A 57,671-nucleotide genomic window follows, 5' to 3' on the forward strand; every position below is an offset into this window, starting at 1 on the left:
GTCGGGGTACCGCGCCCAGTTCTCCGCCGCCCGCGCACGGGCCTGGGGGCTGGGGTCGGGCACGACCCGGAGCAGATACTTCCGCTCCCGCTGCCGTACCTCCGTGTATTCGTACCCGAACTGCTGGGCGTAGAAGGCGAGTCGGGAGAGCGCCCTGATGGTTCCCATGGCGCTGGTGGCCTCGACGGGTTCACCGCCGCTCATCCGGCCGAGCATCTTCCGGATGTACCGCTGGCCCATGGACGTCCTTTCGATTCAGCCGGGAAGGGCCCGGCCCCCACAACGGGGACCGGGCCCTTCACCAGTTGTTCCGGGTCTTACGCGTCGAACACCTCACGCACCAACTGCTCCTGCTCGGCCTGGTGCCGCTTCGCGGAACCGACGGCCGGGGACGAGCCGTGCGGGCGGGAGATGCGGCGCAGGCGCTCGCCGTGCGGGACGTCGGCGCCGACCGCGAGGTCCAGGTGGTCGATCAGGTTGAGCGCGATGAACGGCCACGCTCCCTGGTTCGCCGGCTCCTCCTGGGTCCACAGGTACTTCTCGGCGTTCGGGTACTTGGCGATCTCGGCCTGGAGCTCGGCACCCGGCAGCGGGTACAGACGCTCGATGCGGATGATCGCCGTGTCCGTGACGCCGCGCTTCTTCCGCTCGGCCTCAAGGTCGTAGTAGACCTTGCCGGCGCAGAAGACGACCTTCTTCACGGCGGCCGGGTCGACCGACGCGTCGCCGATGACCGGCTGGAACTGCCCGGTCGTGAACTCCTCCGCCTTCGACGCGGCGGCCTTCAGACGCAGCATCGACTTCGGCGTGAAGACCACCAGCGGCTTGTGGTGCGGGTTGTGCACCTGCCACCGCAGGAGGTGGAAGTAGTTCGACGGCAGGGTCGGCATCGCGACCGTCATGTTGTTCTGCGCGCACAGCTGGAGGAACCGCTCCGGGCGGGCGGACGAGTGGTCCGGGCCCTGGCCCTCGTAGCCGTGGGGGAGGAGCAGGACGACGCCGGAGGTCTGGCTCCACTTCTGCTCCGCCGACGAGATGAACTCGTCCACGACCGTCTGGGCGCCGTTGACGAAGTCGCCGAACTGGGCCTCCCACATCACCAGCGCGTCGGGACGCGCCAGGGAGTAGCCGTACTCGAAGCCCATCACCGCGTACTCGGACAGGAGGGAGTTGTAGACGTTGTAACGCGCCTGGTCCTCCGACAGGTACTGCAGCGGCGTGTACTCCTCGCCGGTCTCCCGGTCGATGATCACCGCGTGCCGCTGACCGAAGGTGCCGCGCTGCGAGTCCTGGCCGGAGAGCCGGACCGGGACGCCTTCCAGCAGCAGCGAGCCGACCGCGAGGGTCTCGCCCATGCCCCAGTCGATGGTGCCGTCCTCGACCATCGATGTCCGGCGCTGCAGCTGCGGCAGCAGACGCGGGTGGACGGTGATGTGGTCGGGGATGTTGACCTGGGACTCGGCGATCCGCTTGACGACCTCCGTGGTCACCGCGGTGCTCACGGCGACCGGGAACTCGGCCTGCGGGTCGGCGGGCGCCGCGGCGGGCGGCTGCGCGGTGGCCTCGCGGACCTCCGTGAAGACCTTCTCCAGCTGGCCCTGGTAGTCCTGCAGCGCCTGCTCGGCCTCTTCCAGGGTGATGTCGCCGCGACCGATGAGGGACTCGGTGTACAGCTTGCGCACCGAGCGCTTCTTGTCGATCAGGTCGTACATCAGCGGCTGGGTGAAGGCCGGGTTGTCGGTCTCGTTGTGACCGCGGCGGCGGTAGCAGATGAGGTCGATCACCACGTCCTTGTTGAAGGCCTGGCGGAACTCGAAGGCCAGGCGCGCCGCACGGACGCAGGCCTCCGGGTCGTCGCCGTTCACGTGGAAGATCGGGGCCTCGATCATGCGGGCCACGTCGGTGGCGTACATCGACGAGCGCGAGGACTCCGGCGCCGCGGTGAAGCCGACCTGGTTGTTGATGACGATGTGGACCGTGCCGCCGGTGCGGTAGCCGCGCAGCTGCGACATGTTCAGGGTCTCGGCCACCACGCCCTGGCCCGCGAAGGCCGCGTCGCCGTGCAGGGCCACCGGCAGGACGGTGAAGTCGGTGCCGCCCTTGTTGATGATGTCCTGCTTGGCGCGGGAGACGCCCTCCAGGACCGGGTCGACCGCCTCCAGGTGCGAGGGGTTGGCGGTGAGCGAGACCTTGATCTGCTCGCCGTCCAGGCCGGTGAAGGTGCCCTCGGCGCCCAGGTGGTACTTCACGTCGCCGGAGCCGTGCATCGACTTCGGGTCGAGGTTGCCCTCGAACTCGCGGAAGATCTGCGCGTACGACTTGCCGACGATGTTCGCCAGAACGTTCAGCCGGCCGCGGTGGGCCATGCCGATGACGACCTCGTCGAGGCGGGACTCGGCGGCCGAGTCCAGCACCGCGTCGAGCAGCGGGATGACGGACTCGCCGCCCTCCAGGGAGAAGCGCTTCTGGCCGACGTACTTCGTCTGCAGGAAGGTCTCGAAGGCCTCCGCCGCGTTGAGCCGGCGCAGGATGCGCAGTTGCTCCTCGCGCTCCGGCTTGGTGTGGCCGCGCTCCACGCGGTCCTGGATCCACTTGCGCTGCTTCGGGTCCTGGATGTGCATGAACTCGATGCCGGTGGTGCGGCAGTACGAGTCGCGCAGGACGCCGAGGATGTCGCGCAGCTTCATCATCGACTTGCCGGCGAAACCGCCGACGGCGAACTCGCGCTCCAGGTCCCAGAGCGTGAGGCCGTGCTCGGTGATGTCCAGGTCGGGGTGCTTGCGCTGGCGGTACTCCAGCGGGTCAGTGTCGGCCATGACATGGCCGCGGACCCGGTAGGAGTGGATCAGCTCGAAGACCCGGGCGGCCTTGGTGACGTCGTCGTCGTGGCTGGCGTCGATGTCCTTGAGCCAGCGGACCGGCTCGTAGGGGATGCGCAGGGCCTCGAAGATGTCGTCGTAGAAGCCGTTCTCGCCGAGCAGGAGGTTCGCGACCTGGCGCAGGAACTCGCCGGAGGCCGCGCCCTGGATGACCCGGTGGTCGTAGGTCGACGTGAGCGTCATGACCTTCGAGATACCGAGCTTGTTCAGGGTGTCCTGGCTCGTGCCCTGGAACTCGGCCGGGTAGTCCATGGAGCCGACGCCCATGATGACCGACTGGCCGGGCATCAGACGCGGCACGGAGTGGACGGTGCCGAGGCCGCCGGGGTTGGTCAGGGAGACCGTGACACCGGTGAAGTCGTCCATCGTCAGCTTGCCGTCACGGGCGCGGCGGACGATGTCCTCGTAGGCCTGCCAGAACTCGAAGAAGTTCAGCGTCTCGGCCTTCTTGATGGCGGCCACGACGAGCTGGCGGTCGCCGTTGGGCTTCACCAGGTCGATGGCCAGGCCGAGGTTGACGTGCGCCGGCTTGATCAGCGTCGGCTTGCCGTCCTTCTCGCCGAAGGCGTAGTTCATCGACGGCATGGCCTTGATGGCCTGCACCATCGCGTAGCCGATCAGGTGCGTGAAGGAGATCTTCCCGCCCCGGGCGCGCTTCAGGTGGTTGTTGATGACGATGCGGTTGTCGAACAGCAGCTTCACCGGGACCGCGCGGACCGAGGTGGCGGTCGGCAGCTCCAGCGAGGCGTTCATGTTCTTCGCGACCGCGGCGGCCGGACCGCGCAGCGTCACCAGCTCGGGGCCGTCTGCCGACGGGGCGGCGGGTTCGGCCTTCTTCGGCTGGGCGGGCTTCGCGGCAGCGGCGGGCTTCGCCGGAGCGGGAGCCGGGGCCGGAGCGGCGGGCGCGGCGGCAGCGGGCTTCGGGGCCACGGGGGCCGGCGCCGGGACCGACGGGGCGGCCGGAGCAGCCGCTGCGGGCTTGGCGGCCGATGGGGTCTCTACGGCCCCCGCGGCCGCAGTACCCGCCGGAGCCGAGGCGGGAGCGCCCGGCTTGTAGTCGGCGAAGAAGTCCCACCAGGCGCGGTCTACCGAATTCGGGTCCTGGAGGTACTGCTGATAGATCTCGTCGACGAGCCACTCGTTCGGGCCGAACGCGGCTGCGGGATTCTTGCCCGCTTGGTCTGCGTCGGTCGAGATGCTCGATGCGTTACTGGGGGACTGTGGCGACACGGCGGCAACCGCCCTCTTCCGCTTCACAAGGTGATGGACAGCGGGAATAAAGGCTACGCCTCCATGGCCGGGAAGGTGAGGCTGAGCAAGGTCATCGTCGTGTAAGTCACATCGGAAAGCGTGTTTCGTGCCTGGAAATGGCGGGAAACAAGCGTGGTTCCGCTTCAGCGGACGTCAGATGGGATGCGTCGACCGGGGGCCGGCGCACCAAACGTGCGGGCCTCTCGCTGATCACACGTGTCCGTCAGCCAGGACGCACGTGGATCTTGTCGCTCCGCTTCGCACTTTACGTCAACTTGGTAGAGATGGTTGCCCTGGAAGTGTGACAAGAATCCGGCAACCACGCTCCGATTCGGCCACGCCGATCCGGCCGCCGTGCAGATCCACGGCCCAGCGCGCGATCGCCAGCCCCAGCCCCGTACCGCCGTCACTGCCCGGCCCGTGCGGCCGGATCACGGCACCCCGGTTGAAGCGCTCGAAGACCCGGTGCCAGTCCGACCTCGGGATGCCCGGCCCCTCGTCCAGGACCTCCAGCTCCAGCGACTCCGCGTGGGGCCCGCGCCGCGCCTTGACCGTTACGCGGCCGTGCGGCGGGCTGTGCTTGATCGCGTTGTCGATGAGGTTGGCGACGACCTGGTGGATGCGCTCGGGGTCGGCGTGCGCGGTCAGCTCCGGCGGGGACACGTCGAGGTGCAGATGGACGTCCGTACGGGTGTGGCTGCCGGAGCCCGACGCCATGCCCCCACGCGCCGAGGCGACCATGTTGGCCTCCTTCAGCACCCCGGACAGATACGGCCAGACCTCGAAGCGCCGCATGCGCAGCGGCACGACGCCGTTGTCCAGGCGGGACAGGTCAAGGAGGGTCTCCACCAGCCGCCCCAGCCGCTCGGTCTGCTTCAGGGCCGTGCGCATCGTCTCGGGGTCGGCCTCGGCGATGCCGTCGACCACGTTCTCCAGGACGGCCCGCAGGCCGGCGATCGGGGTGCGCAGCTCGTGCGAGACGTTCGCCACGAGTTCCTTGCGCTGCTGGTCCTGGGCCTCCAGCTCGTCGGCCATCAGATTGATGGTCTCGGCCAGGTCGCCCAGCTCGTCCCGGCGGTTCTCCCGCACCCGGCGGGTGTAGTCGCCCTGCGAGATGGACCGGGCCACCGTGTTCATCTCGTCCAGCGGCGCGGTGAGCGAATGGGCCACGAACTGCGTAATGAGCAGTGTGGCGATCATCGAGAAGACCGTGATGAAGCGCAGCTCCGTCTCGGTGCGCACAGCGAGCATCGACAACCCGGTGGTGATCAGCACCGCGATGACGACCAGTGCGCCCAGCTTGGTCTTGATCGAGAACGGACGTACGCCGCCCCAGGGTTCCCCGGGGCCTCTCCGTGCGGCCGGCCCGTCGCTCATGGCGTCGGTGTCTCCAGGGCGTAGCCCACGCCGTGCACGGTACGGATCCGCTCGGCACCGATCTTCCGGCGCAGGGCCTTGATGTGGCTGTCGACCGTCCGGGTGCCGGAGGCGTCCGCCCAGTCCCACACCTCGGCGAGCAGCTGCTCGCGCGAGAGCACCGCGCGCGGGGTGTTCGCCAGGCACACCAGGAGGTCGAACTCGGTCGGCGTGAGGTGAACATCCTCACTGCGCACCCGCACCCGCCGCTGCGCGTGGTCGATCTCCAGCTCGCCGAGCCGCAGGATGCCCGACCGCGGGGTCGTGGCGGCCAGCGCGGCCCGCTCCACGCGGCGCAGCAGCACATGCACGCGCGCCGCCAGCTCCCGCATCGAGAACGGCTTGGTCATGTAGTCGTCGGCGCCGACGCCGAGCCCGACCAGCATGTCGGTCTCGTCGTCGCGAGCGGTCAGCATCATCACCGGTACCGGCCGCTGGGCCTGTACCCGGCGGCAGACCTCCAGGCCGTCGAAGCCCGGCAGCATGATGTCGAGGATCAGCAGGTCGGGCTGCCATGCCTCCGCCGTGTCGACGGCCGCCGGACCGTCACCCGCGGTCTGCACGAGGAATCCCTCGGCGCGCAGACGGGCCGCGATGGCGTCCACGATGGTCGGATCGTCCTCGACCACGAGGACCCGGCGCTGCGCGCCGGGGGTCGCCGCCGTGCCGTTGTGGGAGGTGTGTGTCTGCTCCATCGCCCGCCCCAAAGTTGCTTTCCGGAATCCGTGGGGGTGATCCCGCTAACTGGCTATGCCTGCTCATGCTTGCGATTGACGCTTGAATGATCCGCGTCAGAGAAGCAGAGTACGGGGAGTTACCGTCCCAGGGCTATCCAGGTCGGACGGCGAGGTGCACGACGTCCGGAACGCCCCGGGCAACGGGGATCTCTTCGGTACGCACCTGTTGGAATCCGGCATTACGCAAGGTTTCTTCGAATTCCGGAGAGGGTCGGGCGGACCATACGGCGAGTACCCCGCCGGGCCTCAACGCCCCTGCACAGCCCGCGAGTCCATGGGATGAGTAGAGGCTGTCGTTGTCCTGGGTGACGGTCCAGTCGGGGCCGTTGTCGATGTCGACACACAGTGCGTCATACGTGTCGGAAGTCTCATGTACGTACGCCACGAGATCCGTTTCCAGAATCTCGGTGCGCGGGTCGGCGAGGGCGCGGGCGGAGAAGTCGGACAACGGCCCGTCCAGGTGCCAGCCGATAATCGCGCTCTCGCGCTCCACGACGGTGATCCTTCCCGGTCGCGGATCGGCCGCGGCATGTGCGAGCGAGAACCCCACTCCGAGCCCTCCGATCAGCACTTCCGGCTCCGGCCGCCCGTCCAGCGCGCCGAGCGCCGCGTCGATCAGCAGCCGCTCCGAACGGCCGTCCGAGGTGTCCATCAGGAAGCAGCCGTTCGCGATGATCTGCAGCAGCTCACCGTGGCGCCGCAGCACGACCTCGCCGTGGGGCCCAACGTGTCGGTCCAGGACTTCGGGGATGTCGTACGAAGTGGGCATCCGGTCATCCTGACAGCCGAGCCCCGGGCGGCCGAGGGAATTATCCCGGCCCGCCGTCGCCCTTACGGGTGAAGAGAGCCGGACGCGTGAGGTTGTTGAGAGGTTGCTGAGAATCGGCTCCCGCGTGGCGTCGGTCACAGACATGTGGGGGAAGTGGACCAAGGGTGGGGGAAACGGAAGGAGCGCCTCACCATGGAACACGCGGTGGCCGAGGGCGTGCCGCGCTCACGCTCGGCTTCGGAGGCAGTCCCTTCCGGCGCGGACGACGCGGACGTTTCCTCCCTCGCTCCGCACCACGTCGATGTGGCCGACCTGCTGGACGGGATGCCACGGCAGCGCGGACCGGCGAGAGCGACCGCGCGGCTTGCGCCGAGCCCGGCGCCGGGCATCGGCGGGCCCTGCGCGGCCCCGTCCGTCGCGGCCGAGGCGCTGAGGGCCGGGGGCGAGACCATCGAGTTGGTCGAGGCCGTCACCTCGTCCCGCCCCCGGGCCCTCCGCCCCTGGCGCCTCCTCCCCACTCCCGCCGGCACACCGTTCACCTGTGCCTATGCCGCTGTCCTGGTCGTCACGTCCCTGATCGTCAGTTACGCCGACCCCGACCTCGTCCACGCCCTCCTCAGGGGCTCCAGCACCGATGTGGTGCACCTCGTGCGGACGCCCATGCTGGTGCTGGTCGCCAGTGCGCTGTGGGTCGCGGGCGGGGTCCTGGCGCCGTACACGCTCTGCTTCCTGCTCGTGCTCACCGCGCTGGAGCGGCGGATCGGCGGCGTTCGCACGGCCGTCGTCTTCCTGCTCGGGCACGTCCTGGCCACCCTCGCGACCGAGGTGCCCGTGGGGCTCGCGGTGCTGACCGGCCACCTGCCCGCCGGCTCGCTGCAGCGCTTCGACTACGGCATAAGTTTCGGCGTCGCGACGAGCATCGGCGCGCTGGCCGGCCTGCTGCGGCCGTGGCTGGGCCTGCCTGTGCTGGCCCTGTTCGGCGGGATGCTGATCCAGGACCTGCTCGACCTCACGGACCCGCTGACCAACTGGGGACACCTGATCGCCCTGGTCATCGGGGTCGCGATGTGGCCACTGGTACGGCGATGGCATGCCTCGGGGTCAGCCGCCCTCGGGTGACCAGATGTACGGGGTGGTGGTCGTCACCGCCTCGAATCCCAGCCGCCGCAGGATGGGCGCGCTGTCGTCGGACGCGTCCACGTGCAGGTAGGTGACGCCGCGGGCGACGGCGAGTGCGGCTCGGGTCGCGACGAGCGCACGGTAGATGCCGCGGCCCCGCCACTCGGCCAGCGTCGACCCGCCCCACAGACTCGCGAACTCGGTGCCGGACCTGAAGACCAGCCAGGCGGCGGAGACGACCTCGCCGTCCGCCTCGGCGACATGGACGGAGATCTCATCGGGTGCCGCGGCGACGCGTCCTGTCAGGTCATCGGCGAGAAAGCTCATGTCGAAGCCCCAGACGGCCGACTCCAGCGCGGCGATCCGGCGCATGTCGGCGTCCGCGGTGACCTGGCGCAGCGTCACGCCGTGTGGCAGGGCGGGTTCTCGTACGGCCAGGTCGGCGACGCGGCCGACGAGCACCGTCTCCCGGGGCTCGGGCACGAAGCCCGCCGTGCTCAGCCGGTCGGCGAGGTCGGCCGGTTCGTCGTGACCCCGGATCTTCCACTCCACCGCCTCACCTCGCGCCGCGAAGAAGTCGCGCTGCCGGGCGATCAGCCGGTCGAGCTCGGCGTCGCGCACGCCGAGCGAACGCGGGCCGCTGACGAGGCCCCGAAAGCCGCCCACTATCCGCAGCAGCGGGCCGTCCTGTTCGTATGTCACCCCGGCGGGCGGGGTCGGGGGCGCGCCGCGCATCTGGTCGTCGTAGGCCGCGAGAAGGATCTCTGTGTCTGTCACGGGACGACGTTGGGGGAAGGCGCGGGACCCGGCAAGCGTTTATTGGTGAAAGGCGAGGTCACGGGCTGTCGGGCAAGTGATCGCTCACAGCGAACGGAGGGTGGGGAACATTCGGGCTCCCCCAGGCATTGAGTCGGCATAACTCAACTTGACTGCCTAAGGGGAGATCATGGCTTTGACGTCCACACCGCTCACCCTGCCCGTGCTGCCCCTCGACGACGAGGTCGTGCTGCCCGGAATGGTGGTCCCGCTGGACTTGAACGACGCCGATGTACGCGCCGCCGTGGAGGCCGCGCAGGCCGCCGCCCGGTCCCAGCCGGGAAAGCCACGGGTACTGCTGGTGCCACGCATCGACGGGACGTACGCGAGCACCGGTGTGCTCGGCACCGTCGAGCAGGTCGGCCGGCTGGCCGACGGTGACCCGGGCGCCCTGATCCGCGGCCGGGGACGGGTGCGGATCGGCGCCGGGACGACCGGGCCGGGTGCGGCGCTGTGGGTCGAGGGGGCGCGGATCGACGAGAGCGTGCCCGAGCCGCTGCCCGGCCAGGTCGGCGACTTGGTGAAGGAGTACAAGGCCCTCGCCACCGCCTGGCTGCGCAAGCGCGGCGCCTGGCAGGTCGTGGACCGCGTGCAGGCCATCGACGACGTCTCCGCCCTCGCCGACAACTCCGGGTACTCGCCCTTCCTCACCACCGAGCAGAAGGTCGAGCTCCTGGAGACCGCCGACCCGGTGGCCCGCCTCAAGCTCGCCACCCAGCAACTGCGCGACCACCTCGCCGAGCAGGACGTCGCCGAGACCATCGCCAAGGACGTCCAGGAGGGCGTCGACAAGCAGCAGCGCGAGTTCCTGCTGCGCCGTCAGCTCGAAGCCGTACGCAAGGAACTGCGCGAGCTGAACGGCGAGCAGGACGGCGAGGAGTCCGACGACTACCGCGCCCGCGTCGAGGCCGCCGACCTGCCGGAGAAGGTCCGCGAGGCGGCCCTGAAGGAGGTCGACAAGCTGGAGCGGTCCAGCGACCAGTCGCCCGAGGGTTCGTGGATCCGCACCTGGCTGGACACGGTCCTGGAACTGCCGTGGAACGAGCGAACCGATGACAAGGCCGCCGCGTACGACATCCAGGGCGCCAAGGGCGTGCTGGACGCCGAGCACGCCGGTCTGGAGGACGTGAAGGAGCGGATCACCGAGTACCTGGCGGTGCGCAAGCGCCGTACGGACCGGGGTCTGGGTGTCGTCGGCGGGCGGCGCGGCGGTGCCGTACTGGCGCTGGTCGGCCCGCCCGGCGTCGGCAAGACCTCGCTCGGCGAGTCCGTCGCGCACGCCATGGGGCGCAAGTTCGTCCGGGTCGCCCTCGGCGGCGTCCGCGACGAGGCCGAGATCCGCGGCCACCGCCGTACCTACGTCGGCGCGCTGCCCGGCCGGATCGTCCGTGCCATCAAGGAGGCCGGGTCGATGAACCCGGTGGTCCTCCTGGACGAGATCGACAAGGTGGGGTCCGACTTCCGGGGCGACCCGGCGGCGGCGCTCCTTGAGGTCCTGGACCCGGCGCAGAACCACACCTTCCGGGACCACTACCTGGAGGTGGAACTGGACCTGTCGGACGTGGTCTTCCTGGCCACCGCCAACGTCCTGGAGGCCATCCCGGAGGCCCTGCTCGACCGTATGGAGCTGGTCCGCCTCGACGGCTACACCGAGGACGAGAAGGTCGTCATCGCCCGTGACCACCTGCTCCCGCGTCAGCTGGAGCGGGCGGGCCTGGTGAAGGACGAGGTCGCCCTGGACGAGGGCGCCCTGCGCAAGCTGGCCGGCGAGTACACCCGCGAGGCGGGCGTCCGCAACCTGGAGCGGTCCATCGCGCGGCTGCTCCGCAAGGTCGCGGCGCAGCACGAACTGGGCGAGCGGAAGCTGCCGTTCACCGTCACGGACGGTGATCTGCGCGGCCTGATCGGCCGACCCCACCATGTGCCCGAGTCCGCCCAGGACCCGGCGGAGCGCCGTACGGCGGTGCCCGGCGTGGCGACGGGGCTCGCGGTGACGGGCGCGGGCGGTGACGTCCTCTTCGTGGAGGCCTCGCTGGCCGATCCGGAGACGGGCGCGGCGGGTCTGACGCTGACCGGCCAGCTGGGTGACGTGATGAAGGAGAGCGCACAGATCGCCCTGTCCTTCCTCCGCTCGCACGGCGCGGAACTGGAGCTGCCGGTCGCCGACCTGAAGGACCGGGGTGTGCACATCCACTTCCCGGCGGGCGCGGTGCCGAAGGACGGCCCGAGCGCAGGCGTCACGATGACGACCGCGCTGGCATCGCTGCTGAGCGGGCGGCTCGTCCGCACGGACGTGGCCATGACGGGCGAGGTGTCACTGACCGGCCGGGTGCTCCCGATCGGCGGCGTCAAGCAGAAGCTGCTGGCGGCCCATCGGGCGGGCGTGACGACCGTCGTCATCCCCAAGCGCAACGAGCCCGACCTGGACGACGTCCCGGCGGAGGTGCTGGACAAGCTCGACGTCCACGCCGTCACCGACGTCCGCCAGGTCCTGGAACTGGCGCTGTCGCCGGCGACGAACGGCGCGGCGCCGGAGGTTCCGGTCGCGGCGTGACGGACGCGACCGGATGGATGAAGGCCCGGGTTCTCGTGAGGGAGGCCCGGGCCTTCGCCGTACGGCGGGGGGCATACCTGGGTCGTACGGCGCTGGGGTCAGCCGTTCGCCAGGACCTTGAGGCGATCGACCGGCCCGTTGAACTTGTTGTGGTCGCCGACCGTCGGTCCGGAGGACGTGTACTGCCACATCGAGTGGAACTCCCAGCCCGCCGGCAGTTCGCCCACCGTCGACGCGTACCGGGCGATCCACAGCGGGTTGGTGGTGGCGAAACCGGAGTAGTTGCCGGTGCACTGCTTCCACCAGCTGGTGGCCGTGTAGACGACGGCGTCCCGGCCGGTGCGGGACTTGTACTGGTTCAGGAAGTCGCGGATCCAGGCGACCATCGCGCTCGGGGACTTGCCGTAGCAGGTGTCGCCGTACGGGTTCCACTCGATGTCGAGGGCGCCGGGCAGGGTCTTGCCGTCGCGGGACCAGCCGCCGCCGTTGTTGACGAAGAAGTTGGCCTGCGTTGCTCCACTCGTGGTGTCCGGCGTGGCGAAGTGGTAGGCACCGCGGATCATGCCGGCGTCGTAGGAGCCGTTGTACTGCTTGGCGAAGTACGGGTTCGTGTAGTACGTCCCCTCGCTGCCTTTCGTGTAGGCCCACTTCACCCCGCTGTTCCACAGGGTCGACCAGTCGACGTTGCCCTGGTAGCTGGAGACGTCCACGCCCTCCGTCTGGGTGGCAAGGGTCTTCAGGGGCAGACCGTGCACGCCGTCATGGGTCACGACGCCCATGCCCATGTAGGCGGAGCCACGGGGTGGGAAGTCGTCGTAGTCGTCGGCGGACGCGGGCGAGGGCTGGACGGCGAGGGCGAGCGAGAAGGTCAGGGAGAGGACGGCGGCGAGCGGGAGCCCGGCGCAGTGCGGGCGCTGAGGGCGGAGCGTTTCGAATCTGTGCACGGGCAATAGCGTGCCTCCGAAGACCCGGTGGTGCTCGGTGAGGGAAACGCGATGACCATGGCGCATACATGCCAAACCCGCGTTCCGATGGAGCGGTCAGACACGCAGAAGCGCAGGTGAAAGGGGGTTCGGAGGCTGCCTTTGGTCTGAGCCTGCGAAATACTGGCGGAGTTGTGGCATCGACGGGGGTCGGCGAAAACTTTCGGGACCGGGAAAGACGAGGCAGGGGCTGACGTGCACGAAGACGGAAACGGTGACGGACGGCGAGTCGACTCCGGAGCATCCGGTGTCGGTATGAACCAGCCCGAATTCCTCGACCTGGAACGCGAGTTGACGGTCCTGCTGCGACGCGCCCGGGCCAAGCAGGGCGAGATGGCCCGCGAGGTCCATCCGGATCTGGAGTCGGCTGCGTACGGCCTGTTGGTACGGCTGGGTGAGTGCGGGCGTCAGCGCGCCACGGAACTGGCCGCCTACATCGGCGTCGGAAAGGCCACGATGTCGCGTCAGCTGCGCGCCCTGGAGGACCTCGGGCTGGTCGCCAGGGAGCCGGACCCCGCGGACGGGCGGGCCTGGCTCGTGCACCTCACGGAGGAGGGGCGCGGCCGGGTCGCGAAGGTGCGGGAGGCCCGACGGGCCCGGTATGTCGAGCAGCTGTCCCACTGGGACCGGGAAGAGGTCGCCGAGCTGGCGCGGTTGCTGAACCAGCTGAACCGGGGGATGGAGAAGTAGGCCCGCGGAGGCACCGTCACAGGCTCACATCTCCGCGTACACGACCGTCGCATCGTCATGCGTCTTGCTCCGCCCCAGATACGTCCGCTCCTCGGCATCGGCCGTCTCCAGCACCCGCACCCGCTCCACCAGCGCCCGAGCCCCCTCCTTCCGTACGAAGGCGAAGCAGTCCTCCCAGTCCCCCTCCCGGAACTTCTCCACCCAGCGGGTCGCCCCGTCCGTCAGGGCGGCCAGCGCCCGTACCTCGGCTCGCGGCAGCACGCCCGTCACCGCCCGCTCCGCAACCGACGGATCCGCGGCGGCCGTGAAGAAGCCGCCCTCCTTGTTGCGGATGTGAGCGTCGATCAGCGCGTCCGTGGCCAGGGAGGCTCGGGGGAGGTTCGACAGACGGTCGTCGAGGTGGGGCGTGATCGTGCCGTCCGTCGACTCCACCAGCAGCGCGGAGTCCGAGAGGATCAGGTACTCCACCGCCTCCGCCGACCACCGGGCCACGACCACGGTTGCCTGTGGTGTGCGTGGGTGAGAAAGGTCACAGGTTTCCCGATGTGCGTCAGCGGTACGCGTGATGGCACGGGCCAGCGCGTCGGCGAGGGGAACATCCGGGAGTGAAACGGTCAGTTCGGTCAGGGCTCCGCCGAGCCGCGCGGTGAACCAGGGGACGGAATGCAGACAGCCCGTCCCGCTCCTCGGTGGCGTCACTCCGTCCAGGACCACCAGCGCGCCGCCCTGTCCCGAGGCGGGAAGTCCGACGCTCGCGAAGTCCTCGTTGGGGCGGGTGGGATCGCCGGGCTCGGAAGCAAGCTCTGTTCGCATTCGGCCAGTCTGCACGAGGCCTTCACAAGGTTCGCGAAGAGGTCGCATTGGTTCCCGAACAGGTGCAGTCGCGCAGGTCAGACGTCTGTTTTAGGGTGGAATGATTCGCTCCGAGGGAGCGTGGCGGCGAATCCTGCCATCGCCCGCCGCAGACGTCCAACCGGCCCGCCGCGCAAGGCGTGTGCACGCGCCAGAGGAACTTGCCCGCCAACTCCACTCCGGGGTTCACTCCTTCGGGTGGCGGGTCAGGTGATGCGCGGCTGTTGCCCACCGGCACTGGGAGGGTCGGGGACCGGTGAGAACACCCCCTGCTCGGGCGCTGCATCCATCAGCGAGCTCCGCTCACGGGCACGAGCTTGGGGGAGGGGTGTGCGTACGGTCGGCGGTAGTTGACGACGCGTCATCCGGACCCATGGGTATCACGAGTCAGGAATGCGAGCACCGGTGCAGAAGATGCGGCCTCGTCGCTCAGGCAAGCAGGCAACCTCCGCAGGGGGCACGCAACCCACACCCGGCAGCACCACCGACGTCGCAGCCGCCGGCAAGGGGCGCCCGACACACGTACGCAACCGGCTGATCGTCGCCGTGGCCGTGGTGGCCGCCGCCATCGCCGCAGCCGGCGTCCCCTCGATCGTCGCCGCCTCGGGGCAACTGCACGACTCCCAGGAACTGGTGACGCTCACCGAGCAGACAGAGGACGCGCTCACCCTCGCCCACTCCCTCGCCGACGAACGCGACGAGGTCACCTCCTACATCGCCGCCGGGCGGCCCAAGTCCAAGGCGCCCAGCGAGCAGCGCAGCGTCCGGGTCGACCGGCAGGTCGAGGAGCTGCGCGCCGACCCCGACGCCCCCGCCTCGCTCCGTGACGACCTCGACGGCGTCGCGGCCGTGCGCCGGGCCGCGCTCACCGGCAAGAGCACCGCGCTGGAGGCCCACGCGGCCTACTCGGTCGCCATCACCGAACTCCACCGGCTCGCCGAGCGGCTGGCCGAGCAGATGCCGCCCCGCGCGGGCGGCGGCGCCTACGCCCTCGCCGAGCTGGACTCCGCCGTACAGCAGGCCGCCGCCGCCCGCGGGCTGCTGCTCGCCGCGCTCAGCGTGCCGACCACCACCGAGACCGTCGTCGACCCGATCACCGGCCTCGCGAGCACCCGGAAGACCTCCTCGGACGCGGACGCCAAGCAGCGCGCCGCCCTCAGCGCCGCCGCCCAGCAGGCCCGGCTGCGCTCCGACGCCGCCCTCGCCGACTTCCACGACACGGCCCCCGAGAGCGCGCGCACCTCGTACGACTCCACGGTCACCGGCCCCGAGGTCAACACCGCCGAGCGGTACCTGGCCGCCCTCACCGACCAGGCCGCGTTCTCCGACCGCGACCTCGACACCGACCTCAAGCGGGCCGACGCCACGCTCTCCGCGCGCGTCGATCTGATGCGGGGCGTCGAGTCCGCCCTCTACGACCGCCGCGGCAAGGACCTCGCCCAGCTCCGCGACGACGATGTCACCGCGCTGGAGATCCGCATCGCGATCCTCGGCGCCCTGATGCTGCTCGCGGTCGGCGTCGCCACCGGCATGGCCCGCAGCCTCACCCGGCCGCTCGCCGTCCTGCGGCTCGGCTCCGCCCGGCTCGCACAGGCCGAGGACCCGGCGGCCGAGGAACCCGTGAAGTTCACCGGCCGCAAGGACGAGTTCGCCCAGGTCGTCAACTCCGTCAACGCCCTGCACGCGCACGCCGTCGCCCTGCACGAGCGCATCACCACCCTGGAGTCCGACCGCAAGCACCTGGTCGGACAGCGCCAGAAGATGGCCGACGCCCGCGAGGAACTGCGTTCCGAACTCGCCGACTCTGCCGCCCAGTTGGAGCGTCTGCGGGACACCATCGGCGCCACCTTCGTCAACCTCGCCCTGCGCACCCTCGGCCTGGTCGAGCGTCAGCTCGGCGTCATCGAGGGCCTGGAGGAGCGCGAGCAGGACCCCGAGCGCCTCGCCACCCTCTTCAAGCTCGACCACTTCGCCACGGTCATGCGCCGCCACAGCGAGAACCTCCTCGTGCTGGCCGGCACCGAGCATGTCCAGCAGCACGCGGGTCCGGTCCCGCTCGTCGACGTCGTGCGCGCCGCGGTCAGCGAGATCGAGCGGTACGAGCGGGTCCGTATCGCGGCCCTTCCGCCGCACGCGCACGTGGCGGGCTTCGCCGCCGACGACCTCTCCCACCTCCTGGCCGAGCTGATGGAGAACGCGACGTCGTTCTCCCCGCCCGACGTGCCCGTGGAGATCTCCGGCTGGCTGCTGGAGAACGGCGAGGTCATGCTCTCCGTCCAGGACGAGGGCATCGGCATGACCCACGAGCGCATGGCCCGCCTCAACGCCCGCCTCGCCGACTTCGACCCCGAGGCGTCCTACGACCAGGAGGGCGACGACGGCCTGGGCCTCGGCCTGTACGTCGTCGCCCGCCTCGCCCACCGCCTCGGCGTCCGCGTCCAGCTCCGCGAGCAGAAGCACGGCGGCATCGCGGCGGTCGCGGTGCTGCCCAAGGGGCTCTTCGCGCCGGCCCCCGCGGCCGCGGTCCCCGCCGACTCCGCCCGCCACACCGGCGCCCACACCTTCTCGCTGCCGGGCGCCGACGCGGAGGCCAACTCCAACGTCCTGCGCGGCCGCGCCAAGAACGGCGACCCGCTGGTGGCGCTGGCGGAGAAGGCCGTACAGGACACGGGCGGCGCCGACGGGGCCGTACCGGAGCCGGCGGTGGAGCCGGAAACGCAGCCGGAGCCGGAGGCGCCGGTCGAGAGCACGATGGAGCTCCTGCTCCCGGAGCAGACGACCGACGAACCCGCGGCCGCCGATGGCGAGGAGGCCCCACAGGGGCCAACCGCGCCCGACGACGACGGCCGCACGGGTGGTACGAGTGGGAACGAACCCGCCGAAGGCGAAGCCGAGGCGGAACACGCACGCACGCCGGACGAGGACCCGCTCACCGACAAGGGCCTCCCCAAGCGCACTCCGAAGATCACCGCACCGGTACAGGCCCCGCGCCAGCGGACCGGCTCCGTCGACGCCGACGCGCTCCGCCGCAGGCTCGGCGGCTTCCGCAGCGGAGCGGAGGCGGGCTACCGCGACGTGGAGGCCGAGATCGCCGAGCGAACCGGCCAGAACCAGGCACCGACCGAAGATGTCACGGGGGGCACAGTCGAGGAGGCAAGCAGTTGACCGCGCCCAGTACCTTCGGACTGAGCAGTGAGGCCCGCAACCTGCATTGGTTGCTGACGAATCTGGTCGAGGAGGTGCCGGGCATCCAGTCAGTAGCAGTGGTCTCCTCCGACGGCCTGCTCCTGCTCTCCTCCGACCCGGGCCGAAACGCCGAGGCCCAGGCCCAGGCCCAGCGGCCACGAACCGGCCCCCGTGGTTCCTCCGCCGACCTCGCCACCATCGTCTCCGGCATCGGCAGCCTCACCATCGGCGCCGCGAAGCTGATGGAGTTCGGCGGGGTCAAGCACACGATGGTCGCGATGGACGAGGGCAGCCTGTTCGTCATGTCCATCAGCGACGGCTCACTGCTCGGCGTGCACGGCTCCGCGGACTGCGACATGAGCGTGGTCGCCTATCACATGGCGCTCTTCGTCGGCCGCGCCGGCCACGTCCTCACCCCCGAACTCCGCAGCGAGCTCCGGAAATCACTGGAGGCCGCGTCGGCAGGGAGTACCCGATGAGCAACGCCCCGAAGAACAGGCCCCAGCTCCCCGTCCGCGGCGGCGACCGCAAGGCCGCCCGCGTCCGCCCCTACTCGCTCACCGGCGGCCGCACCCGCTTCGGCCATGTCCTGCTCGTCGAGACGTTCGTCAGCAGCACCGCCGCGCTGGAGGCCGCCGAGGAGCGCAGGGAACTGACGAATGGTTCCCTCAACACCCGGGTGATGCCGGAGATGCGGGCCATCGTCGAACTGTGCCGCCGTATGCGCACGGTGGCCGAGATCGCCGCGCTGCTGAAGATGCCGCTCGGCGTGGTCCGCGTCCTGCTCAGCGACCTCGCGGACCAGGGAAAGATCCGTGTGTACGGCACCGGAACCGGTCATGGCACGGGCCGGCCGGACCGCGCACTGCTGGAAAGGGTGCTCAGTGGACTCCGTCGTCTCTGACGCCGCTCGCGGTGTCTCCCCGCTCCTCGCCGAAGAGGGGCCCGAACAGCCCTGGCAGACGGACCGCACCCGGGCTCCCGTCGCGACGAAGATAGTCGTGGCGGGCGGCTTCGGCGTCGGCAAGACCACGCTGGTCACCGCCGTCTCGGAGATCACGCCTCTGCAGACCGAGGCGCTGATGACCGAGGCGAGCGAGGAGACCGACGACCTCACCTCGACGCCCGGCAAGCTGACCACCACCGTGGCCATGGACTTCGGCCGCATCACGCTCGACGACGACCTGGTGCTCTACCTGTTCGGCACGCCGGGCCAGCAGCGGTTCTGGTTCATGTGGGACGACCTGGTGCGCGGCGCGATCGGCGCGGTCGTCCTCGCGGACACCAGACGGCTGAAGGACTGCTTTCCCGCACTGGACTACTTCGAGAGCTGCGGACTGCCGTACATCGTCGCCGTCAACCACTTCGACGGCAGTGAGCTGTTCGAGCCGGAGGATGTGCGCGAGGCCCTGACGATCCCCGCGCACATACCTGTCATGATCATGGACGCGCGCCGCCGGATCTCGGTGATCGAGACCCTCCTGTCCCTGGTCGGCCACGCGCTGGACGAAACCCCCGAGTAGGAGAACTGCCCCGCATGCGGAAGATACTCGTCGTCGGAGCCGGTCAGTCCGGACTCCAGCTCGCCCTCGGACTGCAGTCGCACGGGTACGAGGTCACCCTGATGTCCAACCGGACGGCGGACGAGATCCGCTCCGGCCGGGTCATGTCCACGCAGTGTATGTTCCACACGGCCCTGCAGCACGAGCGCGATCTCCAGCTGAACTTCTGGGAGTCCCAGGCCCCGAAGATCGAGGGACTCGGCGTCTCCGTGGCCGCCCCCGGCTCCTGGGGCGAGGGTCCGGCGGCCCGGGCGATCGACTGGGCGGGGCGTCTCGACGGGTTCGCGCAGTCGGTCGACCAGCGGGTGAAGATGGCCGGCTGGATGGAGACGTTCGCGCAGCGCGGCGGACAGCTGGTCATCCACGGCGCGGCCGTCGGTGACCTCGACTACTTCTCCCGTACGTACGACCTGGTGCTGCTCTCGGCGGGCAAGGGCGAGCTCGTCCAGATGTTCGGGCGGGACCCGGAGCGGTCCCCGTACAGCGAGCCGCAGCGGGCGCTGGCCGTGTCGTACGTGCACGGTCTGGGCCCGCGTCCGGAGCACCCGGACACGGAGGCCGTGCGCTGCAACCTCGTCCCCGGCGTCGGCGAGCTGTTCGTCATGCCGTGTCTGACGACGTCCGGGCGCGCCGACATCCTGTTCTGGGAGGGCATCCCCGGCGGGCCGCTCGATGTCTTCGACGGGGTGAAGGACCCGGCGGAGCACCTCTCCCTGACCCTGGCGCTCATGGAGAAGTACACGCCGTGGGAGTACGCACGGGCCACCAAGGTCGAGCTCACGGACGCGGGCGGGGTGCTGAGCGGACGGTACGCGCCGACCGTGCGCAACCCCGTCGGCCGGCTCCCCGGCGGCGGGCTGGTGCTGGGTGTGGCGGACGTCGTCGTGGCGAACGACCCGATCACCGGGCAGGGCTCCAACTCCGCGTCCAAGTGCGCGGCCGCGTATCTCGCCTCGATCCTCGAACGCGGGGACAAGGAGTTCGACGAGGAGTGGATGCGCGGCACGTTCGACCGGTACTGGGACACCGCGCAGCACGTCACCAAGTGGACGAACGCCATGCTGGCGCCGCCGCCGGAGCACATCCTCGGCCTCATCGGCGCGGCCGGTCAGCTGCCGCCCGTCGCCGACCGGTTCGCCAACGGGTTCAACGACCCGGCCGACTTCGAGAACTACTTCTACGATCCTGAGAAGACCGCGGCTTATCTCGCTGAGGTTTCTGGCTCCTGACCTTCGGACGTACGGCGCCCAGCACCGGGTTCGACGCGATCGGGGAGATCTTGACCTTCTCGCCGGTGCGGGGCGCCTGGATCACCTTGCCCTTGCCGAGGTACATGGCCACGTGGGTGGCGTCAGGGAAGTAGACGACCAGGTCGCCGGGGCGCAGTTCGGTCAGCGGGACGTGGTCGAGCCGCGCCCACTGCTCCTGGCTGGTGCGCGGGATACGGGTCCCCGCGTGCGCCCAGGCCTTGGACGTCAGCCCTGAGCAGTCGTACGTTCTGGGGCCCTCGGCACCCCACTCGTACGGCTTTCCCAGCTGCCGTTTGGCGTAGCGCATGGCCCGCTTGGCGACGCGGGAGGGCTTGTGGTCCTCCTTGGCGAGGGCACCGGAGGCGATGAACGCCCGCTGGGCCTTCGCGGTGTCCTGCTTCTCGAACTCGGCCAGGGCCGTGAGCTGTTCGGCCGTGAGCGAGGCCAGGAGTCCCTCCACCTTCCGCAGCCGCTTCTGTACGGTGTCCCGGTCCTTCTTCTGCCGTTCGGCGAGGGCGAGTTGCTCGTCCAGGGCCCTGCGGGCCTTGTGGGCCAGCTCGTCGGCCTTCCGCTCGGTGCCGGTCAGACGGCCCACCGACTCGGCGCGCTCGCGTGCCAGCCGGTTGATGACATGGCCCTGGTCCAGGGCGTGCTGGGGGTCGTGGGCCAGGAGCAGGCGTACGTACGGGGAGATGCCGGTGGTGTTCTGGTACTGCTGCCGGGCCAGCCGGCCGGCCCGGCCCCGGCTGGTGTGCAGGGAGAGGCGGGCGAGGGCCAGGGCGGTGTCCAGCCGGGTCACCTCGGTGCGCTGTCTCTTCAGCTTTTCCTCGGTGGCGTTGTAGGCCTCGGTGGCCTGCTCGGTCTCGCGGTACAGACGCTGAAGGTCTGTCAGAAGGGCGGCCGTGGATCGCTCTTGGGGTTCGGGGGCCTCGGGTGCCGCCAGGGCGGGAGTCGTCGGGGCGAGGATGGCGGCCGACACCGTCGCCGTGCACGCCAGACGCAGAAGCGTTCCTGACACGTCATCACCTCCGGTGCGGAGAGGCTCTCTGCTCCGCATCAGAGCTTTAGACGTGGCCGCCGGGTTCACCGGCCGGTTGTGAGCGGTCCGGAGTAATTTCGTCACCCGTCGGTGTCGTCCGGCTTGCCTCGCGGCGCGGCGTCCGGCTTGGACCACGGCCAGCTCGGCCGACGGCTCTGCCTGCCCGCCCCCTTCTCGCCCTCGGGGGAGTACTCGTACTTCCAGCGCCGGCTCAGGCCGGTGCGGCTGCCCGGTGTGCGGGGCACGCGGAGGTAGACCAGGACCGTGGGCGGACCGCCCTGCGGGTCGGGGACGGGGATGCGGTACGTCTTGGGCGGGTGGCCGGTGATGCCCAGCAGCACGGGCAGCACCCGGCCGTCCATGGGGCCGCCCTCGAAGGGGGTGTCTTCGCTCTTCACGGCACCAGTGTCAGCCATCCGCCGAGAGCTTCTCGGCCAGCGCGGCGGTCTGGGGGTCCCGGACCGCGGTGACCGAGAGGACGGCGATGAACTGCTCGACCAGCCAGTCCCGCAGCTCCTCGACCGGTGGCTGCTTGTCCTCGTCGAGCCAGATGAGGGAGGCCGCCTCGACCGCGGTGATCCACATCCGCACGGTCATGCGCAGCCGCAGGCCGGGGTCGGTGATCTCCAGGTGGCCGAGGATGTGCTCGGCGGCCGCGCGGCGTACGCCGTCGACGATGGCGGTCGTGCGGGAGGTCTCCACGACGCTGCCGCCCTGGAGCAGGGCGCTGAAACCGGCGTCGTGCTGGTCGACGAAGGTCAGGTAGCGGTCGAGGGCGCGGGAGAGGCGGGGGAGGAGGGGGCCCTCGCGGGGCTCGTCGAAGCAGTGCTGGAGTTCCTCGGCGGCCGAGCGCAGGGCGGCCTCGTAGAGCTGCTGCTTGCCGCCGGGGAAGTAGCGGTAGACCAGGGGACGCGAGACGCCGGCCGCCTCTGCCACGTCGTCCAGGTTCACGTCCTCGGGGACGCGGTGGGCGAAGAGGGTGAGGGCGGCGTCGAGGAGCTGGCTGCGGCGTTCCTCGACGCCGAGCCGACGGTAGGCGGGGGTAGGAGCGGCAGGGGGCATGGGAAGAGCCTAGTCGCCGCGGGGGTGCTGGGATCTGGCGGCTGCGGGCTCGTCGTGGCTGATCGCGCAGTTCCCCGCGCCCCTAAAGGGTTGGCGTCCGCCCCCTATGCCAGGAGGCCGGACGACCTCCACAGTCGCCGTCCCACTCCCCGCAGTACGCCTATGTCATCCAGGAAGTCGGTCAATCGTTTCGCCCCCGTCTGCATGACCTCCCGGCGATGCCCGCTCGCCTTCACCTGGGCCATGGCCTCCCGCTTGTCCAGGCCCACGTTCGTGTAGACCTCGGGGTTCACGAACGCCACCGAGAACACCCGGGCGAACTCGCCGGACGTCACCCGCGTGAACTCCTGCGACCACCTCGGCGCCGTCACCATCTGGCGGCGCAGCTCCTCGCGGGCGTAGCGGACGTGGCGGGCCTCCTCGACGACGTGTATCCGTGTCACGCCCCGGACCAGGGGCTGGACGCGCTCGTCCGGGAAGGTCAGGCGCTGCATCCAGTCGAGGACCTCCTCGCCGAGGAGGGTGGCCGTGAAGGAGCCGGGGGTCGTCGAGATTGTCTTGAACAGGCGCCCCAGGTTCTGGTGGACCCGGGCCACCGGGTACCAGGGCGTCCCACCGTGGGATATCAGGCGGGCGAACATCTTGGAGTGGCGGCACTCGTCCTCGATCTCGGTCAGCGCGTACCGCACATGCGCACTCGTCGCCGCCTTGTCGTAGATGTGGCGGACCAGCAGCTGCATGAGGATGATCTCGAACCAGATGCCGAGGGAGGCGAGGGCGGCGGCCTCGTGCTGGGAGAGGAGGATGCGCTGTTCCTCGCTCATCCGCTTCCACAGGGGCGTGTCGTAGAGCGAGACCAGCTCCGGCGGCCAGAACCACATGCCCTCCTCGAAGGGTGCCTCCCAGTCCAGCTCCTTGTCGGGGTCGAAGGAGTGCTTGGCGGAGGAGGCGAGGAGGCGTTCGGCCACTTGCTCCCGGTCCTTGAGCAGGCCGAGTGCGTCGCGCAGTCCGTCGAGCGCGTCGGCTTCCGTCAGGGTCGTCATCGGTCCCTCACCTCGTTACCGGGGGTACGTAGTCCGCGTCTTATGAGACTGCCTGTCAGCAAGCTCGTCAATCCCTCGCGCAAGACTTGTTGACCCCGCGTCTACTACGTGTGAGCCTGCCGGACATGCCGACAAACGACCTGTACGCCAAGGATCCGGGTGACCCTCACTGGCAGGTGCCGGCGACCGGCGCGGCACGTTTCAGCTGGGAGTACGACAACGGCCGCGAACGGCTTCTGGCCCTGTACCAGAAGGGCAAGGACAAGCAGTGGGACGGGCAGAAGCGCATCGACTGGGAGCTGGAGGTCGATCCGAGCGACCCCCTCGGCACGCCTGACGAGTCCATGTCCCTGTACGGCACCAAGTACTGGGCCAAGCTCACCGACGACGACAAGGGCGAGCTGCGCAAGCACTACGCCTCCTGGCAGTTCAGCCAGTTCCTGCACGGTGAGCAGGGCGCGATGGTCTGCGCCGCGCGGATCGTCGAGTCCGTGCCCGACCTGGACGCGAAGTTCTACTCGGCGACCCAGGTGATGGACGAGGCCCGGCACGCGGAGATCTACGGCCGCTTCCTGCATGAGAAGGTCGGGATGCTGTACCCGATCAACGACAACCTCCAGGCCCTGCTGGGGGACACCCTGCGGGACAGCCGCTGGGACATGCCGTACCTCGGTATGCAGGTGCTGATCGAGGGGCTGGCGCTGGCGGCCTTCGGCATGATCAGGGACACCACCGACAAGCCGCTGCCCGAGCAGATCCTGGCGTACGTCATGCAGGACGAGGCCCGGCACGTGGCCTTCGGGCGGATGGCGCTGCGGGACTACTACCGGCAGCTCAGCGACGCCGAACTCCGGGAGCGGGAGGAGTTCGTCATCGAGGGCTGCTATCTGATGCGCGACCGGCTGCGAGGCGTGGAGGTGCTGGAGAACTTCGGCATCCCGACCGCCGAGGCCGAGGAGTTCAGCGAGCAGTCCGAGTTCCTCGCCCTGTTCCGCCGGCTCCTGTTCTCCCGCATAGTCCCCTGCGTCAAGGACATAGGGCTGTGGGGGAAGCGCCTTCAGCAGGCCTATGTCGACATGGGCGTGTTCGAGATGGGCGACTCGAATCTGGACCTGCTGATGGCACAGGACGAGGAGATCGCGGAGCGGCTCGACGCCGAGCGGTTCGCGGTGGAGGAGCGGCAGCGGGTGGCGGAGGTGGGGGACGCGATCGAGGCGGGGGCCGAGGGCTGATCCTCCGGCCGCGGAAGGCCGATCCCCGCTACGGAGGGCTGATCCCCGGTCCCTGCCCCGCCGGCCGGGCCTAGACCGAGCAGCCCAGCCCCTCCGGCACGTCACCCACCACCGGCTCCGCGCCCTGCGGCGGGAACGACGTGCGCAGGGTGAAGGCGTACGGGGTCGGGCCGTTCGTGCGCAGGTGGAGGAGGCGGGACTCCGCTTCCGCGACCGTCGGGCGGTGGCCCGCCGGGACCCACCACAGGGCCGTCATCGCCTCCTGCACCCGCTCGAACCACTCCCTGCGGCGGGCGAGCATCTCGCGGTGGCGGCCCTGGTACATGTACGCGGTCAGGGCGTTCGTGTCGCGCCACATCGTCAGGTTGATGATGAGCCAGGAGTCACCGAAGACCGGTACGTCCGTCGCGTCCCCGGAGTCGTCCTGCAGCCGCCAGACGAAGCCGTCGGCGGCCTCGGCGTCGGCGTTCACGGGGTCGAGGTTGTCGACGAAGTCCTTCAACTGCGGGGAGTCCAGCGGGGCCTTGAGGCGGGCGATGTTGACCTGGGCGAGTTCGTAGGAGGCTTCCGGGGCGGCTGATGGCGTCATGGAACCGAACGATAGGTCGGGCCGGGTAACCGGCCCAGGGGGTATCTCAGTACGTGGGCACATGTCCCCCTTTCACAGCCGGGGCGACGGGTGCGTGAGTACCTGTGTACCGTCGCCTTACGGGCGGGAAACCGTGCCCTGACCGGCCCGCCCGTAGTCTCACGGGGCATGACGGGGAACGTACTGACCGCCTTCCGCCCGACCGTCCGCCGCCTCGGCGCACTGCCCGGCTGGACCACCATCCGTGGCCGTATGGCCATCGTGCTCGCCGTTCCGACCTGTTTACTGCTCGCCCTCATCGGGCTCGGCGTCGCCGACCGGGCCGCCGACTGGTCCGCCGCCCGCGAGACCGAGGCGCATGTCGGGGTACTGCTGCGGGCACAGGAGCTGGTCCGGGAGGTGCAGCGGGAACGCGGGCTGACCAACGGACTGCTGGGCGGCGAGAAGGGGTACCGCGACGACGTCGTCGCCCAGCGCGGCCGTACCGACGAGGCGCGGGACGGGCTGCGTGCCGCGCTGGACGAGGAGGGCGGGGCGCTGCCCGGTGCCGCGCTCCGCGCCCTGCGGGCCGCCGACGCCCCCCTCACCGCCCTCACCGCGACGCGCGGGGACGTGGACGCCGGTACCGCCGACCGGGCCGCCACCCTGCGGGCGTACACCAAGGCCGTCACGGCCCTCATCGACGCCGAGTCGGCGGGCGCCCCGGACGGCGACCGGCGTATCGCGCAGGGCGTGCAGGCGCTCCAGGCGCTGGCCCGGGCCACTGAGGCCGTCGCGCTCGAACGCGGCTCCCTCAACGGGGTGTTCGCGGCCGGGCGGTTCCGCTCCGGCGAGTACCTCGACTTCACCGAGGTCCGCGCCACCCGGGTGGCCGCGCTCGCGCAGTTCCGCCAACTCGCCGGTGCGGACCAGGAGTCCGCGCTCGACGACGCCTTCGGTACGGCCGCCGCGCGCCGGGTCGCCGGGTACGAGGAGCGGGCCGGGCGCGGGGCCGACGGGTCCCGCCTCTCCGTCGCCCCTGCCCGGTGGTGGTCCGACATGACCAGCCTCGTCGACGAACTGCACCAGGTGCAGCGGGCCGTCGGGGACGACGTCCGGGCGCGTGCCGACGAGGCCGGTTCCGCCGCCACGCGTCAGCTCGGCGGGTTCCTGGCTCTCGGGGTGCTGATCCTCGGCGTGGCCGTCGCGCTCGCCGTCTTCTCGGCCCGCTCCATCACCCGGCCCCTCGGCGTCCTCGCCGACGAGGCGGACGTCGTCGCCGGGAGCCGGCTGCCCGAGGCCGTCCGGCGGATCCAGCAGGCCGACCCCGACGCTCCGCCCCTGCCGGAGCCCGAGCGGCCCCGGCCGGCCGGCGGCGCACGGGAGATCAGCCGCCTCGCCGCCGCCCTGCGCAACGTCGAGGACGCCGCCGTCGGCCTCGCCGCCCAGCAGGCCGTCCTGCGCCGCACCAGCACCGAGTCCCTGGCCAGCCTGGGCCGGCGCAACCAGAGCCTGCTCAACCGGCAGCTCGGACTGATCACCACCCTGGAGAGCCAGGAGCTCGACCCGGACGCGCTCGCCGAGCTCTTCGAGCTCGATCATCTGGCCACGCGGATGCGCCGCAACGCCGAGTCGCTCCTCGTGCTCGCCGGCGAGGAGTCACCGGCCCGGTCCTGGAAGGGCACGGTCGCGGTCACGGACGTGGTGCGGTCGGCCGTCGCGGAGGTCGAGCAGTACCAGAGGGTGGCCGCCGTCGACGTCCAGCAGTGCGGTGTCCGCGGCCACTGTGTCGCCGAACTGTCCCACCTGCTGGCCGAGTTGGTGGAGAACGCGCTGATGTTCAGCCCGCCCAAGCAGCCCGTGGAGGTGCACGGCTGGCGGGACGGCGCCGAGTACTGCCTGGCCGTCGTGGACCGCGGGATCGGGATGACCCCGGAGCGCATGGCCGAATCCAACGCGGTGCTGTCCGGCGGGGGCGACTCCCTGCACACCGCCCCGACCAGGTTCCTGGGCCATCACGTCGTCGGCGCCCTCGCCGCCCGCCTCGGCGCCCACGTCGAACTCCGCCCCACCCCGGGCACGGGCGTCACGGCGTACGTCGCCGTGCCGGCCGCGCTGATCCAGCAGCCGACGTCAACGGCGGCCGTCGGAGGGTGACTTCAGCACCGCCTCCATCACCGCCCGCGCGATCGGCGCCGCGTCCCCGCCGCCGCTGATCTCACCCCGGTCCGCGTCCGCGTCCTCCACCACCACCGCCACCGCGACCTTGGGCTCCAGATCGCGGTCGCCCTGCGCCCAGGAGACGAACCAGGCGTACGGCGTCCCGGAGTTGCCCAGGCCGTGCTGGGCCGTGCCGGTCTTGCCGCCCACCGTCGCACCGGGGATCCAGGCGTTCGAGCCGGTGCCCTCCCGCACCACGTCCACCATCAGCTCCTTGACCAGACGGGCGGTCGACGGGCGCATGGCCTGCCGCGCCGGGCTCGACCCGGCCGTCGCGACCGTGGAGCCGCCCGCCCGGGTCGTACGCTCCACCAGATACGGCGAGCGCACCTGCCCGCCGTTCGCCACCGCCGCCGAGACCATCGCCATCTGCAGCGGGGTGGCCCGGGTGTTGTACTGCCCGATCGAGGACAGGGCGAGCTGCGCCCGGTCCACCTTCGTGTCGAAGGTGCTCTCGGCCACCGAGAACGGGATCCGCACCCCGGGGTCGTTGAAGCCGAAGGCCTTCGCCGTCTCCGCCATCCGGTCCACGCCCACCCGCACCCCGAGCTTGGCGAACACCGTGTTGCACGACCACTCGAACGCCTTGCGCAGCGGAACGTCCGCGCAGCCCTTGGACGGGTTCGTCAGCGAGGTCCTGGTACCCGGCAGACGGTAGGGGTCCGGGGAGTCGGTCGGGTCGTCCAGCTCCTCGATCACACCCGAGTCCAGCGCCGCCGCCGCGGTCACCACCTTGAACGTCGACCCCGGCGGATACGTCTTGCGCACCGCCCGGTTGAGCATCGGCCGGTCCGGATCACGGTTCAGCGACTGCCAGGACCGGGGCACCGCCGAGCCGTTCCCCGACAGCACCGACGGGTCGTACGACGGCGACGACACCAGGGCCAGGATCCGCCCGGTCGCCGGCTCCACGGCCGCGACCGCGCCCTTGCGGCCGCCCAGCCCCTCGAACGCCGCCTCCTGCGCGCCCCGGTGCAGGGTGGTGAGGACGTCGCCGCCGGGGTTGCGGTCGCCGACGGCGGCACCCCGCCACAGCGGGAACGGCGACAGCAGCGGGTCCGTGCCCGACAGCACCGGGTCCTCGGAGTGCTCCAGCAGCGTCGTGCCGTACACCTGCGAGGCGAAGCCGGTGACGGGGGCGTACATCGGGCCGTTCGTGTACGTCCGCTCGTAGCGCAGATGCTCGCCGGTGTCCCGGGAGCCGGTGACCGGTTCGCCGCCGACCTTGATGTCGCCGCGCGGCTGACCGTAACGGGCGATGACGGGGCGGCGGTTGGCGACGTTGTCGTCGTAGGAGCGGGCTTCGAAGAGCTGGATGCGGGTGGCGTTCACCAGCAGCGCGACCAGCAGCAGGGCGCAGAAGAAGGCGGCGTGCCGGATGTGCCGGGTCATCGGGCCGCCTCCGTACGGTCGCCGGATCCCGTCGTCACCGCGGCCTCCTCGCCCTTGGGCACGCCGAACCGGCTGCGCGCCTTGTCGCTCACCCGGATCAGCAGCGCCACGATCGCCCAGTTGGTGACCACCGACGAGCCGCCCTGCGCCAGGAACGGCATCGCCATGCCGGTCAGCGGGATCAGGCCCGTCACCCCGCCCGCGATCACGAACACCTGCAGCGCCACGATCGAGGCCAGCCCCACCGCGAGCAGCCGCCCGAAGGGGTCGCGCAGCGCGAGGCCGGCCCGGTAGCCGCGCTCCACCAGCAGGCCGTAGAGCAGGAAGATCGCGGACAGGCCCGCCAGGCCCAGCTCCTCCCCGGCCGTCGCCAGGATGAAGTCCGACTTGGCCGCGAAGCCGATCAGGATCGAGTGGCCGAGGCCAAGTCCCGTGCCCACCAGGCCGCCCGCCCCGAAGGCGAACAGCGACTGGGACAGCTGGTTGGGGCCCTGACCGGCCTCGATCGACGCGAACGGGTGCTGCCAGTCCTCGACCCTGCTGTGCACATGCGGCTCCAACTGCCCGACGGCCACCGCGCCCAGCGCCGCCAGCAGCAGGCCGACCGCGATCCAGCCGGTGCGGCCGGTGGCGACGTACAGCAGGACCACGAACAGGCCGAAGAACAACAGCGAGGTACCCAGGTCCCGTTCGAGGATCAGCACGCCCACGCTCAGCAGCCAGATGGCGACGATCGGCCCGAGGACGCGCCCGGTGGGCAGCTGCATCCGGCGCAGCCCGGGGACCCGACGGCCCGTATACGCCAGCGCGTTGCGGTTGGCGGCCAGATACGCCGCGAAGAACACCGCGAGCAGCACCTTCGCGAACTCGCCGGGCTGGATGGAGAATCCGGCGATCCGGATCCAGATCCGGGCGCCGTTCACCGACGGGAAGAAGATCGGCAGGGTGAGCAGCACGAGCGCGGCGACGACACACACGTAGGAGTAGCGCTGGAGCACACGATGGTCGCGCAGCAGCAGCACGACCACGATGAACAGCCCCACCCCCAGCGTGGACCACACGAGTTGGGTCGGCGCCGCCAGGTCGTCCGGCGTCTCCAGGTCGAGCCGGTAGATCAGGACCAGACCGATCCCGTTGAGCAGCACCCCGATCGGCAGCAGCAGCGGGTCCGCGCAGGGGGCGCGCAGGCGTACGGACAGATGCGCGAAGAGCGCGAGTACGCCGAGCCCGGCGCCGTAACCGGCGGCACCGGGCGGGACGGTGCCGTGCTGGGCGATGCCGACCGCACAGTAGCCGTACACGGAGAGCAGGACGGCCACGACGATGAGGGCCAGTTCGATGCCACGGCGCCGGGGGAGACGTACGGCGGGAGCGGGCGCGTCCGCTGCCACCAGGGTGGATCCGGCCTTGGTCATGTCCGGAACTTACCCAAATAGTCCGTCTTGCGTGCCTACCGCTTCAGCACCAGCGCGGCGAGCGCCGGGTCTCGATGAACCGGGCCGACCCCCAGGCCCAGGTGCCGTCCGCGAGGAGGTACCAGCGGTTGTTGCCGTCGACGCTCTGGCCCTCGGTCTGGCAGAAGATCCGCACGATGTCCCCCTGGTTCGCGACCCGGATCACCTGGCTGCCCCGGTTGGGCGCACTGCGCAGCAGCAGCGAGCTCGCGGTGACCCGCCCCCGGGTGAACTGCTGGTCATTCCCCCAGTCGCCCCCGTCCCCACCCTCGGAACCACCCCAGTCCTCCTCGGACATGCCCGGGTCGTCCGCGGTCCCCCACTCGTCGTCGGCGACAGCGGGCGTGACGGCAGCCGCACCGGCGAGCAGGCCGGCGGCTATGGATATCGCGAAGCGGGAGCGCAGGGCCATGGGGACCTCCTGAGCGGGGGAACAAACCTGACTAACCGCCACATTAGGAGTGGGTTCGTCCCACCGCGCGTCCAGATGGGCCATAGGAGAAACGCCCCGAAGGGGCGCGGGGCTGCATTCGATGTGCGGCTCCGCCGCGTGGGCGCGATCAGCCATCGACCACCCGCAGACGGCATACGACCCGAAGCGCCGAGCTCTCAGCCGCTCAGAACCCCTACCCCAGAGTCAGCCGCGCGACGGCCCCACCCTCCACGGCGTTGGAGAACGTGAGCCGCGCCCCCAAGACCTCCGCCTGCCCCAACGCGATGGTCAACCCCAGCCCATGCCCCTTGGCTCCGCCCTCCGTACGGAACCGCTGCGGCCCATGCGCAAGGAGATACCCCGGATACCCGTCACCGTGATCCCGCACGGTGACCACCGCCCCGTCCACCGTCAACGTCACCGGCCCCCGCCCGTGCTTGTGCGCATTGGCCACCAGATTCCCCAGCACCCGCTCAAGCCGCCGCCGATCCGTCTCCACCACGAGGTCCCGCACGACAACGACCTCCGTGACACCTCCGGAGGAACCCCGCACCACCCGCTCGGCCAACGCGGCGAGCGGCTCGCTGTCCAGCTCCAGCCGCTCCCGCCCGGTGTCCAGCCGCGAGATCTCCAGCAGATCCTCGGTCAGTGTGCGCAACGCGGCCACCCGGTCCCGCACCAGCTCCGTCGGCCGCCCCGGCGGCAGCAGCTCGGCGGCCGCGTGCAGCCCGGTCAACGGCGTCCGCAGCTCATGCGCCACGTCCGCGGTGAACCGCTGCTCGGCGAGCAGCTTGCCCTGCAGCGACGACGCCATGGTGTCCAGCGCCGCGGCGACCGCGGCCACCTCGTCCTGCGGCCTGCTCGGATCCTGCGTCCGGGGATCGTCGACCCGCGCGTCCAGATCGCCCCCGCTGATCCGCCGGGCGACCCGGGCCGTGGCATGCAGCCGCCGCGTCACCCGCGTCACCGCGAACACGCCCACCAGCACCGTCGCCCCGATCGCCAGCACGGACGACCACAGGATCGCCCGGTCCAGCCCCTCGATGGTGCGGGACTGCTGCGAGTAGTCGATCCCGACGGCGAGAACCCGCTCGTCGTCGACCGGCCCGGCCGCCCACATCATGGGCCGCCCCCGGTGGTCGGCGACCATCGTGCCGCGCTCCCCGGCCAGCGCCAGGTCCCGCAGCGACGGCGGCAGATCCGGCGGATCGAGGCGGGTGCCCGGCATGAGCGGGTCCCCGGCCTCGAACGCCGCCGTCGCGTCCGCCAGCCGGGACAGCGCGCGGTCGCGGGCCTGGCCGACGGTCTGGTTCGTCACCGAGACATGCACCAGGATGCCGAGCAGCGCGGCGAGCGCACAGCACATCACCGTGATGAAGACGGCGGCCTTCACGGCCAGCGTGCCCGACCACCGGGGCAGCCCGAACCTCATGGGGTGCTCGCAGCGGGGGACCCCCCGGAGGGAGGGGGGGAGGGAGAGGCGGAGGGAGAGATCGAGGGCGAGGCGGAGTGCGACGGCGAGGGGCTCGGCGTCATCCTGTGCGGGTTCTTCCGGTGCGTACCGGTGCGCAGCATCTCGTCGTGCGTGAGCAGCATCGCCTTCTGGTCCGCGGCCCAGGTCCACTGCAGCCGGTACTCGTACCCGGCCACCTCGGACGGTGAGCGTATGATCACCGACCGCCCGGCCAGCTCGACGCCGCTGATGGCGTCGTCCCAGCTCATGACCTGTACGAGCCGGTGCTTCTCGACGGTGTAGACACGCACCGCGGTCGTCTTGCCGGGCATCAGCCGGAAGCCCAGGGTCAGCTCGGGGCGCCCGTCGCCGGTCAGATCCCGGTAGTACGGCTGGAGCACCGGGCACCTGCCGCGTCCGGCGCCCTTGCCGCACTCGGCCATCAACCGGCCGGTCTCGCGGTACTGCGCGGCGTCGCCCTCGTAGTCCCCGCGGCTCTTGGCCATCTCCTTGCGTACGACCGTCACCGGGTCCACGTCGCGGATGTCGCCCCCGGGAACGGTGACGCCCTTCACGGCCTCCCGGACCACCTCGCCGATCTCATAGGCGGGCCGGGACGCCGGCGTCATCTTTGGCCAGAGCTTGTCCGGGCTGACCGCGGTCTCGGTCGGCCCCGCGCCCTGGAGGCCCCCGGCGTCGTCGCAGGCCGTGGCGGCGGCCAGCAACAGTGCGACAAGGGCGCTGCATATGGCGGTGCGCGTGGGACGGCTGCGGGGCACGGTTCTCCTGGTGCTGGCAACAGGGCTGGTGGTGCGGGTGATGCCGGTGTTGGGGCTGGTACTGGGGGTGGTGCTGGGGCTGGTGCTGGAAATGGGTGTCGGCCCGCCCACCCTATTCGTACGGAAGTCCTTTTTGCGCACCCGGTGGGCGGACGGGCGAACCGGCTACTCGGCGAGTTCCTCCAGCAGCCGGGCGGTCGGCAGTCCGGCCCGGAGGTACTCCACGAACAGCTCGTTGTGCAGGGCCCACGGAGAGCGGCGGGAGCGTATCAGCCGGATCGCCCGCTCGGCGGAGTGGTTCCGGCGGATCAGGGCGTGGGCGACGACCAGCCCCGAGCGGTTGTACCCGTGGTAACAGCGAACGAGGACCCTGCGGCCCTCGTCCAGTGCCTCGCAGGCCGCCTCGGCGAGCCGGATCACCCCCGCGAGCTGGGTGCCGTCCAGCGGCCCGTCGGGGATCGGCCAGACATGGTGCTCGACGCCGGGGGCGGGCCCGTGGCCGGGCAGTCGCAGCAAGGTCTGCACAAGATCGAACTCGTGCCGTACGACGGCGAACTCCAGTTGTCCCGACTGGCCCCGGAACTCGTGTCCGCCCATCCACAGGCCGGGCACGATCTCGCTCCACGGGCTGTCCGGAGCCGGTACGTCGGGTTGCTTCCTGCGGGTACGCAACGGCGCCTCCCCAACCACCCCTCCCGGGAGGTCTGCCCAACTCCTCACAAAGGTAACCGGGTTCTTGCCCGCGCAGCACCCCGCCTGTTCCCATGGTCAGTGGGGTGATGGTGCATGAGCGGACTGCGCGTCATACCGACCTGGCGACACGGCCAGGAGCGGCTCTACGTGTGCCTCACGGACGGGCGGAATCTCGCCTGGTACGACCGTGAGGCGGCCCGGATCAACCTGCTCAGCGAGGACCGGAAAGACGATGTGCTGGAGGTGCTCGGACCCTTCCTCACCGGGCCGGTGACGGTGGGCCCGCCGCCGGTCCCCACGCCTGCCGAGCTGGCCCGGCTGACCCTCCATCCGGACGACGACCTGGCGCCCAACCGGCCCGGCGAGGCGCTCCTGGTCGCCCTGGACCGCGACCCGGGCCCGTCCCACCGGCTCCGCGCCGACCCGCGCCGCCGGGCGCTGACCGCCGAGCAGACCGTCGGTGATGCCCTGGACCGGCTCGACGGCGCCGGCTGGCACGCGCTGCACTCCGTGCCGCTGCCCGGCGGTGACCGCGTCCACCATCTGGTGATCGGCCCCGGCGGTCTGTTCGCGCTGCACGCCCTGTACGCCCGCAAGCAGAAGGTGACCGTCGCCGACCCGATGGTCTCCCTCGGCCGCCGCGAACCGTACCCGCTGCTGCGCCGCGTCCGCGCCGACGCCGACCGGGCATCCCACGCCCTGACCGCCGAGGTCCACCCGGTCCTCGTCCTGGTCGCCCCCTCCGACGTGGTGATCCCCGGGCCGGTTCGCGAGGTGCGGGTCCTCCGGGACACGGAGGTGGCCGGTCTGGCCCGGCTGGGCGGGGTGCTGAAGCCGGCGGACGTGGAGGCGCTGCACGCGATGGCAAGGGACCGGCGGGTCTGGGGCGCCGCCGGCTGAGCCGTGCGGGTGGCTTCGGCGGCCGTCGCCGCCGGCCGTCGCTGGGGGCTGCCGCTGGGGGCTGCCGCCCCAGACCCACGCTTCGGCCCTGAAGGGGCCTCGCCCTCAAACGCCGGACGGGCCGGACGATGCCGGTCGGCACTGGAAGGTGATCGCGCGGCGCCGGGAGGTGACCGCCGGCGTCGCGACGTCAGGGCAGCTCGCCCGCCCGATCCTGGTCGAGCAGCGGGGCCAGCAGGTCGCCGTAGTCCTGGAGGCGCGGGGCCAGGTCCGCGGCGAGGAAGGTCAGGGAGGCGGGGGAGCGGCAGTCCTCCACCTCCTCCCAGGTGACCGGGGCCGATACCGTCGGCTCGCTGCGGGCCCGCAGGGTGTAGGGCGTGGCCGTCGTCTTGCGGGCCGCGTTCTGACTCCAGTCGACGAAGACCTTTCCGGGCCGCAGGCTCTTGGTCATCCGGTGGATCACCAGCCGGGGCAGGGCCTTCTCGGCCGCCACGGCGAGTTCCTTGGCGTAGTCGGTGGCCCGCTGGGAGGGGGCCGGCCGGATGGCCGCGGTGAGATGCAGCCCCTTCGAGCCGGACGTCTTGGCGTACGCCTCGATGCCGTCGGCGGCCAGCCGCTCCCGTAGCCACAGGGCCACCTCGCAGCACTCCACCACGGTCGCCGGCGAACCGGGGTCGAGGTCGAAGACCAGCCGGTCGGCCTCGCCGGGAGCGTCGATCACCCACTGGGGCGTATGGAACTCCGTGACCAGGTTGGCGGCCCACATCAGGCTCGCGAGGTCCTGCACGAACACCATCCGCGCCGGCCCCTCGACGCGTGGCACCTCGGCCGTGGTGATCCAGTCGGGGATGCCCGGCGGCACGTTCTTGGTGAAGAACACCTGGCCGTCCGGCCCGTCCGGGTAACGGAGGAAGGACACCGGCCGGTCGCGCAGGTGCGGCAGCAGCACCTCGGCCGTGGTGGCGTAGTAGTGCAGCAGCTCGCCCTTGGTGAAGCCGGTCGCCGGATACAGCACCTTCTCCAGGTTGCTGAGCGCGAGCCGACGCCCCTCCACCTCTGTGATCGGCGTCATACGATGAGAATTCCAGAAATCATAGTGAATGTCCGTACAGGCCGAGTGAACCGACCGAAAGGGTGCTGCACGTGCGATCCATATGGAACGGCGCCATCTCGTTCGGCCTGGTCAGCATCCCGATCAAGGTGGTGAACGCGACCGAGAGCCACTCGATCTCCTTCCGCCAGATCCATACGGAGGACGGCGGCCGTATCCGCTACCGCAAGGTCTGTGAGCTGGACGACCGTGAGGTCACCCAGTCGGAGATCGGCAAGGGGTACGAGGACGCCGACGGCACGATCATCCCGATCACGGACGAGGACCTCGCCCATCTGCCGCTTCCGACCGCGAAGACGATCGAGATCGTGGCCTTCGTGCCGGCCGACCGGATCGACCCGCTCCACATGGACAGCGCCTACTACCTCGCGGTGAGCGGGGCGCCGGCCGCGAAGCCGTACACCCTGTTGCGGGAGGCGCTGAAGCGCAGCCAGAAGGTGGCGATCGCCAAGTTCGCGCTGCGGGGCCGTGAGCGGCTGGGCATGCTGCGGGTGGTCGGCGACGCCATCGCCATGCACGGGCTGCTGTGGCCGGACGAGGTCCGGGAGCCCGAGGGTGTCGCGCCGGACACCAAGGTCACGATCAACGACAAGGAGCTGGATCTCGCGGACGCCTTGATGGACACCCTTGGCGAGATCGACCTTGAGGAGCTGCACGACGAGTACCAGGAGGCCCTGGAGGAGGTCGTCGCCGCGAAGGCCGCCGGAGAGGCCCCGCCGGAGGCCCCCGAACCGGCGGCCGGTGGCAGGGTCCTCGACCTGATGGCGGCCCTGGAGAGCAGTGTTCGGGCGGCCAAGGAGTCCCGTGGCGAGGCACCGGACGAGAAGAAGGGGCAGGTCAGAAGTCTGCCGCAGCGTAAGTCGGCGCGGGCGGCGCCGAAGCAGACCGCGGGCAAGAAGTCGACGGCGACGAAGAAGACGGCGGCGAAGAAGACGGCGTCCTCGGCCAAGAAGTCGACCTCGAAGACGGCTCAGGGGGCGAAGAAGACGGCGGCGAAGAGCACGGCGAAGAGCGCCGCGAAGAAGACCCCGGCCAAGAAGACGGCGTCCCGTAAGCGCACGGCTTGATCGGCACTGTGGGCGCCTGAGCGTCTGCCCGGTGCTGTCGTCGCGCGAGTGCGGGTCGTGTGTGGTTGTTCGCGCAGTTCCCCGCGCCCCTTAGGGGTGTTGTCGTGCTGTTCGGTGTTCAGTGGCGGCGTCGTAGTGCCAGGACCTGCGGGTCGTGTGTGGTTGTTCGCGCAGTTCCCCGCGCCCCTCAGGGGTGGCGGCGTCGTAGTGCCAGTACCGCGTTGTGGCCGCCGAAGCCGAACGAGTTGCTCAGCAGCAGGTCGCCGTCCTCCGGCAGGGACCGGGGCGCTCCCGTCACCACATCCAGGTCGATCGCGTCGTCCACCTCCCCGCATCCCACGGTCGGCGGCACCACCCCGTGATGCAGTGTCAGTACGGCCGCCACGGCCTCGACCCCGCCCGCGGCGCCCTGCAGATGCCCCAGGTGGCCCTTGAGCGCGGTGACCGGGACGGACCGTTGCCCGAGTACCGCGCGCAGCGCGCCCGCCTCCGCGAGGTCGCCCTCGATCGTGGCCGTGGCGTGGGCGTTCACATGGACGACGTCCTCGACCCGGCCTCCGGCGTCGCGCAGGGCCCGGCGCAGGGCGAGCGCGACACCGCTGCCGGTCGGGTCGGGCGCCGCCATGTGGTGGGCGTCGGCGGACAGTCCCCAGCCCGCGGCCTCGCAGTAGATCCGCGCCCCGCGGGCCCGGGCGTGCTCCTCTGCCTCCAGTACGAGGATCCCGGCACCCTCGCCGTTGACGAACCCGGCCCGGTCCTTGGCGAAGGGGCGGGAGGGCGAACCGTCCGAGGACGGGTCCCCGTCGGCCAGCGCCCGCATCGCCGCGAAGGACGCCATGATCGCCGGCGTGACGACCGCTTCGGCGCCGCCCGCGAGCGCGACGTCGACGCGCCCGTACCGTATGCGGTCGATCGCCTGCCCTATGGCCTCCGTCCCCGACGCGCACGCGCTCGTCACGGTCCGCGCCTCGCCCGTGATGTGCAGATCGAGGGAGACCTGGGACGCGGCCTGCGAGGGCACGGTCATCGGAGTGGTGAGCGGCGACACGGCCCGCGGCCCCTTCTGCCGCAACCTCCGGTCCCCGCCCACCAGCACGGACGCGTCACCGAGGATGGCCCCCAGGCTCACCCCCACCCGCGCCGGATCGACCCCGCTCTCCCGTGTACCGCCCGCCACGAACCCGGCGTCGGCCCACGCCTCCCGGGCGGCCAGCACCCCCAGCTGCGCCGCCCGGTTCATCCGCCGGGCCACCTGCCGGGGCAGCAGCCCGGCGAGGTCCACGGGTACCACCCCCGCGACCCGCACGGGCAGCCCCTCGAACTCCGCCCCCGCCAACTCCCGGATCCCGTGCCGCCCGTCGAGCAGCCCCCGCCACAACTCCCCGACCCCGACACCGAGCGGCGTGACCGCCCCCAGCCCGGTGACGACAACCCTGCGGGGTGCGGCTGCGGCGGCCTCGCTCATCTCGGCGCTCCCCTCTGGATGTTGAAAGGAGAACATGCCCGGATTCGCTCCGCACTGCACGTCCGTTCGTTCGACACGCCGTTTCATGTCGTTCGATACGCGGACTCACGACAGCTGTTCGGCGATGAGGGCCAGCAACTCCTCCTTGCGCGGGGTGAGATAGAAGTGGCCGCCCTCGAAGACCCGGACGTCCGGTCCCTCCGTCGTGACGTCCGACCAGGACGCGAGCTCCTCGACCGCGCACCCGGGATCGCGGTCGCCCCCGCATGCCGTGACCGGAGTCCGCAGCCGGTGCAGGCGGGCCGGGCGGTACGCGGCCAGCAGGCCGAAGTCCGCGCGCAGCGCCGGCATGATCAAGGGCCGCAGCTCGGGCTCCTCGTAGACGGCGGCGCCCTCGGGGTCCAGCAGACGCACGCGGTCGAGGATCTCGCTGTCCGTCGGGACCGGACCGGGCGGTTCCTCCTGCGGGACGCGGGGCCTCGCCCGGCCCGACACGAACAGACGGGTGAGGGCGAGACCGGGGACCTCCTCAAGGCGGCGGGCCACCTCGTACGCCACCGACGCACCCATGCTGTGGCCGAACAGGGCCAGCGGACGGTCGTCGGCCCGCTCGTGCAGCAGGACCTTGGTGACCGTGTCCGCCAGCTCGTCCATCGTGGTCGGGCACGGGTCGGCAAGACGGTCCTGGCGGCCCGGGTACTGCACCGCCGCGACCTCGATCGCCGGCGGGGTCAGCGCCGCCCAGTCGTGGAAGTGGTTCGCCGCTCCGCCCGCGTGCGGGAAGCACACCAGCCGGATCCTCGCGCCGGGCGCCCTCACACCCCGGAGCCATCGGGTTCGTATGTCCGTACTCATGTCCCTCAGTGTGGTCCATGGGCGGCCGATGGACTGGCCCGACCAACTGCGGTCTCTCTAGGATGTGTTGTCGGCGAGGTGATCTCCTCGCCGGCCTGCCCCTGGGGGAACGATGGAACCTGGAAAGCAGCTGTCCACCTCGATCGATGCCACGGTTCCGACAGCCGCGCGCATGTACGACTACTACCTCGGCGGCAAGGACAACTACGCCTCCGACCGCGCCGCCTGTGAACAGTTGGACAAGGTCGTCCCCAGCACCCGGGCCCTCGCGCTGAACAACCGGCGCTTCCTGCAGCGGGTGGTGCGGACGCTGGCCGAGGAACACGGCATCCGGCAGTTCCTCGACCACGGCTCCGGCCTGCCCACCCAGAACAACGTCCACCAGGTCGCCCAGTCCGTCGACCCGTCCTCGCGCGTGGTCTACGTCGACAACGACCCGATGGTCCTGGTCCACGGCCGCGCCCTGCTGGACCAGAACGACAACACCGCCGTCATCCACGCCGACATGCGCGAGACCGAGGGCATCTTCTCCCACCCCGACACCAAGCGCCTGATCGACTTCTCGCAGCCGGTGGCCGTGCTGTTCAACTCGGTGTTCCACTGCATCCCCGACAGCGACACAGACGGCCCCCTCGCCGTGGCCCGCCGGGTGCGTGAACGGCTCGCACCCGGCAGCTGCATGGTGATGTGCCAACTGGTCAGCGAGGACCCCGAGGTCCGCAAGTTCGTCACCGACTTCATGGACCAGGCGACCCAGGGGCACTGGGGTCGGGTGCGTCAGGAGAAGGACGTCGTGGAGTTCTTCGAAGGGCTGGAGGTCCTCGAACCCGGCCTGGTGGAGGTCTCCACCTGGCGCCCCGACACCGAAGTGGCACCACGCCAACTCACCCAGGAATGGATCGAGTTCGGGGGCGTGGGCCGACTCGGGTAGTGCGGGCCGGCGGACCGGGGCCTAGGGAGCGGGTGCGTACCGGGCCTTCGTCTCGCGCAGCCGCTCCAGCGACTCGCGCGGGTTGAGGGCCTCGTCGCCCAGCCGGTCCAGGGCGATCCGGTACTCCTCCGTCTCGTCCTGGTCCTCCAGGAACGCGGCGCTCTTTATGTGCTCCAGATAGACGATGTCGGGCAGGTCGACGCCGCCGAAGCGCAGATACGTGACGGGGATGGCGGGCGCCGAGGCATTGGTGACGTCCAGGGGAACGATCTGCACGGTCACATGGGGGAGCCGGGCCATCTCCTCCAGGTACTCCAGCTGCTCGCGCATCACCTCGCGGCTGCCCAGCACCCGCAGCAGCACCGACTCGTCGACGATCGCCCACAGCCGGGGCGCGTCCGCCCGGTGCAGCAGCTCCCTGCGGCGCATCCGCAGCTCCACCCGCCGGTGCACCTCACGGGCCGGCGCCGTCGGCAGCCCGCGCTCCACCACGGCCTGCGTGTAGGCCTGGGTCTGCAGCAGACCGGGGACGTACTGGAGCTCGAAGGTACGGATGGCCGTCGCGGCCTCCTGCAGCCCGACCAGCCGGTCGAACCACTCCGGCATCAGCCGCTTGTCGTACCGCTGCCACCATCCGGGCTCACCGGCGCGTCGCAGCAACTGCAACAGGACCGAGGCCTCGTAGTCGTCGGTCCGGTACTGCTCCAGCAGCGCGCGCACATCGGTTTCCGTGGGCGGCCGACGGCCCTTGCCCGCCTCGATGCGCGACAGCTTCGCCGGGCTGAACCCCACGGCACGCGCCGCCTGGTCCTGGGAGAGACCGACGTCCTCGCGGATACCCGCCAACTGCACGCCGACCAGCATCTTCAGCAGGGTCGGCGCGGGCTCGGTGCGGGTCAGATACGGTTCGAGGCGGGAGATGCGAGGTGACTCGGCGGACATCCTGACTCCCCGTAGACCGGCATACGACAGACCGCATTATCGCATCCCGCCGCCTCCTGCCGCCGGAACCGGGAGGAACCGAGAGAAATGGAAGGGTCAACTTCCGCTTCCCGGTGGGCCTTTGGTTCCAGACGGGCCCTGGTTGCAGACGGGCCCTGGTTGCAGACGGGCCCTGGGTCCAGACGGGCTCTGGGTCCCGATGGGCCTCGGTCCCCGGTGGACCTCAGGTCCCGGTCACAGCAGGTGGTCGAACTCTCCCCCCTTCGCGCCCGCGAGGAACGCGGCGATCTCGGCGGGGGTGTAGACGAGGGCCGGCCCGTCGGGGTGGCGGGAGTTTCGCATCGCGATGCTGCCGTCGTCCAGGGAGGCGACCTCGACGCAGTTGCCCTCGGCATTGCTGTGCCGGCTCTTGATCCAGCGGACGCCCAACGAGCTTGCCCGCACGCCGTTCGGTGCTGTTGGCACTGCACTCTCCTTGCTCACGTTCCGCCACGGGTGGGTGCCGTCGCCCCGATGGGCCCGGACCGCACCACGTGCTCTGCGTGGCACCGCTCGCGCAATTTCCCGTGAAATTGCACGGGGGAGCCGTCGGCGTGGATAATAGCCCTTGGCGTCAACTGCAGTGCAGCCGCCTCGTCCTGACCGCGTATCAGGGAGACGTTGTGTCCTTACCTGCGTACGAAGGGCTTCGACTGCCCGGCAGCGCCACATCCCCCGCGGGGTTGGCCGTGCCGCCGGAGGAGCGCCCCGGGGCTGCGGGTGGGCGCCGTCTCGCCAGGTCGGAACCCCTGAGTGCCCCGCCCCGCTCGGTCGCCCTGCGCCTCGTCGGCGCCGAGCAGGACTGCGGCCGGGCCCGCGACTTCGTCCGTCGCACCCTGAGCGACTGGTCACTGGACCACTGCAGCGCCGACGCCCTCATGGTGGTCACCGAACTGGCCGCCAACGCCGTACTGCACGGCGTATCGCGCTCCGTGCCCCGCCGCGCCGCGCACGGCGAGGCCGAGATCTGGCTGAGGATCAGCCTCCGCCGCCCCGCCCACCTCGTCTGCGCCGTCACCGACCCGTGCGACAGCCCGCCCGTGTACCCGCACGCGAGCGACCCCTTCGACGAGCACGGCCGCGGTCTGCGCATCATCGACGCCCTGTCCGAGCACTGGGGCTGGACCCGGCGGCAGCCCCTGGGTAAGACGGTCTGGGCGATGCTCCCGACCGGCCGGCAGGCCTGAACCGCCGGGCCGACCGTCGAACCCGAGCCCCCGGGCCCGAACCCGAATGGGTCGCCATATTTGGGATGTCTCCGGCGGCGGTGTAACGCGGTCCCGATTGCATGACGCAGAAACAGGCAGAAGCGGGTCGCCCGGCAATGGCCAGAACTCGGCTCTGTGGGGTGGTCCATCGGCCAGCAGCGCGTCAGATCGGATTTCTCGTGAACACCGACCCGGTTTCCGGACACCAGACGTACGACCCGCGCGGAGGGCGGCCCTGACGATCTGCACGATTGCCGACGTCGCCGCAGGTGTGCGGCTCTGCGGGTCGTCCTCTTCCTGCTCGGCGCGAACCAGGGGAACGAGTTCGTGGAGCTGGTGCGCGGAACGGCCGACTGGCTCGCGGGATGGGCACGAGACATTTTCACGATGGACACAGAGGGGTTGCGGGTTCTCCTTAATTACGGTCTTTCGGCCGTGTTGTATTTGTTGGTCGGGCATGGAATTGCCGCCCGACTCAACAGGGCCTGATGGCATTAACCAGTGGAAGGATCGGCAAAGTGACGCGTAGTCCTGCCGAAAACGTTCACCTGCCGATTTATGAAGACTTGGTGCGTGAACGCGGAGACGTCGTGGCGGAAGCGCAAATGGCGGCCGCACACACCCAGAACCAGGCGACGGAACTGCTGACCGGCGGGGAGGTGAACCCCTGGGACGCGCCCACGGGACACCCTCCTCATCAGGCTCCTCCCGCTCATCCCGACTTCGGGTAGGGATATTGCACCGAGGTGCGGGGTGAGAACGTAGCTTGAGCACCTGTTGTTGATCACCGGCCGGCCCCGCCTCGCGGGCTGGCTCGAACGCAGCCTCGGCGAGGCAGCGGCGGCAGTCGGGGGCGTGCGCGGGTCGTCCGGGCAGGAGCCCGCCCCCTTCCGGCCGCCCTGCGGCGCCGTCAACCCGCCAGGAGCGGACGGTCCGGCGGCTGAGCGGCACGGGCATCCCCGACGACTGAGATCGCCGGCCGACTCGCGTGCCAGAATGACGAGACCCGCCGTGCTGCACGGTCCAGCCGTCAGCTGCACGGTTGCGCCGTCAGCCGTCAGCCGTCAGCCGTCAGCCGTCAGCCGTCAGCCGCCCCGACATCCGACATCCGGCATTCGGCATCCGACCTTCCGCTCCGTCTCATCGTCGAGGTTCCTCCCGTGTCCAAGCCCGTCGCCCGCGAGCCGCAGCGACGCAACTCCCGTTCCAACCGGGCGCGCATTCTGGCCACGGCGCGTCGGGAGCTGGGGCGGAACCCGGACATCACGCTGGAGGAGCTGGCTCGGGCCTCCGGCGTCGTACGCCGCACTCTGTTCGGCCATTTCCCGGGGCGAGCGGCGCTGCTGGAGGCATTGGCCGAGGAGGCCGTCGAGAGCCTCAAGGGCGCGGTGACGGCCGGGGCGAGGCCTTCGGAGCCGGCCGGTACCGCCCTAGCGCACTTCGTGCTGTCGATCTGGCCGGTGGGCGACCGCTACCGGCTGCTCCTCGCGCTCGCCCGGCGCGATCTGGGCGCCGAACGCGTCGCCGAGATCCTCAAGCCGGCCCGCGACGAGGCCGCCGCCATTCTGGAGCGCGGCCAGCGGGAGGGTCTGTTCCACACCCACCTCCCGCCCGCCGTACTCAGCGCCGGCCTCGAATCGATGACCATCGCCCTGCTGGAAGAGGTCAACGCCGGGCGACTGGAGGACGACGGCACCCAGGCCGCCGTCGCCACACTCATCGCGGCCGGCGTTCCGGAGAAGAAGGCGTGTGCTGTGGTCGACGCGGCCGCCTCCGAGGTTCGCCAGTAGCGGCAGGCTGCTGCCCCGCAGGGTCCTAACCTCCCCCTTCCGCACCCTCAACCGAGTTATTTGCCCATCGCTGTGCAACAAATTACTCTGCTCATTGATGTGCAATTAACTGCCCAGGGAGCCCTCGATGCCCTTCCCCGTCACCACCCCCGTCGAGAAGATGACCGGGCCGTACGCACGGCGCTGGTGGGCCCTGCTGGTGCTCTGCCTCAGCCTGCTGATCGTGGTCATGGCGAACACATCGCTGATCGTGGCTGCGCCCGACATGACCAGGGATCTGGCCCTGAGCAGCAGTGACCTGCAATGGGTCATCGACGGCTATACGGTCCCGTACGCCGCGCTGATGCTTGTGCTGGGCTCGATAGGCGACAAGTACAGCCGTCGCGGCGCCCTGATCACCGGTCTGGTGATCTTCGCGGGAGGCTCGGTGATGGGCAGCCTGGTCGACGAGACCGGACTGGTCATCACGGCCCGCGCGATCATGGGTGTCGGCGCCGCCGTCGTCATGCCGGCCACGCTGTCCCTGCTGGTCGCGATCTTCCCGAAGGCCGAGCGCGCCAAGGCCATCACAGCCTGGACCGCCACCTCCGGCCTCGCCATCGCGGTCGGCCCGCTGGTCGCCGGCTGGCTCCTGGAGGACCACGCCTGGGGCTCGACGTTCCTGATCAACGTCCCGATCGCCGTGGCCGCCGTGATCGGCGCGCTGGCCCTGGTGCCGCCGTCCAAGGCGCAGGGCATGGGCCGCATCGACTACGTAGGCGGCCTGCTCTCGATCATCTCGGTCGGCAGCCTGGTCTACGCGGCCATCGAGGGCCCGCACTTCGGCTGGGGCGTCGGCCCGACCACCGCCGCGGTGGTCGCGGGCGCGGGCCTGCCGGCCTTCGTCGCCTGGGAGCTGCGCCACCCGCACCCCATGCTGGACGTCCGCAAGTTCGCCCAGCGGCCGTTCAGCGGCTCGATGCTGGCGGTGCTGTTCTTCTTCTTCGGCACCTTCGGCGCCCTCTACTACGCCACCCAGTTCCTGCAGTTCGTCCTCGGCTACAACGCCCTGGAGACCGGCGTACGGCTGCTGCCGCTGGCCGGTGCCGTCTTCGTCGGCGCCGCGGTCACCGGCCGACTGACGCCCAGGCTGGGCGTGAAGGCCATGGTCGTCGTCGGGATGGTGATCGGCACGGCGGGCGTCTTCCTGCTCACGCGGATCGAGTCGGGCTCGACGTACACCGACTTCCTGGCACCGCTGCTGATGCTGGGCCTCGCGATCGGCCTGAGCGTGTCGCCGGCCACGGACACCATCATGGGCTCCTTCCCCGAGTCCGAACTGGGCGTCGGCGGCGGCGCCAACGACACCGCGCTGGAGCTGGGCGGTGCCCTCGGCATCGCAATCCTCGGCTCCCTGCTGGGCACCGCCTACCGCGACAAGCTGACCGACCTGGTCGGCGACAACCTCCCGCACACCGCGCTGGAGACCGCGAAGGACTCGGTGGGCGGCGGCCTGGCGGTCGCCGAGCAGGTCGCGAAGAACCCCGCCGGCGGCGCCCAACAGGCACAGGCCCTCCTCGACGCGGTCCACGAGTCCTTCGCCCACAGCGTCGCGCAGACCAGCCTGATCGGCGGGATCATCATGGCCGCCGGAACGATGATCGTCCTCGCAGTACTGCCGGGCCGCGGGAGGGGCGCGAAGCCGGCGGGGGAGGGAACGCCGGGCACCGTGGAGAGGGCGGAGACGGGGGAAGAGCGCGTGGGTGCTGCCTGAGTCTCCCGGGTGAGTTGCTTCGGGCGGGGCGGGGCGCAGTGCGGAGGACGGGGCCGTATCCGAGGCCGGTTCCAGGATGGCCGTTCCACCAGGCGCTGAACTCGGGGCAGCGGAGGGCGAGTTCGCCCACGAGATCGGCGAGCCGGGAACTGATTCCACCCCCTGCGACGCCACACACCGCTCCGGGCGAACGCCTGCACATACGCCAAGACCCCGGCCTCAGCGCTTCCGCTGATGACGGGGTCTTAGTCGGCACCTCATACAGGGTGCCCCCGGCAGGATTCGAACCTGCGCACACGGCTCCGGAGGCCGTTGCTCTATCCCCTGAGCTACGGGGGCGTGTCGGGCGCCTTGCTTGGCGGCGACGGGTAGAACCCTACCAGCTTCAGGGGGGTGTTCATGAACGGGTTTCCTGGTGGTGGCACCGGGTGCTACCTGGGGTGGCTCGCCCGCAGGGGGGTGGAAGTGGGCAAAACCCGGACGCGGTGGCCGGTCCCGACCTACTCTCAAGTTGTGCCAGGCGCGTCGGGCCGGGTGCTTGTTGTGGACGACAACAAGGTCATCCGGCAGCTGATCAGGGTCAATCTTGAGCTTGAGGGGCTTGAGGTCGTGACCGCGGCCGATGGTGCCGAGTGTCTCGATGTCGTTCATCAGGTGCGGCCCGATGTGGTCACGCTGGACGTGGTCATGCCGCGACTCGACGGGCTGCGGACCGCCGCCCGGCTGCGCTCCGACCCCCGTACCAGCGATCTGCCCCTCGCCATCATCAGCGCCTGTACCCAGTACGAGGTCGACAGCGGCCTCGACGTCGGCGTCGACGCCTTCCTCGCCAAGCCCTTCGAACCCGCCGAACTCGTCAGTCTCGTACGGCGGTTGATCGAGCGGGCGCGGAGCGCGGGCCGGAGTGGTGGGGGACAGGGCGTGGAAACAGCCGGGGGACGCAGCAGGGAACTGAGCAGCGAGCTCGACCGTGCGGGCGACGGACGGGGCGAGGGCGACGCCGTCCTCGGCGGCGTCTTCGGAGCCGAAGAGGCCGCCGGGCACACCGGTGGCTGACAGCAACCGGTGAGTTCCTGGTCGGCTCCCGGTGAGTTCCTGGTCGGCTCTCGGTGAGTTCCAGGTCGGCTCTCGGTGAGCTCCAGGCGGTCCCGGTTTACCCGCCCGCGGCTCTTCCGGTCGGCGCCGCGGCGACTGAGAAAACCCACCCGGCACCGCAGCCGCCGTCACACAGTCGGCAGCGGGGCCGCGCCCCGCTTACCGCGACCGGCTGGGGCCGCGCCCGTCCACCGCGACCGCGGGAGCCGCGCCCGCCCACCGCGACCGCCCCCGCCGTCCACATCGCGGACCCCGGCCAAACCCATTCGCATGCCCACCCCCCTCCTCCCATACGCTTGTCCCCGTGACCCCCGTCGAGCTCTCCCGTTCCGTCCTGTGGGCGGTGCGTCGTGCTGTCGACGCGGGAGAACTGCATGTCCCGGTGCCGGAGCGTGCCGAGGTCGCCCCTCCCGGGCCCGGTGGCTGTGGCGACTACGCCACCAACATCGCCCTCCGTCTCGCCCGCCCGGCCGGCCGGCCACCGCACCAGGTCGCCGAGATCCTTCAGGCCCACCTGCTCGGCACCGACGGCGTCGCCGACGTCGTCGTCACGGGACCCGGCTTCCTGAACATCAGCCTCGGCGACACCGTCACCGCCATCGCCACGGCCGCCCTCGTCGAGGAGATCCTGCGGCGCGGCCCCCGGTACGGGCACGCCCAGGGTCCCTCCGCGGACTTCCTGCCGCTGCTCTGTCCGCGGGAGGTACGGGCCGTCGTCGTCATGGACGCCCTCGCCCGGATCCTGCGGTCACAGGGCGCCGCCGTCACCACCCGCTGCGAGGGCGAGATTGCGCCGGAGTGGGTCGACATCCTGGGCGTACGTGTGGACGCCCGGCGCAGGCAGCCCGAGCAGCCCGGGGAGTCCGGGGAGTCCGGGGAGTCCGAGCAGCCCGAGCAGCCCGAGCAGCCCGAGCAGCCCGAGCAGCCCGGGGAGTCCGAGCAGCCCAGGCAGTCCGGGCAGCCGGAGCGGCGTGAGCAGTCCGCGCAGCCCCAGCGGACGCTGCCCGCCCTGCTCCACTTCCGCGTCCGCCCGGTACCCGCGCCCGTCGACCCCCTCCCCCTCGGCCGCGACGCCGCCCGCTGGGCCCTCCTCCACCCCGCCGCCCACGACCGGCCCCGCATCACCGACGAGCACCTCGTCCAGCGCGAGAGCAACCCTCTCTTCCGTGTCCGTTACGCCCACGCCCGCACCCGGGCCCTCAGCCGTAACGCCGCCGACCTGGGATTCGACGCCGAACCCGGGGACGTACGAAACGAAGGCGCCGAACCCGGCGATGTGCGACGACATGACGTCGCCGAGCCCGGCGACGGACGACACCACGCAGCCCAGCCCAGCGCCGCACCACACGAAGTCGGCCGGCCCAGGGACGCAACACACCACGTCGCCACCCTCCTCGCCGACCACCCCCGAGTCCTGGCCCAGGCCGCGGCGCAGCGCAGCCCCGATCGGCTCGCCCGGCATCTCGTCAGCGTCGCCGATGCGGTGATGCCGTTTCTGCCCGCTGTCCTCCCGCGCGGTGCGGAGAAACCCTCGGCCGCCCATCGTGCCCGGCTCGCTCTTGCCGAAGCCGCCGGGGCGGTGCTGGCCGGTGGCCTGTCCCTGCTCGGTATCGACGCACCCGACCACCTCTGAGAGAGCCCAAAGAGAAATGAGCCGTTCCGCACACCCCGCCGGGCCCCGTCACGCCGACGTCCTTCCCGAGGGCCACTACTCCGCCCCGCCCGCCGACCTCAACGACCTCGACCCCAAGGTGTGGGCCCAGACGGTCGGCCGTAACGCCGACGGCGTCGTCACCGTCGGCGGTATCGATGTGAAGACCCTCGCCGAACAGCACGGCACCCCGGCCTACTTCCTCGACGAGGCCGACTTCCGCGCCCGGGCGCGGGCCTGGCGTGGTGCCTTCGGCTCCGAGGCCGATGTGTTCTACGCCGGCAAGGCGTTCCTCTCGCGTGCCGTAGTGCGGTGGCTGCATGAGGAAGGACTCAATCTCGACGTCTGCTCCGGCGGCGAGCTCGCCACCGCCCTCTCCGCCGGTATGCCCGCCGACCGCATCGCCTTCCACGGCAACAACAAGTCCGCGGAGGAGATCCGCAGGGCCGTCGGCGCCGGTGTCGGACGGATCGTCCTCGACTCCTTCCAGGAGATCGTGCGGGTCGCGCACATCGCGCAGGAGCTCGGCAAGCGGCAGCGGGTTCAGATCCGTATCACCGTGGGCGTGGAGGCACACACCCACGAGTTCATCGCCACGGCCCACGAGGACCAGAAGTTCGGCATCCCCCTCGCCGGGGGGCAGGCCGCCGAGGCCGTGCGGCGGGCGCTTCAGCTCGACGGGCTTGAGCTCATCGGGATTCACAGCCACATCGGGTCGCAGATCTTCGACATGTCCGGCTTCGAGGTCGCCGCCCATCGTGTCGTCGGGCTGCTCAAGGACATCCGCGACGAGCACGGCGTCGAGCTTCCCGAGATCGACCTCGGGGGCGGGCTCGGGATCGCGTACACCAGCGACGACGATCCCCGTGAACCCCACGAGATCGCCAAGGCGCTCACCGAGATCGTCACCCGTGAGTGCGAGGCCGCCAGGCTGCGGACTCCCCGGATCTCCGTCGAGCCCGGGCGGGCCATCGTCGGGCCCACCGCCTTCACGCTCTACGAGGTCGGCACCATCAAGCCGCTCGACGGGCTGCGGACGTACGTCTCCGTGGACGGGGGCATGTCCGACAACATCCGTACGGCCCTGTACGACGCCGAGTACAGCGTCGCCCTCGTCTCCCGGACCAGCGACGCCGGGCCCATGCTCGCCCGTGTCGTCGGCAAGCACTGCGAAAGCGGGGACATCGTGGTCAAGGACGCGTTCCTGCCCTCCGACCTGGCACCGGGTGACCTGATCGCCGTACCGGCCACGGGCGCCTACTGCAGGTCCATGGCCAGCAACTACAACCATGTGCTCCGGCCGCCCGTCGTCGCCGTGCAGGACGGCGAGTCCCGGGTGATCGTCCGGCGTGAGACGGAGGAGGACCTCCTGCGTCTCGACGTCGGGTAATCCAGAAAAACCCCAGAGGTGGAAGATCCGGCGGAAAAGGTCGGGCGGAAGATCTCCTGTCATCCACCCCTGTACAAATGAAATCGATGTCTCACGATCCGGACGAAGGGCAGAAACTCCCGTCCGGTGAGTGAGACTGGTGCAACCGTAGACGGTATGAGGAAACGAGGTCGGATGATGCGTACGCGTCCGCTGAAGGTGGCGCTGCTGGGCTGTGGGGTTGTTGGCTCAGAGGTGGCGCGCATCATGACGACGCACGCCGACGACCTCGCCGCCAGGATCGGCGCCCCCGTGGAGCTCGCGGGGGTGGCCGTACGGCGGCCCTCCAAGGTTCGTGAGGGCATCGACCCCGCGCTCATCACCACCGATGCCACCGCCCTCGTCAAACGCGGCGACATTGATGTCGTGGTCGAGGTCATCGGCGGCATCGAGCCCGCCCGTGCCCTTATCACCGCCGCCTTCGAACACGGTGCTTCCGTCGTCTCCGCCAACAAGGCGCTCCTCGCCCAGGACGGGGCCGCGCTGCACGCCGCGGCCGAGGCGAACAGCAAGGACCTCTACTACGAGGCCGCCGTCGCCGGTGCCATCCCGCTGATCCGGCCGCTGCGCGAGTCCCTGGCCGGCGACAAGGTCAACCGGGTGCTCGGCATCGTCAACGGGACCACCAACTTCATCCTCGACAAGATGGACTCCACGGGGGCGGGGTATCAGGAGGCCCTCGACGAGGCCACCGCCCTGGGATACGCGGAAGCCGACCCCACCGCCGACGTCGAGGGGTTCGACGCCGCCGCCAAGGCCGCCATCCTCGCCGGTATCGCCTTCCACACGCGGGTGCGTCTCGACGACGTCTACCGCGAGGGCATGACCGAGGTGACCTCGGCCGACTTCGCCTCCGCCAAGGAGATGGGCTGCACCATCAAGCTGCTCGCCATCTGCGAGCGGGCCGCGGACGGCCAGTCGGTCACCGCGCGAGTGCACCCGGCGATGATCCCGCTGACCCACCCGCTCGCCTCCGTGCGCGGCGCCTACAACGCCGTGTTCGTGGAGTCGGACGCCTCCGGGCAGCTCATGTTCTACGGCCCGGGCGCGGGTGGTTCCCCGACCGCCTCGGCCGTACTCGGCGACCTCGTCGCCGTCTGCCGCAACCGGCTCAGCGGGGCAACGGGGCCCGGCGAGTCGGCGTATGCCGCCCTGCCCGTCTCGCCGATGGGTGACGTCGTCACGCGCTATCACATCAGCCTCGACGTGGCGGACAAACCGGGTGTTCTCGCCCAGGTGGCGACCGTGTTCGCCGAGCACGGTGTGTCGATCGATACGGTTCGCCAGCAAGGCAAGGACGGCGAGGCCTCCCTCGTCGTCGTCACCCACCGTGCGTCCGACGCGGCCCTCGTCGGGACCGTCGAGGCGCTGCGCAAGCTCGACACCGTGCGGGGTGTCGCCAGCATCATGCGGGTTGAAGGAGAGTAACCAGCAATGACCCACCAGTGGCGCGGAATCATCGAGGAGTACCGGGATCGGTTGCCCGTCTCCGACACCACGCCGGTCGTGACGCTCCGCGAGGGCGGCACGCCCCTCGTGCCCGCGCAGGTGCTCTCCGAGCGCACGGGCTGCGAGGTCCACCTCAAGGTGGAGGGTGCGAACCCGACCGGGTCCTTCAAGGACCGCGGTATGACCATGGCCATCAGCAAGGCCAAGGAGGAGGGGGCGAAGGCCGTTATTTGTGCCTCCACCGGTAACACCTCCGCCTCCGCCGCCGCCTACGCCGTGCGCGCGGGCATGGTTTCGGCCGTTCTCGTCCCGCAGGGCAAGATCGCGCTCGGCAAGATGGGCCAGGCCCTCGTGCACGGCGCGAAGATCCTCCAGGTCGACGGCAACTTCGACGACTGCCTCACGCTCGCCCGTGACCTGAGCGACAACTACCCCGTGGCGCTGGTCAATTCGGTCAACCCGGTGCGCATCGAGGGGCAGAAGACGGCCGCCTTCGAGATCGTGGACATGCTCGGCGACGCCCCGGACATCCACGTCCTTCCGGTGGGCAACGCGGGCAACATCACCGCGTACTGGAAGGGGTACAAGGAGTACGCCGCCGACAGTGTCTCGACCCGGACCCCGCGCATGTGGGGCTTCCAGGCCTCCGGCTCCGCGCCCATCGTGCGCGGCGAGGTCGTCAAGGACCCGTCGACCATCGCCACCGCCATCCGTATCGGCAACCCGGCGTCCTGGCAGTACGCGCTCGCCGCGCGCGACGAGTCCGGCGGGTTCATCGACGAGGTGACGGACCGTGAAATCCTGCGCGCCTACCGGCTGTTGGCCGCTCAGGAGGGCGTCTTCGTGGAGCCCGCCTCCGCCGCGTCGGTCGCCGGTCTGCTGAAGGCCGCCGAGCAGGGCAAGGTCGACCCGGGCCAGACGATCGTGTGCACCGTCACCGGCAACGGCCTCAAGGACCCCGACTGGGCCGTCGCCGGCGCCCCGCAGCCCGTCACCGTGCCGGTCGACGCGGCCACGGCCGCCGAGCGGCTCGGGCTGGCGTAAGCGGGCCCACACCCTGGCGTAGGGCGCCCACAACCCGTCGCAGAGGGCTCGCGAACGCGAGTAAGAGGGCGCCCACCTGGGGAGCTTGCAGACGGGGGGTGCACAGGGGGCTTACGACACGCATCGTGCGCCTCCTGTGCGCCCTATGTCGCCACAGAACCTACCTTCGATAGGCTGTACTGAACCCGCCCGCCGCATATGCCTCCGCATGGGGCACGTGGCCGCGTCGTCTCCGCGGCCCGCAAGCGGCAGGGGTACGCCACCGGCCACACGGCCGGACGCGGCTCCAGGGTCCGTCGTACGTCATCGAATGTCTTCGACAATCACCGCAGCTCAAGGAGAGTCATCGAGAGATGGCCGGTCCAGCGTTCCGCGCCGCCGCCGTCCGGGTGCGCGTCCCCGCCACCAGCGCCAACCTCGGCCCGGGCTTCGACGCCCTCGGCCTGTCGCTGGGGCTCTACGACGACGTCGTCGTCCGGGTGGCCGACTCAGGGCTGCACATCGACATCGCGGGTGAGGGCAGCGAGACGCTGCCGCGTGACGAAAAGCACCTTCTCGTACGCTCCCTGCGCACCGCCTTCGACCTGCTGGGCGGCCAGCCGCGCGGACTGGAGATCGTCTGCGCCAACCGCATCCCGCACGGCCGGGGCCTCGGCTCCTCGTCGGCCGCCATCTGCGCCGGCATCGTCGCCGCACGCGCCGTGACCATAGGCGGCGAGGCCAGGCTCGACGACACGGCCCTGCTCGAACTCGCCACCGAGATCGAGGGCCACCCCGACAACGTCGCGGCCTGTCTGCTCGGCGGGTTCACCCTCTCCTGGATGGAGGCGGGTGCCGCGCGGGCGATCAGGATGGATCCAGCCGATTCCATCGTTCCGGTGGTTTTCGTGCCCGGAAAGCCGGTCCTCACCGAGACCGCGCGCGGCCTGCTCCCGCGCAGCGTTCCGCACGTTGACGCCGCCACCAACGCGGGCCGCGCCGCCCTGCTCGTCGAGGCCATGACCAGGCGCCCCGAACTGCTGCTGCCCGCCACCGAGGACCGTCTCCACCAGGAGTACCGCGCGCCCGCCATGCCCGAGAGCGCGGCACTGGTGGAGCGGCTGCGGGCCGACGGAGTCCCGGCGGTCATCTCCGGCGCGGGACCCACTGTGCTGGCACTGGCCGACGAGGACAGCGCCGACAAGGTCGCCCATCTGGCAGGCGAGGGGTGGGCCGCGAACCGGCTCGACCTCGACGCCCAGGGAGCGAGCGTGCTGCCGCTTGCGCCCTGACACACGGTTGCCGGATTTCGAGAGGGGGAATGTTTGTTGGATCCGGTAGTGTTAACCTCAAGTCTGCACCCGACCCCACCATGGCGAGGTGCTTGTTGTCCCCGTCCGGGACAGACATTCTTCCGGGAGCCTCCCAAGCCGAACTGTGTTCCGTACGACGTACGCGGGCAGTACCTCGTACACGAGCACTGAGCGACTTGCCGGGCACGCTCCGGAACCGGCGCGACCGAGCCGAGTGACACCGACACTCAGTGCCACGGTTTTGGGAAGCGCCATCACCAGATATTTCCTCCGCCACTTTGGCGGACCACCGCCCCGGCACGGTCCACACACCAGGGACCGAAGCCGGACAGCACAACCGGTCGCCGAGCCAGACAGGCCGACGTCCGCTCCAGGGAAGGACCCTTCGTGAGCGACACCACCGATCTGATGGGCGCACGTGTCGAGGAGACCGCTGCCGCGCCCGCCACGGACGCCTCCGCGCCTGCCACCGGTGCAGGCTCCCGGCGGCGCCGCGGTACCGGCCTTGAGGGCATGGTGCTGGCAGAGCTGCAGCAGGTCGCATCCGGCCTCGGCATCAGGGGCACCGCGCGCATGCGCAAGAGCCAGCTGATCGAGGTCATCAAGGAGGCGCAGGCCGGGGGAGGTGCCGCGGCTCCGAAGGCAGGGTCTTCCGCCGCCGGGGACGCCACCGAGACCAAGCCCAAGCGCCGCGCCACCTCCAAGGCTCGTACCGGCGAAGACGCCGAGAAGAAGGCGGAGAAGGCGGCTGAGGCCCCCGCCGAGAAGGCCGTGGCCCAGCAGCAGATCGAGATTCCCGGCCAGCCGGCCAGCGACGACGCGCCGGCCGAGCGCCGCCGTCGCCGCGCCACCGCCGAGGCGGGCGCCCCCGAGACGGTCGCCGCCGAGGCCAAGAGCGAGCCGAAGGCCGAGACGCCCGCGCAGTCGCAGGCCCAGCAGGGCGACGCCAAGGGTGACGCCGACGGCGGCGAGGGTCGTCGTCGTGACCGCCGTGAGCGCGGCCGCGACCGTGACCGCGGTGACCGCGGTGACCGTCGCAAGGGCGACGACCAGCAGGGCGGCGGTCGTCAGGACCGCCAGCAGGACCGTCAGCAGGGCCAGCAGGGCGGCGGCCGTCAGGACCGCCAGCGCGACAACGGCCCGCAGGACGACGACGACTTCGAGGGCGGCCGTCGTGGCCGTCGCGGGCGCTACCGCGACCGCCGGGGCCGCCGTGGCCGCGACGACGTGCAGGAGCCGCAGCTCGCCGAGGACGATGTCCTGATCCCCGTCGCGGGCATCCTGGACATCCTCGACAACTACGCCTTCATCCGTACGTCGGGCTACCTGCCCGGTCCGAACGACGTGTACGTCTCCCTCGCCCAGGTCCGCAAGAACGGCCTGCGCAAGGGCGACCACCTCACCGGTGCGGTCCGTCAGCCGAAGGAAGGCGAGCGCCGCGAGAAGTTCAACGCGCTGGTCCGCCTCGACTCCGTCAACGGCATGGCGCCCGAATCCGGGCGCGGGCGACCGGAGTTCAACAAGCTGACGCCGCTGTACCCGCAGGACCGGCTCCGCCTGGAGACCGACCCGGGCATCCTCACCACCCGCATCATCGACCTCGTCGCGCCGATCGGTAAGGGCCAGCGTGGTCTGATCGTGGCCCCGCCGAAGACCGGCAAGACCATGATCATGCAGGCGATCGCCAACGCGATCACGCACAACAACCCCGAGTGCCACCTGATGGTCGTCCTCGTCGACGAGCGTCCGGAAGAGGTCACCGACATGCAGCGGTCGGTCAAGGGCGAGGTCATCTCCTCGACCTTCGACCGCCCGGCCGAGGACCACACCACGGTCGCCGAGCTCGCCATCGAGCGCGCCAAGCGTCTGGTGGAGCTGGGCCACGACGTCGTCGTACTGCTCGACTCGATCACGCGTCTGGGCCGTGCGTACAACCTCGCCGCCCCGGCCTCCGGCCGCATCCTGTCCGGTGGTGTCGACTCGACCGCCCTGTACCCGCCGAAGCGCTTCTTCGGTGCGGCCCGCAACATCGAGGACGGCGGCTCGCTGACCATCCTCGCCACCGCTCTGGTGGACACCGGGTCCCGCATGGACGAGGTCATCTTCGAGGAGTTCAAGGGCACCGGCAACGCCGAGCTCAAGCTCGACCGGAAGCTCGCCGACAAGCGCATCTTCCCGGCGGTGGACGTGGACGCGTCCGGTACCCGTAAGGAAGAGATCCTGCTCGGCAGCGAGGAGCTGGCCGTCGTCTGGAAGCTGCGTCGGGTGCTGCACGCGCTCGACCAGCAGCAGGCGATCGAGCTGCTGCTCGACAAGATGAAGCAGACGAAGTCGAACGTCGAGTTCCTGATGCAGATCCAGAAGACGACGCCGACCCCCGGCAACGGCGACTGATCAGAAGCGATCAGCGAAAGGCCGCCCCCCGTCAGACAGTGACGGGGGGCGGCCTTTCGGCGCTGATAGGGACGGGCGCATCAGTGTGCCCCTTCCTACTCATGCATCCCTGGGGGGACCTTCTTGACCACCACTCCGTCCGGCAGCGGTCGTCACAGACGCCGGATACGTATCGGGCTGCCCGTCGCCGCCGCCGGTGTCGCCGCGGCCGTCGCCGCCGCGCTGCTGACCTCGTCCGCGGGGGCCGCCACCGCGCAGCCGAAGCCCACCGTGAAGCCCGCCACCAGTTCGGTCTCCCTGGCCGAGCTGGAGCGGCGTGTCGAGGGGGCAGTCGCCGGCGACGACGTCGCGGGGGAGACGTCGCAGAAGTCGACGTACAGCTCCGGCACCAGCAGCTCCTCCGGTGACTCCACGGTGAGCCCCATGGTCATCGGCGGCACCACCACCGGCATCACCTCCGCGCCCTGGATGGCGCAGCTCTGGTACTACGACGACAAGGGCACCACCGACGAGGCCGACGACATCGGCTTCTTCTGCGGGGGCGCCGTCGTCGCGCCGACGAAGATCCTGACCGCCGCGCACTGCGTCAAGGGCTACGACTGGTACAACTACGGCGCCGTCGTCACCGGCACCGCCCAGCTGCCGACCACCGACGACGCCGGCAACACCGACCTGCACGGCGGTACCGTCACCCTGCCGCACCGGCAGTGGAACCACCCGTCGTACAACGCGACGACGATCGACAACGACATCGCCGTCATCACGCTGGCGAACGCGGTCAAGGCGACGCCGATCCGCATGACGACGTCCGGTGACACCGCCTCGTACGCGGCCGGGACGAGCGCCAAGGTCTACGGCTGGGGCCGTACCAGCTCCACCACCCAGGACGTCTCCCAGACGCTGAAGACGGCCACGCTGCCCGTCCAGTCCGACAGCACCTGCACCGGCTACTACGGCACCGAGTTCATCAAGGGCCACATGGTCTGCGCGGGCAACCCGGCCAGCGGCAGCGACAGTGGCACCACCTCCGCCTGCAACGGCGACTCCGGCGGGCCGCTCGTCGTGAACGGGCGGATCGTCGGTGTGGTGTCCTGGGGCGTGCAGGACTGTGTCGCCGAGGGCGCGTACAGCGTGTTCTCCAAGGTCAGCAGCTATGTCGGGGCCGCCTACCCGCGGGTCGACGACACCAACGTCAGCGGTGACCACCGGGCCGACCTGTGGCTGCGCAACGCCTCCACGAAGACCGGTTACTCGAAGAACTCCAACGGCACGTCGTTCGCCGCGCGTGAGTCCTGGGGCGACTGGAACGGCGTGAACGTCGTCCTGCAGACCGACCTCGACCGGGACGGCTACCAGGACCTGGTGTACCGGCGCAGCTCCGACGGCGACATGTTCTGGGCGCACTACGTGCAGTCCAGCGGCAGTTGGGCCACCAAGCAGATCGCCGACAACTGGGCGACCCGCACCCGCATCGTCACCCCGGGTGACGTCACCGGCGACTACCTGCCCGACCTGCTCTCGGTCGACTCCGGCGGCTACCTGTGGATCTACCCGGGCCAGGGCAACGGCACGTTCGGGACCAGGGTGAAGGTCGGCTCCGGCTGGAACCAGTACAACTCCCTGCGCGGGCACGGCGACTTCACCGGTGACGGCAAGACCGACCTGATCGCGCGCCAGAGCAGCACCGGCTACGTGTACCTGTACGAGGGCACCGGCAAGTCCGGCACCGGCGCCTTCTCCACCCGGATCAAGGTGCGCACCTGGGCGAGCTACAACGGCTTCGACGCCGTCGGTGACGTCACCGGCGACGGCAAGGCCGACTTC

48 protein-coding genes, 1 tRNA gene and 1 pseudogene (2 of these 50 cut by a window edge) are annotated in these 57,671 nt (G+C 70.6%); 25 read left to right on the forward strand and 25 right to left on the reverse strand.

Features of this window, described 5'->3' with window-relative positions:
• The 5 genes from POF73_RS14515 to POF73_RS14535 all read right to left on the reverse strand — a co-directional run.
• Positions 1–240: the beginning of a hypothetical protein gene (locus POF73_RS14515; RefSeq protein ID WP_272115157.1), read on the reverse strand. It extends 342 nt beyond the left edge of the window; 240 of the gene's 582 nt are visible here — the first part of the coding sequence; its start codon is at positions 238–240; the stop codon falls past the left edge of the window.
• A 77-nt stretch (positions 241–317) separates the two neighbouring features.
• A complete protein-coding gene (locus POF73_RS14520) occupies positions 318–4,109 on the reverse strand; it encodes a multifunctional oxoglutarate decarboxylase/oxoglutarate dehydrogenase thiamine pyrophosphate-binding subunit/dihydrolipoyllysine-residue succinyltransferase subunit (RefSeq protein ID WP_272115158.1) in 3,792 nt (1,263 codons plus the stop codon).
• A gap of 291 nt (positions 4,110–4,400) precedes the next feature.
• Positions 4,401–5,507, reverse strand: coding sequence for a sensor histidine kinase (locus POF73_RS14525; RefSeq protein WP_272115159.1), 1,107 nt, complete (start codon positions 5,505–5,507; stop codon positions 4,401–4,403).
• Positions 5,504–6,241, reverse strand: a complete 738-nt coding sequence (locus POF73_RS14530) for a response regulator transcription factor (RefSeq protein WP_030956984.1) — start codon at positions 6,239–6,241, stop codon at positions 5,504–5,506. The genes POF73_RS14525 and POF73_RS14530 overlap by 4 nt, the downstream gene beginning before the upstream one ends.
• Before the next feature lie 133 nt (positions 6,242–6,374).
• Positions 6,375–7,052, reverse strand: a complete 678-nt coding sequence (locus POF73_RS14535; RefSeq protein ID WP_272115224.1) for a spermidine synthase — start codon at positions 7,050–7,052, stop codon at positions 6,375–6,377.
• 192 nt (positions 7,053–7,244) lie between these two features.
• Here POF73_RS14535 and POF73_RS14540 point away from each other — a divergent pair, with 192 nt between their 5' ends.
• On the forward strand, positions 7,245–8,171 hold the full coding sequence (locus POF73_RS14540) for a rhomboid-like protein (protein ID WP_272115160.1): 927 nt from the start codon (positions 7,245–7,247) through the stop codon (positions 8,169–8,171).
• Here the strand turns inward: POF73_RS14540 and POF73_RS14545 are convergent.
• Entirely contained in the window at positions 8,154–8,948 is a 795-nt protein-coding gene (locus POF73_RS14545) for a GNAT family N-acetyltransferase (RefSeq protein WP_272115161.1), read from the reverse strand. The two genes, POF73_RS14540 and POF73_RS14545, sit on opposite strands and share 18 nt — an antisense overlap.
• Before the next feature lie 169 nt (positions 8,949–9,117).
• On the opposite strand from POF73_RS14545, the gene lon reads away from it, so the two are divergent.
• Positions 9,118–11,541 carry an endopeptidase La gene (lon, locus tag POF73_RS14550; RefSeq protein ID WP_272115162.1) on the forward strand — a complete coding sequence of 808 codons (2,424 nt, stop codon included), beginning with the start codon at positions 9,118–9,120 and terminating at the stop codon, positions 11,539–11,541.
• Between the two features lie 98 nt (positions 11,542–11,639).
• On the opposite strand, the gene POF73_RS14555 is transcribed toward lon, so the two are convergent.
• Positions 11,640–12,491, reverse strand: a complete 852-nt coding sequence (locus POF73_RS14555) for a lysozyme (protein ID WP_272115163.1) — start codon at positions 12,489–12,491, stop codon at positions 11,640–11,642.
• A gap of 228 nt (positions 12,492–12,719) precedes the next feature.
• Between POF73_RS14555 and POF73_RS14560 the strand changes: the two genes are divergently transcribed.
• Positions 12,720–13,214 carry a MarR family winged helix-turn-helix transcriptional regulator gene (locus tag POF73_RS14560; protein ID WP_272115164.1) on the forward strand — a complete coding sequence of 165 codons (495 nt, stop codon included), beginning with the start codon at positions 12,720–12,722 and terminating at the stop codon, positions 13,212–13,214.
• A 24-nt stretch (positions 13,215–13,238) separates the two neighbouring features.
• Here the strand turns inward: POF73_RS14560 and POF73_RS14565 are convergent, their stop codons facing one another.
• Complete coding sequence (locus POF73_RS14565; protein ID WP_272115165.1) at positions 13,239–14,027, reverse strand: protein phosphatase 2C domain-containing protein; 789 nt, start codon at positions 14,025–14,027, stop codon at positions 13,239–13,241.
• 432 nt (positions 14,028–14,459) lie between these two features.
• Here POF73_RS14565 and POF73_RS14570 point away from each other — a divergent pair, with 432 nt between their 5' ends.
• The 5 genes from POF73_RS14570 to POF73_RS14590 are packed head-to-tail and all read left to right on the forward strand — an operon-like array spanning position 14,460 to position 20,043.
• Entirely contained in the window at positions 14,460–17,231 is a 2,772-nt protein-coding gene (locus POF73_RS14570; RefSeq protein WP_443049515.1) for a nitrate- and nitrite sensing domain-containing protein, read from the forward strand.
• Positions 17,228–17,731, forward strand: a complete 504-nt coding sequence (locus POF73_RS14575; protein WP_272115167.1) for a roadblock/LC7 domain-containing protein — start codon at positions 17,228–17,230, stop codon at positions 17,729–17,731. Before POF73_RS14570 ends, POF73_RS14575 begins: the two co-directional genes overlap by 4 nt.
• Positions 17,728–18,156 (forward strand): DUF742 domain-containing protein, encoded by a 429-nt coding sequence (locus POF73_RS14580; RefSeq protein WP_272115168.1) that lies wholly within the window; start codon positions 17,728–17,730, stop codon positions 18,154–18,156. Before POF73_RS14575 ends, POF73_RS14580 begins: the two co-directional genes overlap by 4 nt.
• Positions 18,137–18,775 carry a GTP-binding protein gene (locus POF73_RS14585; RefSeq protein ID WP_272115169.1) on the forward strand — a complete coding sequence of 213 codons (639 nt, stop codon included), beginning with the start codon at positions 18,137–18,139 and terminating at the stop codon, positions 18,773–18,775. Before POF73_RS14580 ends, POF73_RS14585 begins: the two co-directional genes overlap by 20 nt.
• A gap of 14 nt (positions 18,776–18,789) precedes the next feature.
• Positions 18,790–20,043, forward strand: a complete 1,254-nt coding sequence (locus POF73_RS14590) for a styrene monooxygenase/indole monooxygenase family protein (RefSeq protein ID WP_272115170.1) — start codon at positions 18,790–18,792, stop codon at positions 20,041–20,043.
• Here the strand turns inward: POF73_RS14590 and POF73_RS14595 are convergent.
• The 4 genes from POF73_RS14595 to POF73_RS14610 all read right to left on the reverse strand — a co-directional run bounded on the left by POF73_RS14595 (position 19,961) and on the right by POF73_RS14610 (position 23,208).
• Complete coding sequence (locus tag POF73_RS14595; RefSeq protein ID WP_272115171.1) at positions 19,961–21,082, reverse strand: C40 family peptidase; 1,122 nt, start codon at positions 21,080–21,082, stop codon at positions 19,961–19,963. The genes POF73_RS14590 and POF73_RS14595 overlap by 83 nt on opposite strands.
• Before the next feature lie 101 nt (positions 21,083–21,183).
• Positions 21,184–21,501 carry a hypothetical protein gene (locus tag POF73_RS14600; protein ID WP_272115172.1) on the reverse strand — a complete coding sequence of 106 codons (318 nt, stop codon included), beginning with the start codon at positions 21,499–21,501 and terminating at the stop codon, positions 21,184–21,186.
• A gap of 10 nt (positions 21,502–21,511) precedes the next feature.
• Complete coding sequence (locus tag POF73_RS14605) at positions 21,512–22,165, reverse strand: TetR/AcrR family transcriptional regulator (RefSeq protein ID WP_272115173.1); 654 nt, start codon at positions 22,163–22,165, stop codon at positions 21,512–21,514.
• A 104-nt stretch (positions 22,166–22,269) separates the two neighbouring features.
• Positions 22,270–23,208: an AurF N-oxygenase family protein gene (locus POF73_RS14610; RefSeq protein ID WP_272115174.1), complete on the reverse strand. Its 939-nt coding sequence runs from the start codon at positions 23,206–23,208 to the stop codon at positions 22,270–22,272.
• 125 nt (positions 23,209–23,333) lie between these two features.
• Between POF73_RS14610 and POF73_RS14615 the strand changes: the two genes are divergently transcribed.
• On the forward strand, positions 23,334–24,440 hold the full coding sequence (locus POF73_RS14615) for a ferritin-like domain-containing protein (RefSeq protein WP_272115175.1): 1,107 nt from the start codon (positions 23,334–23,336) through the stop codon (positions 24,438–24,440).
• A 70-nt stretch (positions 24,441–24,510) separates the two neighbouring features.
• Here the strand turns inward: POF73_RS14615 and POF73_RS14620 are convergent, their stop codons facing one another.
• Complete coding sequence (locus POF73_RS14620; RefSeq protein ID WP_272115176.1) at positions 24,511–25,029, reverse strand: DUF3291 domain-containing protein; 519 nt, start codon at positions 25,027–25,029, stop codon at positions 24,511–24,513.
• 168 nt (positions 25,030–25,197) lie between these two features.
• On the opposite strand from POF73_RS14620, the gene POF73_RS14625 reads away from it, so the two are divergent.
• Entirely contained in the window at positions 25,198–27,165 is a 1,968-nt protein-coding gene (locus tag POF73_RS14625) for a sensor histidine kinase (protein WP_272115177.1), read from the forward strand.
• Here the strand turns inward: POF73_RS14625 and POF73_RS14630 are convergent.
• From POF73_RS14630 to POF73_RS14655, 6 genes are all read right to left on the reverse strand, one after another.
• The gene (locus POF73_RS14630) at positions 27,142–28,620 is read right to left on the reverse strand and encodes a peptidoglycan D,D-transpeptidase FtsI family protein (RefSeq protein WP_272115178.1); all 1,479 of its coding nucleotides are present in this window, start codon (positions 28,618–28,620) and stop codon (positions 27,142–27,144) included. The two genes, POF73_RS14625 and POF73_RS14630, sit on opposite strands and share 24 nt — an antisense overlap.
• The gene (locus POF73_RS14635) at positions 28,617–30,035 is read right to left on the reverse strand and encodes an FtsW/RodA/SpoVE family cell cycle protein (RefSeq protein ID WP_272115179.1); all 1,419 of its coding nucleotides are present in this window, start codon (positions 30,033–30,035) and stop codon (positions 28,617–28,619) included. The genes POF73_RS14630 and POF73_RS14635 overlap by 4 nt, the downstream gene beginning before the upstream one ends.
• A gap of 43 nt (positions 30,036–30,078) precedes the next feature.
• Positions 30,079–30,486, reverse strand: coding sequence for an SH3 domain-containing protein (locus POF73_RS14640; RefSeq protein ID WP_272115180.1), 408 nt, complete (start codon positions 30,484–30,486; stop codon positions 30,079–30,081).
• Positions 30,487–30,700: 214 nt separating this feature from the next.
• Positions 30,701–31,939, reverse strand: a complete 1,239-nt coding sequence (locus POF73_RS14645) for a sensor histidine kinase (RefSeq protein WP_272115181.1) — start codon at positions 31,937–31,939, stop codon at positions 30,701–30,703.
• Complete coding sequence (locus tag POF73_RS14650; protein WP_272115182.1) at positions 31,936–32,739, reverse strand: hypothetical protein; 804 nt, start codon at positions 32,737–32,739, stop codon at positions 31,936–31,938. Before POF73_RS14650 ends, POF73_RS14645 begins: the two co-directional genes overlap by 4 nt.
• 165 nt (positions 32,740–32,904) lie before the next feature.
• On the reverse strand, positions 32,905–33,411 hold the full coding sequence (locus tag POF73_RS14655; RefSeq protein ID WP_272115183.1) for a protein-tyrosine phosphatase family protein: 507 nt from the start codon (positions 33,409–33,411) through the stop codon (positions 32,905–32,907).
• A 114-nt stretch (positions 33,412–33,525) separates the two neighbouring features.
• On the opposite strand from POF73_RS14655, the gene POF73_RS14660 reads away from it, so the two are divergent.
• On the forward strand, positions 33,526–34,332 hold the full coding sequence (locus tag POF73_RS14660) for a nuclease-related domain-containing protein (RefSeq protein WP_272115184.1): 807 nt from the start codon (positions 33,526–33,528) through the stop codon (positions 34,330–34,332).
• A gap of 190 nt (positions 34,333–34,522) precedes the next feature.
• Here the strand turns inward: POF73_RS14660 and ligD are convergent, their stop codons facing one another.
• On the reverse strand, positions 34,523–35,404 hold the full coding sequence (gene ligD, locus POF73_RS14665; RefSeq protein ID WP_272115185.1) for a non-homologous end-joining DNA ligase: 882 nt from the start codon (positions 35,402–35,404) through the stop codon (positions 34,523–34,525).
• 71 nt (positions 35,405–35,475) lie between these two features.
• On the opposite strand from ligD, the gene ku reads away from it, so the two are divergent.
• A complete protein-coding gene (gene ku, locus POF73_RS14670) occupies positions 35,476–36,510 on the forward strand; it encodes a non-homologous end joining protein Ku (protein WP_443049516.1) in 1,035 nt (344 codons plus the stop codon).
• A gap of 187 nt (positions 36,511–36,697) precedes the next feature.
• Here the strand turns inward: ku and POF73_RS14675 are convergent.
• Both POF73_RS14675 and POF73_RS14680 read right to left on the reverse strand, forming a co-directional pair.
• Positions 36,698–37,969 (reverse strand): annotated as a pseudogene (locus tag POF73_RS14675) (beta-ketoacyl-[acyl-carrier-protein] synthase family protein); the annotation flags it as partial.
• 111 nt (positions 37,970–38,080) lie between these two features.
• Entirely contained in the window at positions 38,081–38,830 is a 750-nt protein-coding gene (locus tag POF73_RS14680; protein WP_272115187.1) for a thioesterase II family protein, read from the reverse strand.
• A 112-nt stretch (positions 38,831–38,942) separates the two neighbouring features.
• Between POF73_RS14680 and POF73_RS14685 the strand changes: the two genes are divergently transcribed.
• Positions 38,943–39,761, forward strand: coding sequence for an SAM-dependent methyltransferase (locus POF73_RS14685; protein ID WP_272115188.1), 819 nt, complete (start codon positions 38,943–38,945; stop codon positions 39,759–39,761).
• Between the two features lie 21 nt (positions 39,762–39,782).
• Here the strand turns inward: POF73_RS14685 and POF73_RS14690 are convergent, their stop codons facing one another.
• On the reverse strand, positions 39,783–40,703 hold the full coding sequence (locus POF73_RS14690) for a helix-turn-helix domain-containing protein (RefSeq protein ID WP_272115189.1): 921 nt from the start codon (positions 40,701–40,703) through the stop codon (positions 39,783–39,785).
• Positions 40,704–40,937: 234 nt separating this feature from the next.
• Complete coding sequence (locus POF73_RS14695; protein ID WP_272115190.1) at positions 40,938–41,168, reverse strand: DUF397 domain-containing protein; 231 nt, start codon at positions 41,166–41,168, stop codon at positions 40,938–40,940.
• A 197-nt stretch (positions 41,169–41,365) separates the two neighbouring features.
• On the opposite strand from POF73_RS14695, the gene POF73_RS14700 reads away from it, so the two are divergent.
• From POF73_RS14700 to POF73_RS14720, 4 genes are all read left to right on the forward strand, one after another.
• Complete coding sequence (locus POF73_RS14700; RefSeq protein WP_272115191.1) at positions 41,366–41,929, forward strand: ATP-binding protein; 564 nt, start codon at positions 41,366–41,368, stop codon at positions 41,927–41,929.
• Positions 41,930–42,540: 611 nt separating this feature from the next.
• Positions 42,541–42,681 carry a hypothetical protein gene (locus POF73_RS14710; protein ID WP_272115192.1) on the forward strand — a complete coding sequence of 47 codons (141 nt, stop codon included), beginning with the start codon at positions 42,541–42,543 and terminating at the stop codon, positions 42,679–42,681.
• Positions 42,682–43,110: 429 nt separating this feature from the next.
• Positions 43,111–43,740 carry a TetR family transcriptional regulator gene (locus tag POF73_RS14715; protein WP_272115193.1) on the forward strand — a complete coding sequence of 210 codons (630 nt, stop codon included), beginning with the start codon at positions 43,111–43,113 and terminating at the stop codon, positions 43,738–43,740.
• 127 nt (positions 43,741–43,867) lie between these two features.
• Positions 43,868–45,493 (forward strand): MFS transporter, encoded by a 1,626-nt coding sequence (locus POF73_RS14720; RefSeq protein WP_272115194.1) that lies wholly within the window; start codon positions 43,868–43,870, stop codon positions 45,491–45,493.
• A 267-nt stretch (positions 45,494–45,760) separates the two neighbouring features.
• Here the strand turns inward: POF73_RS14720 and POF73_RS14725 are convergent.
• Positions 45,761–45,832: transfer RNA gene (locus tag POF73_RS14725), tRNA-Arg, on the reverse strand.
• A 126-nt stretch (positions 45,833–45,958) separates the two neighbouring features.
• Between POF73_RS14725 and POF73_RS14730 the strand changes: the two genes are divergently transcribed.
• From POF73_RS14730 to POF73_RS14765, 8 genes are all read left to right on the forward strand, one after another.
• The gene (locus tag POF73_RS14730) at positions 45,959–46,549 is read left to right on the forward strand and encodes a response regulator (protein WP_443049517.1); all 591 of its coding nucleotides are present in this window, start codon (positions 45,959–45,961) and stop codon (positions 46,547–46,549) included.
• 343 nt (positions 46,550–46,892) lie between these two features.
• Entirely contained in the window at positions 46,893–48,221 is a 1,329-nt protein-coding gene (gene nrtL, locus POF73_RS14735) for an ArgS-related anticodon-binding protein NrtL (RefSeq protein WP_272115196.1), read from the forward strand.
• A gap of 16 nt (positions 48,222–48,237) precedes the next feature.
• Complete coding sequence (gene lysA / locus POF73_RS14740) at positions 48,238–49,629, forward strand: diaminopimelate decarboxylase (RefSeq protein ID WP_272115197.1); 1,392 nt, start codon at positions 48,238–48,240, stop codon at positions 49,627–49,629.
• A 177-nt stretch (positions 49,630–49,806) separates the two neighbouring features.
• A complete protein-coding gene (locus tag POF73_RS14745) occupies positions 49,807–51,096 on the forward strand; it encodes a homoserine dehydrogenase (RefSeq protein ID WP_272115225.1) in 1,290 nt (429 codons plus the stop codon).
• Between the two features lie 6 nt (positions 51,097–51,102).
• Positions 51,103–52,161, forward strand: a complete 1,059-nt coding sequence (gene thrC / locus POF73_RS14750; RefSeq protein WP_272115198.1) for a threonine synthase — start codon at positions 51,103–51,105, stop codon at positions 52,159–52,161.
• Positions 52,162–52,514: 353 nt separating this feature from the next.
• Entirely contained in the window at positions 52,515–53,432 is a 918-nt protein-coding gene (gene thrB / locus POF73_RS14755) for a homoserine kinase (RefSeq protein WP_272115199.1), read from the forward strand.
• A gap of 408 nt (positions 53,433–53,840) precedes the next feature.
• On the forward strand, positions 53,841–55,847 hold the full coding sequence (gene rho, locus POF73_RS14760) for a transcription termination factor Rho (RefSeq protein WP_272115200.1): 2,007 nt from the start codon (positions 53,841–53,843) through the stop codon (positions 55,845–55,847).
• A gap of 165 nt (positions 55,848–56,012) precedes the next feature.
• On the forward strand, positions 56,013–57,671 hold the 5' portion of the coding sequence (locus tag POF73_RS14765) for a trypsin-like serine protease (protein ID WP_272115226.1). Its footprint extends 123 nt past the window's final position; the window shows 1,659 of its 1,782 coding nt (coding positions 1–1,659); its start codon is at positions 56,013–56,015; its stop codon lies beyond the right edge, outside the window.

The sequence above is a fragment of the Streptomyces sp. HD genome (assembly GCF_028369295.1).
Lineage (GTDB): Bacteria > Actinomycetota > Actinomycetes > Streptomycetales > Streptomycetaceae > Streptomyces.

What these genes read in the sequence shown, in the direction of transcription:
- POF73_RS14525 (WP_272115159.1), bottom strand. Translation starts at nt 5,507, where the DNA reads ATGAGCGACGGGCCGGCCGCACGGAGAGGCCCCGGGGAACCCTGGGGC.
- POF73_RS14530 (WP_030956984.1), bottom strand. Translation starts at nt 6,241, where the DNA reads ATGGAGCAGACACACACCTCCCACAACGGCACGGCGGCGACCCCCGGC.
- POF73_RS14535 (WP_272115224.1), bottom strand. Translation starts at nt 7,052, where the DNA reads ATGCCCACTTCGTACGACATCCCCGAAGTCCTGGACCGACACGTTGGG.
- POF73_RS14540 (WP_272115160.1), top strand. Translation starts at nt 7,245, where the DNA reads ATGGAACACGCGGTGGCCGAGGGCGTGCCGCGCTCACGCTCGGCTTCG.
- lon (WP_272115162.1), top strand. Translation starts at nt 9,118, where the DNA reads ATGGCTTTGACGTCCACACCGCTCACCCTGCCCGTGCTGCCCCTCGAC.
- POF73_RS14565 (WP_272115165.1), bottom strand. Translation starts at nt 14,027, where the DNA reads ATGCGAACAGAGCTTGCTTCCGAGCCCGGCGATCCCACCCGCCCCAAC.
- POF73_RS14570 (WP_443049515.1), top strand. Translation starts at nt 14,460, where the DNA reads ATGCGAGCACCGGTGCAGAAGATGCGGCCTCGTCGCTCAGGCAAGCAG.
- POF73_RS14580 (WP_272115168.1), top strand. Translation starts at nt 17,728, where the DNA reads ATGAGCAACGCCCCGAAGAACAGGCCCCAGCTCCCCGTCCGCGGCGGC.
- POF73_RS14590 (WP_272115170.1), top strand. Translation starts at nt 18,790, where the DNA reads ATGCGGAAGATACTCGTCGTCGGAGCCGGTCAGTCCGGACTCCAGCTC.
- POF73_RS14605 (WP_272115173.1), bottom strand. Translation starts at nt 22,165, where the DNA reads ATGCCCCCTGCCGCTCCTACCCCCGCCTACCGTCGGCTCGGCGTCGAG.
- POF73_RS14610 (WP_272115174.1), bottom strand. Translation starts at nt 23,208, where the DNA reads ATGACGACCCTGACGGAAGCCGACGCGCTCGACGGACTGCGCGACGCA.
- POF73_RS14615 (WP_272115175.1), top strand. Translation starts at nt 23,334, where the DNA reads ATGCCGACAAACGACCTGTACGCCAAGGATCCGGGTGACCCTCACTGG.
- POF73_RS14620 (WP_272115176.1), bottom strand. Translation starts at nt 25,029, where the DNA reads ATGACGCCATCAGCCGCCCCGGAAGCCTCCTACGAACTCGCCCAGGTC.
- POF73_RS14625 (WP_272115177.1), top strand. Translation starts at nt 25,198, where the DNA reads ATGACGGGGAACGTACTGACCGCCTTCCGCCCGACCGTCCGCCGCCTC.
- POF73_RS14630 (WP_272115178.1), bottom strand. Translation starts at nt 28,620, where the DNA reads ATGACCCGGCACATCCGGCACGCCGCCTTCTTCTGCGCCCTGCTGCTG.
- POF73_RS14635 (WP_272115179.1), bottom strand. Translation starts at nt 30,035, where the DNA reads ATGACCAAGGCCGGATCCACCCTGGTGGCAGCGGACGCGCCCGCTCCC.
- POF73_RS14640 (WP_272115180.1), bottom strand. Translation starts at nt 30,486, where the DNA reads ATGGCCCTGCGCTCCCGCTTCGCGATATCCATAGCCGCCGGCCTGCTC.
- POF73_RS14645 (WP_272115181.1), bottom strand. Translation starts at nt 31,939, where the DNA reads ATGAGGTTCGGGCTGCCCCGGTGGTCGGGCACGCTGGCCGTGAAGGCC.
- POF73_RS14660 (WP_272115184.1), top strand. Translation starts at nt 33,526, where the DNA reads ATGAGCGGACTGCGCGTCATACCGACCTGGCGACACGGCCAGGAGCGG.
- ligD (WP_272115185.1), bottom strand. Translation starts at nt 35,404, where the DNA reads ATGACGCCGATCACAGAGGTGGAGGGGCGTCGGCTCGCGCTCAGCAAC.
- POF73_RS14680 (WP_272115187.1), bottom strand. Translation starts at nt 38,830, where the DNA reads ATGAGTACGGACATACGAACCCGATGGCTCCGGGGTGTGAGGGCGCCC.
- POF73_RS14685 (WP_272115188.1), top strand. Translation starts at nt 38,943, where the DNA reads ATGGAACCTGGAAAGCAGCTGTCCACCTCGATCGATGCCACGGTTCCG.
- POF73_RS14690 (WP_272115189.1), bottom strand. Translation starts at nt 40,703, where the DNA reads ATGTCCGCCGAGTCACCTCGCATCTCCCGCCTCGAACCGTATCTGACC.
- POF73_RS14720 (WP_272115194.1), top strand. Translation starts at nt 43,868, where the DNA reads ATGCCCTTCCCCGTCACCACCCCCGTCGAGAAGATGACCGGGCCGTAC.
- lysA (WP_272115197.1), top strand. Translation starts at nt 48,238, where the DNA reads ATGAGCCGTTCCGCACACCCCGCCGGGCCCCGTCACGCCGACGTCCTT.
- POF73_RS14745 (WP_272115225.1), top strand. Translation starts at nt 49,807, where the DNA reads ATGCGTACGCGTCCGCTGAAGGTGGCGCTGCTGGGCTGTGGGGTTGTT.
- thrC (WP_272115198.1), top strand. Translation starts at nt 51,103, where the DNA reads ATGACCCACCAGTGGCGCGGAATCATCGAGGAGTACCGGGATCGGTTG.
- thrB (WP_272115199.1), top strand. Translation starts at nt 52,515, where the DNA reads ATGGCCGGTCCAGCGTTCCGCGCCGCCGCCGTCCGGGTGCGCGTCCCC.